Here is a 57,671-nt window from a genome sequence, read left to right as displayed (position 1 = left end):
CCGCGTGCCCCACACGATGACGCTCGGGTGGTTGCGGTCGCGCACGACCATGCCTTCGACGTCCGCCAGGTTCCGCCGCTGCCAGGCGTCGTCCCCGACGTGGCCCCAGCCCGGGATCTCCTCCCAGACCAGCAGGCCGAGCTCGTCGCAGGCGTCGAGGAACGCGCTCGACTGCGGGTAGTGCGAGCAGCGGACCATCGTGCAGTTCAGTTCGCGGCGCAGGATCTCGGCGTCCCGGCGCTGCACGCGGTCCGGCATCGCACCGCCGGCGAAGGGGTACCACTGGTGGCGGTTGAGGCCGAACAGCTTGAGCCGCCGTCCGTTGAGGAAGAAGCCCTCGGTGGTGAACCGCGCGTCGCGGAAGCCGGTGCGCACGACCCGCTGGTCGAGGGCGCGCTTTCCGGACTGGACCGTCACCACGACGTCGCACAGGGCGGGATCCTCGACGTCCCAGAGCCGCACCGCCTCGAGCCCGCCGACGTCGAACTCGACCGTCGTCCCGCGGACCGCCGCGGAAGCGGTGGCGAGTTCGCGGCCCGCTTGCCGCACCGACGCGGTCACCTGCCCCACGACCGGCGCGTCGAGCGTGCACGTCAGGTGCAGCGACCGGCCGGGGGAGAGCACGTCGACGGGCCGGGCGAAGACGTCGGCCAGCCGGATCCGCGGCACCTCGCCGACCGTGGCCGGGCGGTAGATCCCGGCCGGCTGGTAGAAGTCGATCACCGACGGCCCGCCGCGCGGCAGGTTCGGCGGCACGTCCAGCGCCCACCGCCCGTCGACGACCACGGCGAGCACGTTGTCCCCGGTCACGACGTCCGGCAGGGCCACCTCGAAGGGCAGGTAGCCGCCTTCGTGGGTGGCGACGAGCCGGCCGTTGAGGTGCACCTCGGCGTTCGTCATGACGCCGTCGAAGCGGGCGGTGTGGCGGCCGGTCGCGGAGCCGGTGAAGTGCTTGCGGTAGACCCACCGGTCCTGCCAGGACGCCGGATCCCACCCGGTCCACGAAAGCGGCGTCACGCAGTGGGGGAGCTGCACCGGCGAAAGGTCGATCTCGTCGAAGCCGAGCTCGGTGCAGCCGTCGTCGTACCGCCCGAACAGCCAGAAATCCCCCAGCCGCACGCTGTCCGGCCCGGACGCGGCATGCCCGGCCGACCCGGCGACAACGCCGAGCAACGCGGCACCACCGGCGGCGAGGAACCCACGCCGGGACAGCCGTGGCGGCGAGCCGGCCAGCTCGGTATCGGACACAGACGACCTCCGTGCTCGGGCTCCCCTGGGGTATCGCTTGTGGCCGGTAAGACGTCACAAACGATCAGCGGGTTGCTCAGCGCAGGGTCGAGGCGCGGACCACCAGCTCCGGGGTGAACACGACTTTCCGGTGTTCGTGGCCGGTTTCGGACGACTCCGCGAGCAGCAGCTCCACGGCCGTGCGGCCCAGGCGCCGCCTCGGCTGGCGGACCGAGGTCAACGGGACCGCGGCCGCCGCCGCGAACTCGATGTCGTCGTAGCCCACGATCGCCAGGTCGTGCGGGACGCTCATGCGGAGGTTCGCGCACGTCTGGAGCAGGCCGAGGGCGACCAGGTCGTTCGCGCAGAACGCCGCGGTCGGGCGGACCGACGCCGGGAGGCCCGCCAGGCGCTCGCCCGCGCCTCGGCCGTCCGCCACCGTCAGGGCCGTCGTCGTCAGGTCGACCAGGTGGTCCGGGCCGAGGCCGGCCGCCTCCAACGCGCGCAACGCGCCCTTCCGGCGGTCGCGGACCTGGCCGACCGACGTGTGGTTGCCGATGAAGGCGATCCGCTCGTGGCCCTGCTCGAGCAGGTGGCGCACGGCGATCTCGCCGCCGTAGACGTCGTCGACCGCGACCGAGCAGTGCGTCGTGCCTTCCGGCGTGCGGTCGACGACGACCACCGGCGTGCCGCGGCGCGCGATCTCGCCCAGCAGCGGGGCGTCCGGGTCGACCGGCGTGATGAGGACACCCTGGACGCGCTGCTGTTCCAGGCGCCCGAGGTAGGCCGCCTCCCGCGACGGCTGGTGCGCGCTGTTGCACAGGAAGAGGGACAGGTCGCCCTCGCCCGCAGCGTCTGCTGCGTCTTCCATGCCGGCCGCGACGTCGGTGAAGAACGGGTTGCTGCCGTCGAGCATCACGTAGGCCAGCACCCGGCTGCGCCCGGCCCGCAGCTGCCGCGCGGATTCGTTGCGCACGAAGCGGAGCTCGGCCATCGCGGCCTCGACCCGGGCCCGGGTCGCCGGGCTGACCCGGTCGGGCCGGTTGAGCACATTGGACACCGTGCCGAGGGACACGCCGGCGGCTGCCGCGACTTCCTTCATGCCCGCCGCGCGGGGCTCGGCACCGGGCTCCCTGACCACCATCGCAACCCCCTCTTTGAAACGTAACATCACCGCGAAGGGCCTGGTGCAGACACGTTTGGCCACGCCTTCGCCGATGCATTGACTTCTCGTTCCGTCGCATAGTAGCTTCACCGCACCAGATTTGTGAAACCTTTCAATCCGGAGGTCGCGATGACGCGGCAGGACCCGGGCCGGGTGCCTCTGCTGGAGGTGCGCGGCGTGACGAAATCATTCGGCGCGGTCGCGGCCGTCGCCGGCGTGAGCTTCGGGCTGCACGCCGGGGAGGCCCACGCGCTGGTCGGGGAGAACGGCGCCGGCAAATCCACGATCGTCAAGATGCTGGCCGGGGTGCACAAGCCCGACGACGGCACGCTGCTGCTCGACGGCGAGCCGGTCGGGTTCGGCTCGCCCGCCGACGCGAAGGCGGCCGGCATCGCGGTCATCTACCAGGAGCCCACCCTGTTCCCGGACCTGAGCGTCGAGGAGAACATCGTGATGGGCCGCCACCCGCGCAAGAGCCTCGGCCGGATCGACCGGGCGGCGATCCGCGCCGAGGCCGAGCGCCTGTTCGCCCGGCTCGGCGTCCGGATCGACCCCGCCCGGCCCGCCCGGGGGCTGTCGATCGCCGACCAGCAGATCGTCGAGATCGCCAAGGCGCTCGGCGCCGACGCCCGCGTGCTGGTGATGGACGAGCCGACCGCCGCGCTGACCCGGGTCGAGGTCGAGCGGCTCTTCGGCGTCGCCCGGACGCTGCGCCAGGAAGGCGCGGCGATCATGTTCATCTCCCACCGCTTCGAGGAGATCACCGAACTCTGCCAGCGCGTGACGATCATGCGCGACGGCAGGCACGTCTCCACCGACCCCCTGGAGGACGTCACCGTCGAGGAGATGGTGAAACGCATGGTCGGCCGCGACCTCGACGCGCTGTTCCCCAAACAGGACGTCGAACCCGGCGCGGTCGTGCTGGAGGTCGAGGGCCTGGCCCGCGAGGGCGTGTTCCGCGACATCTCCTTCTCGGTGCGCGCCGGGGAAATCGTCGCGTTCGCCGGGCTGGTCGGCTCCGGCCGCTCGGAGGTCGTCCAGGCCGTCTTCGGCGTCGACGAACGGGACGCCGGAGTCGTGACGGTGAGCGGCAAGAAGCTCAAACCGCACTCGTCGCGGGCCGCGATGGCCGCCGGGATGGCCCTCGTCCCCGAGGACCGGCGTCAGCAGGGCCTGATCATGGACCTGTCGATCGAGCGGAACGTGACGCTGCCGCGCTCGCGCGCCCTCTCCAAGCTCGGCTTCCTCACCGGCGCGAGCGAACGCCGGGAAGCCCGGCGCTGGACCGAACGCCTGCGCACCAAGTACCGGAGGCTCGGCGACCCCGTCGGGACGCTCTCGGGCGGCAACCAGCAGAAGGTCGTGCTGGCCAAGTGGCTGGCGATGGCGCCGAAGGTGCTGATCGTGGACGAGCCGACGCGCGGGATCGACGTCGGTACCAAGGCCGAGGTCCACCGGCTGATGTCCGCGCTGGCCGCCGAGGGCGTCGCGGTCGTCATGGTGTCGTCGGAACTGCCGGAGGTGCTGGGCATGGCCGACCGCGTGCTGGTGATGCGGGAAGGCCGGCTCGTGGCCGAGCTCCCGCGCGCCGAGGCGACCGAAGATTCGGTCATGTTCGCCGCGATGGGCCAGGGGGCCGCCGCATGACCGTCACCGAGGAGGCCCGCGTGACGAAGGAACCGGCCGTCCACTCGCGGCGGTCGTGGACCGCGAACGTGCTGAAGGCCCGGGAATCCGGCATCGTCCTCGCCCTGATCGTGCTGGTCGCGTTCACCGCGACGCAGAACTCCCGGTTCCTGTCCGGGCAGAGCATCCGCGACATCCTGCTCGGCACGGCCATCCTGGCGGTGCTCGCCGTCGGGCAGGCGATCGTGATGATCACCCGCAACATCGACCTGTCGGTCGGCTCGGTGCTCGGCCTGGCGGCGTTCGCCGTCGGCACGCTGATGAGGGACAACCCCGGGCTGCCGGTGCTCGTCGCGATCCTCGCCGGGCTCGGCGTCGGCGCGGTGTGCGGGCTGGTCAACGGCGCCCTGGTGCGCTTCGGCCAGGTGCCCGCGCTGGTCGTCACCCTCGGCACGCTCTACGCCTACCGCGGGGTCAGCTACTTCTGGGCCGGCGGCCGGCAGATCAACGCCGACAAGCTGCCCGCGCCTTTCCTGGACTTCGGTACGGCGTCGATCCTCGGCGTGCCGTGGCTGGTCCTGATCGCGGTGCTGGTCCTGGTCGCCGCCGGGATCGTGCTGCGCAGCTACCGCGCCGGGCGCGAACTGTACGCGATGGGGTCGAGCCCGCAGGCCGCGCAGCTGGCCGGCATCCGCGTCGGCCGCAACACCAGCGCCGCGTTCCTGGTCAGCGGCGCCCTCGCGGGCCTGGCCGGGGTGCTGTTCGCCGCCCGGTTCGGCACCGTGGACGCGGCCGCCGGCACCGGCTACGAGCTCAACGTCGTCGCCGCGGCCGTGGTCGGCGGGGTCGCCGTGTTCGGCGGCAGCGGCTCGGTCTGGGGCGCGGGCCTCGGCGCGCTGCTGCTGACCGTGATCGGCAGCGCCCTGGCCGTGCTCGACATCAACCAGTTCTGGCAGCAGGCGATCGTCGGCGCGCTGATCCTGCTGGCCATCGGCGCCGACCGGCTGGTCGCCGTCCGGGTCGCCAAGGCACTGAAGAAGAGGGATTCCCATGTCTGACCCCGGGAACCGGCTCGGCCGGCTGCTCAGCTGGGACGCCGCCGTCGTGCTCGTGACGGTGATCGTGGTGATCGTCGCTTCGGGCGCGGTCGACAACTTCGGCACCAGCCGCAACTTCACCTTCCTGCTGCTCGACCTGCTCCCCATCGCGCTGGTCGCCTTACCGATGACGTTCATCATCGTCACCGGCGAGATCGACCTTTCGGTGGCGAGCACGCTCGGCCTGACGTCGGCGGTGATGGGCTCCCTCTGGGACGCGGGCTTGACGATCGAGACGATCATCCCGCTCTGCATCCTGCTCGGCGCGGTCCTCGGCGCGCTGAACGGCTTCTTCGTCACCGTGCTGAAGCTGCCGTCGCTGGCCGTCACCATCGGCACCCTGGCGCTCTACCGCGGGCTCGCGTTCGTGGTGCTGGGCGACAACGCGGTGGCCGACTTCCCGCGGGCCTACACGAGCTGGGTCACCGGGACGATCGGCGACGGCCCGGTCCCGAACGTGCTGCTCCCGCTGGTCGTCGTCGCGCTCGTCTTCGGCGTCGTGCTGCACGCGACCCCGATCGGCCGGGGCGTGTTCGCCGCCGGCGCGGGGGAGCAGGCGGCCCGGTTCGCCGGCATCCGCACCGGACGGCTCAAGTTCTGGCTCTACGTCGTGAGCGGCGCGGTCGCCGGCCTGGCCGGGGTGCTGTGGACGCTGCGGTACTCCAGCGCCCGCGCCGACAACGGGTTCGGCCTCGAGCTGGCCGTCGTGGCCGCCGTGCTGCTCGGCGGCGTGTCCATCTTCGGCGGCAAGGGCACCCTGCCGGGCGTGCTCGCCGGGGTGGTCCTGCTGGCCTCGCTGCAGAACGCCCTGCGCCTGCAGGACGTGTCGAACGAGGCGCTCAACATCGTGACCGGCGTGCTCCTGATCGTGTCGGTCCTGCTCCCCAACATCGTGACTTCGGCCCGCACGGCAGTGCGTCGCCGTCGGCAAGCGGTAACTCCGGAAAGGTGACGAAGATGTCCCGACGGTTCCTCACCGGCAGGCTCCTCACCGGCGCAGTGTCGGCCGGACTGGTGCTGGTCCTGGCCGCGTGCAGCGGCACGACGAAGAACGACAACGCCGGCTCCGGCGCCCAGCAGTCCACCGCCGCGGCCGACCCGAACGCCGCGGCGAAGGAGGGCGTCAAGATGGCGTTCCTGCCCAAGCAGCTCAACAACCCCTACAGCGACATCGAGGTCAGCGGCGGCAAGGAGGCCCTGGCCGAGCTGAAGGGCGAGTACAAGCTGGTCGGGCCGAACGACGCCAGCGCGTCGTCGCAGGTCAGCTACATCAACACGCTGATCCAGCAGCAGCAGGACGTCATCGGCATCGCCGCGAACGACCCGAACGCGGTGTGCCCGTCGCTCAACCAGGCCCGCGGCGCCGGCATCAAGATCGTCGCCTTCGACTCCGACGCCGCCAAGGACTGCCGCGACGTCTTCATCAACCAGGCCACCACCCAGGGCATCGGCGAGGCACTGGCCAAGCAGGCCAAGGACCTCTCCGGCGGCTCCGGCGAGATCGCGGTCCTGTCCGCGACGCCGAACGCCACCAACCAGAACGCCTGGATCGAGGTCCTCAAGAAGGAACTGGCCAAGCCGGAGTACGCGGGCCTGAAGCTGGACAAGATCGCCTACGGCAACGACGACGACCAGAAGTCGTTCCAGGAGGCCCAGGGCCTGCTGCAGTCGTTCCCGAACCTCAAGGTGATCGTCTCGCCGACCACCGTGGGCATCGCGGCGGCCGCGCGGTACGTCAGCTCGTCGAGCTACAAGGGCAAGGTCGCGGTGACCGGGCTCGGCACGCCGAACCAGATGCGCGCCTTCGTCAAGGACGGCACGGTGAAGCAGTTCGCGCTGTGGAACCCGGCCGACATCGGCTACCTCGCCGCCTACGCCGGCGTCGCGCTCAAGTCCGGCCAGATCACCGGCAAGCAGGGCGAGAAGTTCAAGGCGGGCAAGCTCGGCGACTACACGATCGGCGAGAACGGCGAGATCGTGCTCGGCCCGCCGACGACGTTCGACGCGAACAACATCGACAAGTTCAACTTCTGATGCCCCGGTACTGCTTCTGCCTCCAGGTCAAACCCGACCGCAAAGCCGAGTACGCCGAGCGGCACCGGGCGGTGTGGCCCGAGATGCGGCAGGCCCTGCACGACACCGGCTGGCGCAACTACTCGCTCTTCCTGCGCGAGGACGGCCTGCTGATCGGGTACGTCGAGGCGGACGACCTCGCCGCCGCGCAGGCCGCCATGGCGAAGACCGACGTCAACACCCGCTGGCAGGCGGAAATGGCGGAGTTCTTCACCGGCCTCGACGGTGGTCCGCCGGATGAAGGGTTCCAGCTGCTCGACGAGGTCTTCCACCTCGACGTCCGGGAAGGACAGTGATCGCCATGGGTGAGGTGACAGCCGTCAAAGCGGCCCTGCGGACGCAGCGCATCGAGACGCCGTCGTGGGCGTACGCGAACTCGGGCACCCGGTTCAAGGTGTTCCCGCAACCGGGTGTCCCGCGGACACCGGAGGAGAAGATCGCCGACGCCGCGGTGGTGCACCGGCTCACCGGGGTGGCGCCGAGCGTGGCGCTGCACATCCCGTGGGATCGCGTGGACGACTACGCCGCCCTGACCGCGTACGCGCGGGACCTGGGTGTCGGGATCGGTGCCATCAACACGAACGTCTTCCAGGACGAGGACTACAAGCTCGGTTCGGTGACCAACCCGGACGCGGGCATCCGCCGCAAGGCGACCGACCACCTCCTGGAAGCCGTCGACATCATGGATGCGACGGGTTCGCGAGACCTGAAGCTGTGGTTCTCCGACGGCATCAACTACCCGGGTCAGGACGACCTCCGCGACCGGCAGGACCGGCTGGCGGAGGCGCTGCGCGAGACGTACGACCGGCTCGGCGAGCACCAGCGGATGCTGCTGGAGTACAAGCTGTTCGAGCCGGCCTTCTACGCGACCGACGTCCCGGACTGGGGCACGTCCTACGCCCACTGCATCGAGCTGGGGGAGCGGGCGACGGTGTGCATCGACACCGGCCACCACGCCCCGGGGACGAACATCGAGTTCATCGTGGCGTTCCTGCTGCGGGCCGGGAAACTGGGCGCGTTCGACTTCAACTCCCGCTTCTACGCCGACGACGACCTGATGGTCGGGGCGGCGGACCCGTTCCAGCTGTTCCGGATCATGTACGAGATCGTCCGCGCCGACGCCCTCGACCCGGCGTACGGGATCGCGTTCATGCTCGACCAGTGCCACAACATCGAGGCCAAGATCCCGGCGATCATCCGCTCGGTGATGAACGTCCAGGAAGCCACCGCGAAGGCGCTGCTGGTGGATCGCCCCGCACTGCGCTCGGCCCAGCAGGCGGGCAACGTCCTGGAAGCGAACGCCGTGCTGATGGATGCCTACAACACCGACGTCCGGCCGCTGCTGGCCGAGCTGCGCACCGAAGCCGGGCTCGACCCGGACCCGGTCGCGGCGTACCACCGCAGCGGGTACCAGGAGCAGATCGTGGCCGAGCGCGCCGACGGCACGCAGGCCGGATGGGGAGCATGAGCATGACCGTGCCGGAGCAGCTCATCGCGCGCAGCAACGCGCTCGGGGCCGACCCGCGCAACACGAACTACGCCGGCGGCAACACCTCCGCCAAGGGCGCGGTGACCGACCCGGTCACCGGCTCGCCCACGGACGTGCTGTGGGTCAAGGGCTCCGGCGGCGACCTCGGCACGCTGACCGAGGCCGGGCTCGCGGTGCTGCGGCTGGACCGGCTGCGGTCCCTGGTCGACGTCTACCCGGGCGTCGAGCGCGAGGACGAGATGGTCGCCGCATTCGACTATTGCCTGCACGGCCGCGGCGGGGCGGCGCCGTCGATCGACACCGCCATGCACGGTCTCGTGGAGGCCGCGCACGTCGACCACCTGCACCCGGACTCGGGCATCGCGCTGGCCACGGCGGCCGACGGCCCGGCCCTGACCAAGGAGTGCTTCGGCGACCGGGTCGCCTGGGTCGGCTGGCGGCGGCCCGGATTCCAGCTGGGCCTGGACATCGCCGCGGTCAAGGCGGCCAACCCCCAGGCCATCGGCGTCATCCTCGGCGGCCACGGCATCACCGCCTGGGGCGCCACCTCGGAGGAGTGCGAGCGCAACTCCCTGGAGATCATCCGCACGGCCGAGGAGTTCCTGGCGGCGCGGGGTGCGCCGGAGCCGTTCGGGCCGGTCGTCCCCGGCTTCGAAGCCCTCCCCGCGGCCGAACGCCGAGCGCGCGCCGCGGCCTTGGCGCCGGTGGTCCGCGGGCTGGCCTCGACCGACCAGCGGGTCGTCGGCCACTACACCGACAGCGACGTCGTGCTGGAGTTCCTGGCGCGGGAGAAGCTCCAGCCGCTGGCCGCGCTGGGCACGTCCTGCCCGGACCACTTCCTGCGCACCAAGGTCCGGCCGCTGGTGGTGGACCTGCCCGCGACCGCGCCCGTCGAGGACGTCGTCGCGCGGCTGAAGGAGTTGCACGCGGAGTACCGCGACGCCTACCGCGCCTACTACGAGCGGCACGCCGACGCCGATTCGCCCGCGATGCGCGGCGCCGATCCGGCCATCGTGCTCGTCCCCGGCGTCGGGATGTTCTCGTTCGGCAAGGACAAGCAGACCGCGCGGGTGGCCGGGGAGTTCTACGTCAACGCCATCAACGTCATGCGCGGCGCCGAAGCCGTCTCGACCTACGCGCCGATCGCGGAGAGCGAGAAGTTCCGGATCGAGTACTGGGCGCTGGAAGAGGCGAAGCTGCAGCGGATGCCGAAGCCGAGGCCCCTGGCCGGGCGGATCGCCCTGGTCACCGGGGCCGGCTCGGGCATCGGCAAGGCCATCGCCCGTCGGCTGGCGGCCGAGGGGGCGTGCGTCACGATCGCGGACCTCGACGGCGACGCGGCCGTGGAGGTCGCGGCGGAGATCGGCGGCACCGCCGTCACCGCCGACGTCACCGACGCCGCGGCGGTCCAGACGGCGATCGACGCCACAGTGCTGGCGTACGGCGGCATCGACCTGGTGGTCAACAACGCCGGGCTGTCCATCTCGAAGCCGTTGCTGGAAACCACCGAACGCGACTGGGACCTCCAGCACGACGTCATGGCCAAGGGCTCGTTCCTGGTGTCCCGGGCCGCGGCGAAGGCCATGGTCGCGCAGGGCATCGGCGGCGACATCGTCTACATCTCGTCGAAGAACTCGGTGTTCGCCGGCTCGAACAACGTCGCCTACGGCGCCGCGAAGGCCGACCAGGCCCACCAGGTCCGGCTCCTGGCCGCCGAACTCGGCGGGCACGGCATCCGGGTCAACGGCGTCAACCCCGACGGCGTCGTGCAGGGCTCCGGCATCTTCGCCGGCGGCTGGGGCGCCCAGCGGGCCGCGGTCTACGGCGTCGAGGAAGCGAAGCTCGGCGAGTTCTACGCCCAGCGGACCATCCTCAAGCGCGAGGTGCTGCCCGAGCACGTCGCCGCCGCGGTGTTCGCCCTCACCGGCGGCGAGCTCACCCACACCACCGGCCTGCACGTACCGGTGGACGCCGGGGTGGCCGCCGCGTTCCTGCGCTGACGAAAGGACCGATGACCGTGGATCGCCTCACCCCGCGCCGCACCCGCGTGGGCCTCGTGTCCGGTGGGCTCGGCGCGTACTGGCCGCAGTTCCCGGCGCTCCTGCCGCAACTGGAGGTGTCGGCCCGGCGCGTTTCGGAACGACTGTCCGAACTGGACTGCGAAGTGGTCGACGCCGGGTTCGTCTCCGACGCGGTCGAAGGTGCCGCCGCGGCGGAGAAGCTGCGGGTGGCCGGGTGCGACCTGATCGTCGGCTTCCTGACGACGTACCTGACGTCGAGCATGCTGGCCCCGGTCGCGCAGCGCTCGGGCGCGCCGGTGCTGCTGCTGAACCTGCAGCCCACCGAGGCGATGGACCACGAGTCCTTCGACACCGGCGCGTGGCTGGCCTACTGCGGTGCCTGCCCGCTGCCGGAGATGGCCAACGCCTTCCGGCGGCTCGGCGTCGAGTTCCGCTCGGTGTCCGGGTACTTGGAGGATCCTCGGGCGTGGACGCGGATCGAGCGCTGGATCAAGGCGGCCGGGGTGCGGGCGGCGCTGCGGCACGGCCGCCACGGGCTGCTCGGGCACCTCTACCCGGGAATGATGGACGTCGCCACCGACCCGACGCTCGTGTCGGCCCAGCTAGGCGGGCACGTCGAGATCCTGGAGGTCGACGACCTGCGGGTGCGCGTGGAGCAGGTCACCGAGTCCGAAACGAAGGACCGGGTCGAGCTGGCCCGCGAAGTGTTCACAGTGGACGAGTCCGTTGTGGACGAAGACTTCGCGTGGGGCGCCCGGGTCTCGGTGGCCCTCGACCGGCTCGTCGAGGACTTCTCGCTGGATTCCCTGGCCTACTACCACCGCGGTCTCGACGGCGAGACGCACGAGCGGGTCGGCGCCGGGTTCATCCTCGGCGCGTCCCTGCTCACCGCCCGCGGCATCCCGGCGGTCGGCGAATACGAGCTGCGGACGTCGCTGGCCATGCTGGTCATGGACCGGCTCGGGGCCGGCGGCTCGTTCACCGAGCTGCAGGCGCTGAATTTCCGCGACCAGGTGGTCGAGATGGGCCACGACGGCCCGGCGCACCTCGGGATCAGCGCCCGCAAGCCGCTGCTGCGCGGCCTGGGCGTCTACCACGGCAAGCGCGGCTGGGGCGTCTCGGTCGAGTTCGACGTCAAGCACGGGCCGGTGACGCTGTGCGGGCTCGGCCAGCGCCGCGACGGGACGTTCACGCTCATCGCGGCGGAAGGCACGGTCGTGCCCGGCCCGCTGCTGCGGATCGGCAACACGACCTCCCGCGTCGACTTCGGCTGCGACCCGGGGGAGTGGACCGACGCCTGGGCCGCCAGCGGCATCGCCCACCACTGGGCGCTCGGCACCGGCCACCGCGTCGCCGAGCTGACGGCGGTCGCGGACCTGCTCGGCCTCGAGCTGACGGTGGTCCGCCCGTGAAGCGAGTCGCGGCCGTCGACCTCGGCGCGTCCAGCGGACGGGTGATGGCCGGGACCGCCGGGCCGTCCCGGCTGGCGGTGGCGGAGGTGCGGCGCTTCCCGAACGGCGGTGTCCGCGCGGGGCCGGTGCTGTACTGGGACATCCTGGGCCTGTACCGCGAGACCCTCGCCGGGATCCGCGAGGCCGGGCGCCTGGACGGCGTCGGCATCGACTCCTGGGCCGTGGATTACGGGCTCCTGGACGAGCGCGGCGCGCTCTTGGGCAACCCCGTGCATTACCGCGACTCGCGCACCGACGGCGTGCCGGCCGAGGTCTCGGCGAAGGTGCCCGCCCGCGAGCTCTACGACGTGACCGGGCTGCAGCAGCTGCCGTTCAACACGCTGTACCAACTGGTCTCCGAAGGCGACCGGCTCGACGCGGCGGCGACGATGCTGCTCATCCCGGACCTGCTGAACCACTGGCTCACCGGGGCGATCGGGGCGGAGCGGACGAACGCGTCGACCACTCAGCTGTACGACGTCCGCGCGCGGACCTGGGCCACTTCGCTGGCTACGCGCGTCGGCATCCCGCCGCGGCTGCTGCCCCCGCTGCGCGACCCGGGGACGGTGGTGGGCACGGCGGACGAGCTGTCCGGCCTCCCGGTGGTGGCGGTCGGCTCGCACGACACGGCGTCGGCGGTGGTCGCGGTGCCGGCATCGCCCGGGACGAACTTCGCCTACATCTCGTCGGGCACGTGGTCGCTGGCCGGCCTGGAGTTGCCCGCACCGGAGCTGAGCGACGAGGCCCTGGCGGCGAACTTCACGAACGAGGGCGGTGTCGACGGCACCATCCGCTTCCTGCGCAACGTGATGGGCCTGTGGGTGCTGTCGGAAACGCTGCGCACGTGGTCGTGCCCGGACGAGCTGCCCGCGCTGCTGGCGGCCGCGGCGGCGGCACCCGCGTTGGCGGCGGTGGTGGACATCGACGCCCCGGCGTTCCTGCCCCCGGGCGACATGCCGGCGCGGATCGAGTCGGCCTGCCGGGCCACGGGCCAGCGCCCGCCGGCCGACCGGGCGGCGGTGGTCCGCTGCATCGTGGACAGCCTGGCCCTGGCCCACCGCCGCACGATCCGCACGGCGTCCCGCTTGACGGGCCGTCCCGTCGACGTCATCCACCTGGTCGGCGGCGGCGCCCGCAACGAGCTCCTGTGCCAGTCGACGGCGGACGCGTGCGGGGTCCCGGTCCTGGCCGGCCCGGTCGAGGCGGCGGCGCTGGGGAACGTGCTCGTCCAGGCCCGGGCGTTGGGGGAGGACCTCCCGGACCTGGCGGCGATGCGGGCGTTGGTGCGCGAGACGCAGGAAATCCGCCGCTACGAGCCGTCGGGAACGGACGATTGGGCGGCGGCCGAGGCTCGCTTGGTCGGCTGATGCCCCCAGTCGGCGTGGATTTCGTTGAGGAGATCGCGGGCTTCCTGGCGGCAGAGAGTGCTGAGACGAGCCAGCGTCCGTGCCGCGTCGGCCCGGACGTGGCACGGGATGGTCGTGTCGTGCGCCAGTTCCCGGCAGACCAGCGCGGCAGGCTCACGGCAGTCGCGGTGCAGTCTCGCCAGCCTGACCGCGCAATGCACCCTGACCAGTGGCTGGAGGGCCGGATCTTCGGCCATGGCCCGCAGGGCGCACGTGGCCTCCTGCGGTTCGTGCCTGCCGATGGTTTCGAGAACCTGGAACCGGACCATGGGCCCGGCGGCGGCCTGAAGCCGGCGCAGGAGGGTCAGGACTTCACCGCGCAGGTCGGGCCGGATGTCGCCGAGCACCCGTGCGGAGTTCATCCGCGCCAGGGCCGGCACCGTCTCGTCCGTCATGATCGCCCGCAGCCGTTCCACGGCGAGCGTCCGGCCGCGCGTGCCCAAAACCGCGAGGTCTTCCGCGGCGCGCCAGCGCAAGGCGGCCCGGACCGCCGGATCTCCGGCGATGGCCGCGAGCACATGGGCGCCCCGCTCGCGGTCTTCGCGGGCGTAACCGGGCAGCCAGTCCGCCGCCTTCCAGCGGACCGCCGCGTCCGCTCGATCGTCGTCGCGCAGGGACCGGATGTCGTCCAATCGCCGGAGCGCGGAGGACAGCGCGATCCGGGCGTGGTCGGCGAGGCGGCGATCGCGGATCAGCCGGGTGAGCCGGACGTGATCGGCCTCCGTCAGCGGTTCGGGATCGAGGTCGATGAGGAGTTCCGCGGCTTCCAGCCGGTCCCGCCACGCCCGTCCTTCGTCGTCGAGAGCGGCCCGGGTGTCGGTGAGGAGGCGTCTCCGCCAGGACGGATCCAGCTCCGCGAGAGCGAGCAGGCGTCGCAGCCGGGGGTGGCCGCTCCCGCCGAGTTCCTCGAGGAGGGCGACCGCCTCCGGGACCAACCGAGGGGAGAGCCTGCCCAGCGCGGTCGCGGCGGCGACCCGGTCTGCCAGAGAGGTTTCGGGACCAGCCAGCACGTCTCGGAGGGTGGCTTCGAGTTCGCTCGCCACCGTCCAGTTGTCCCAGTAGCCGGCCGTCGTCTCCGTCCAGCAGGCGACCGTGGTGAACCGGTCGGCGATGGTGGCTCGCGAAACGGCCCGGAATTCGGCCGCCGGCAGGAACCCGGCGATGTCCTGCCGCACCTCGAGGGAGGTCGCCGGGTCGTGGACGATGGCCCGCGCCAGCGGGACGAGCTCGGACGGTGCCGGGCTGCTCCAGGTCAGCCATTTCACCGCGACTGCGCGTTCCGCGCCGTCCAGTTCGGAGTCGGCGGCCAGCCGCCGGAGAACGGCCAGCGCAGCACCGTGCTGCGCGGGATCGAGCTGCACGAGCGTGTTCGCTGCCTGGCAGCGGTCGGAAACGACCTCCGTTTCGTCGTCGAGGATCTCCCGGTGGAAGGTGATGACCTCGTCGACAATGGTGGGGTCGAGCCGGACGAGCTGCAGAGCTGCCCGGGACCGCCAGGGAAACCGGAGGTGACCGTCCGCAACCTGCGCGCGTAACTCGTCCACCGCTTCGTGACGCAGGTCCGGGTGGTATTCGCACAGCAACTCCGCACAGGACTGCCGCATCCACAGGGACGCGTCCGCCGCCGAGACGCCCGTCCGGACTTCCTCGGGCGGATCCGCACCGAGCGCGACAAGAGCCTGGACGTGGCTGATCCACGCGGGGGTGCCGATGTCGTGCTGAAGGCGGCGCACCATGTCAAGCGCGGCCGGCGATTCCGTCGGATCTTGCCCCGCGGCGATGACTGCGGCTTCGGCGCGCTGGCTGCCGGTGGCCGATTCGTCGGACAGCAGGGCGCGCACCGCTGCGTCGATCCGCGGATCGGACAGCTTCAGGCCGACCAAGGCTTCGGCCGTTTGACAGACCAGTTCGGCCGAAGCTCGTCCCGGCACCACGGCGGCGGTGAGTACCTCGGCCAGCTCGGCCCGCCGAACTGCGCTCACATCGGAGAAGACTCCAGCTGCCTGCGAGAGCTCGTCGACGGGGATTTCGTTGCGATCGAGGAGCTCGACGAATCCCGTTGTGGCCTGCACGTGGTAGCGCCGGCCGAGGTTCACCAGGCTGCGGGTGGCGGCCACGCGGTGCCGGACGCCCCGCGCCGGATCACGCACGACCGAAGCAAGTGCGACGGCCGCGGCTTGCGAATCGACGTCGTCGCCGTAGAAGACGCCTTCCGAATCGTGAGCTTCCCAGGCGCTGCCTTCTTGAGGGCCGAGGAGGTCGATGATTGCGTTCGATGCTTGGTGGTGGAAGACCGTCCCGAGAGACTGGAGTGCCTCCCAGGCTGACATGCGCAGCTGGGGACTGGCTCCGCGGCCCGAAGCCACTTCGAGGAGATGCTGAGCTGCCTCGGCATGGAACTCGGGTCCCAGCCTGATCAGCTCGGTGCCTGCCTCGACGCGAAGGTCAGGGGCGGCGCCGCGGTTCGTCAGATCGCGCCGCAGTGCGAGCACGGCCACGGACCGGTGTGGTTCGCCGAGGTCGGCGAGTTTGCTGAAGGCCGAGGTGCGTTCGAAGTGCGCAGCATGGGGGTGTTCGGCCACCCGGATGAGCTCGCGGGCCGCCTCCAGGTGGAACTCTGGACCGAATTTGGCCAAGGCGTCGGCCATCCACAGCAGGGCGTTGGTGTCGGCAGGCCGGTCAGCGGAGACCGTACGGAGCAGGGCGAGGGCCTGGTCGTCGAACGCCGTACCGAAAGTCCTGAGCGCCCCGGCGATGTTCACCCGGGTGGATGCGGTCACACCCGGGCGGGCGGCCGACGCGTACACCGTGTTCCCGGCTTCCAGCCGGTACTGGGGACCAAGCTGGGCGAGCAGGCTGGCCGCGAGGTTGACGCGGTTCCGCCGCCGGCTGACGAGCCTGGCCCGGAGCGCGGTGACCGCGTCCGCAAGGTGTCCCAGTGATGCCAGGCCCAACGTCGCGTTTCGCACGCCAGGGGTGGCATCGTCGGGGCCGGCCAGGATGGCGCGGAAGAGCTCGGCACACCGGTCGTCGTATTCGGCCCCGATCTCTACCAACCCCATGGCCGCCTGGATCACGTCGTCCTCGGGTGCTTCGGGGTCGTCGAGCAGCCCGGCCAGCGCCTCGATGGCCCGCGCTCGGGGGCCCTGACCCAGTCCCGCCAGCACGATCGCCGCGTTCCGGCACTGCAATGCGGTCGCCGACGGATCCGCCAGCACCGACACCAGGCCGGACACGGCCGTCGCTCGCTCGTCCGTGCCACATTCCGCCAGCGCCTTGGCCGCCTCGAACCGGAACTCGACCGAGTTCGCCTCGTCCTCGACCACCGACCGCAGCATCGCCACCGCATCGACTCGGTCGAGACCGTACAACCGTGCCGCCAACGCCCTGCCCGCTTCGATCCGCGACTCCCACGGCGCCACCGGATCGCCCATCAGGTCGCGCAGCCACCCCGCTAGCGCCGGATGATGCGCCGCCCGGCTCACCTGCGTGAGGATCACCTGCGCCGGGTACTGCGTCGTCATCGCCCAGCGCCGGACCGTGGCCAGGAAGGCGTCCGTCACCTCCGCGCTCGCCGGGGCGTGCCAGGCCAACAGCCGCGCCGCGAGCACGTGCATCGCCGGGTTGCCCGCGTGCAGGTGCCCGATCAGCCGGTCGGTCTCGGGCTGTCGCAACCTCGTGTAGTGCAGCAACACGAGCCGAGCGTGCCGGCCGCGTTCGCCCGGGCGTGCCGTGTGCAGGAGCCGGACGAACTCGTCGGCCGCCGAGTCGAACCGGTCCGGGAGCCGCAGAGCATGCGCGGTCGCCGCGAGGTGCTCGGCGAAACTGTGGTGGAGGAACCGCAGCTCGCCCGCCCGCGAGACGAACGGGCCGACCGTGGTTAGGTACGTCGTCAGCTGGTCGCGCCAGTTCGGCGTGGCGCAGGCGTGCGGCGCCTTCGCCGCCGCCCAGTCACCAGCCGCCTCGAGGAGTGATGTGTCCTTCTCCAGGCGGACGCAGCCCAGGTGCCGGAACAGGCGCTCGCGGCACTCGTCCCAGGGAGACGGCGGGATCGAACGCGCGGACTGCAGGTACGCCAGGTAACTCTCGTAGAGCTCGTACCGGTTGTCCGGCAGCCGCCGGTTGGTGTCCTGCTCGAACATGATCGCGGCGATCGTGGCCAGCAGCGGCACCCGGACCAGCTCGTCCAGGTTCGCGTCATGCACCTGCCGGACGAACCGCTCGGCCAGGTCGCCTTCGGCGAACCAGTTGGCCGCGAAGTGGCGCAGCGCCTCCTCGTCGAACGGCAGCAGCTCGTATCGCGCCGCGCCGGCTCCGTGGAACGGGGCCAGCGCGGCCCCGGCGATCGGGCGGGTGGTCAGGACGATCCGGTAGTGCGCCGCCTGGGCCGCCCGCGTCGCCAGGACCTTGATCAGCCGGTCACGCTGGACCAGGTCGGCGACCTCGTCCAGGCCGTCGACCAGGAGCAGCCAGCGGCAGCCGGCCACGCGCCGGGCCAGCGTGGCGGCCTCGATCGAGAAATCCAGCAGCGCGCCGTACTCGGCCTGGATGCTCTCGGCCAGGGCCTGGAAGAACGGCACGGTGAGCCGGGTGGCGAGTTCCCGGGCCGGCAGGCGCAGCGGGATCACCGGTTCGGCGAGCGGTGCTTCGCCGTCGTGGCCCTTCCAGTGGCCGGCGACGTCCGCGGCCAGCCGGAGCGACAGCGTCGACTTGCCCTGGCCGGGCCCGCCGGTGACGAGCAGGTGGTCGTCGTCGTCGAGGGCCGCCCGCACCGTGCGGGACGGCGGCCGGACCACCAGCCGCGGCACCGGCCGGGCGGGCAGGTCGATCCGCTGCCCGCGGCCGTCCAGCACCGGACGCGGGCGCGCCGGCTCGGACGGCCCGCTGTCGGTCTCGCTGCTGATCTCCTGACGCACATAGACGGCCGCGAGGGACGTCTGCCGGGCGCCGGGCAGCTGGTACGGCAGGTCCTTCGCGGTGTCGATCTGGACCTGCAGCAGGTTCCGGACCGCCGGCGGCAGTTCCGGCAGGTCGTCCCACCCCCGGGGCGGCGCGACCTCCGCCTCGGGCACCGCTGCGCTGCCGGGCAGGAACACGTTGCCGTACACCGCGCCGAACTGCGCCACGGTGCCGGCGTCGCCGGTGAACTGGTTGCCCTCCACGGCTCAGAGGTTGATGTTGCCGCGCACGTCCCGCAGCTGCACGACCCTCCCGGTGACGTTCCCGGTCACCGTGTTGTGCACGTCCCCGTGCGACACCCGGCTCGCCGGGAGCTTCGCCCACTCCTCCCGCAAGGCCTCGGCGAACTCGGCGTCCTCCACTTCCGCCTCGGACAACCGCTCGGCCAAAGCCTGGATCGGCTGGTCGTCGTCCGGGGCGGCTGCGGCCGCCTCCAGGGCCGCAATGGCCGGGGGGTGTTTGGCGAACTTGCGTCTGACCAGGTCGTAGAGGCCGGTCGCACCCTTCGCCGCCAGTGCGGCGGCGATGGAGACCAGGATCGGTTCGGGCATGCGTCCAACCTACTGGCGCACCTGCTCCCGAGCTACAGCCAGCCGCGCTCGTCGGCCGTCCGCACGGCTTCGATGCGGTTGCGGGCGCCGGTCTTGGTGATCGCCGCCGAGACGTAGTTGCGGACCGTGCCCTCCGTCAGGTAGAGGCGCGCGGCGATCTCCGTGCTCGTCGCGCCGGTGCGGGCCGTGATGAGGACGTCGCGTTCACGGGCGGTCAGCGGTGATCCGCCCGCCGCCAGGGTCGCGACGGCCAGCGCCGGGTCCACCACCCGCTCGTCGGCCCGGACCCGGCGGATCGCGTCGGCCAGCACGTCGGCGGGTGCGTCCTTCACCACGAACCCCGCGGCGCCCGCCTCCATCGCGCGCCGCAGGTACCCGGCGCGCCCGAACGTCGTGAGCATGACGACGCGGCAGTCCGGCACCTGCGCCGTGAGCACCGCCGCGGCGGCCAGCCCGTTCAGGCCCGGCATCTCGATGTCGAGCAGCGCCACGTCGGGCCGGTGCTCCCGGGCCGCCGCGACGACCTCGTCGCGCGGCCGACCGACGCGACCACCTCGAAGTCGTCCTCGAGCGAGAGCAGCGCGCACAGCGCTTCGCGGACAGCGCCTGGTCGTCGGCGAGCAGCAACCGGATCGTCACAGCGTCACCCGCAGCCGCCAGCCGTTCGGCTCCAGCGGACCGGCGGACAACGACCCGCCGAGCGCGTCGACGCGCTCGCGCAGCCCGTCGAGGCCCGATCCGCGGCTCGCCGGCCCGCCGACGCCGTCGTCGGCCACCTCCACCGACGCGGCCGAAAGGGTGACCGTGCACCGCGTCGCGCGGGCGTGGCGGGCGACGTTCGTCAGGCCCTCCCGCACCACCCAGCCGAACAGCTCCTGGCGGTCGGGGGCCACGACGTCGGTGGCCTTCGGCAGGTCCGCGGCCACCCCGCACGCGCGCAGCAGCTCGCGGCCGCGGGCGAGTTCGCCGGCCAGCGTCACTTCGCGGTAGCCCGACACGGCCGCGCGCACGTCGGTCAACGCCTGCCGCGCCAGCGTCTCGACGGCGACATCTCTTCACCCGCCCGCGCGGGTGAGGCGGGGACGAGCCGCCGGGCGAGGGTGCTCTTGACCGTGATCGCGGTGAGCGAGTAGCCGAGCAGGTCGTGCAGGTCGCGGGCAATCCGGGCGCGTTCGGCCTCGGGACGCCAGCCGCGCAACCTTGGCGCGGGCCTCGACGAGTGCGGTGTTGGCGCGGATCGCCTCGGCGAACGCGGAAACCATGAGGACGGTGAAGACGAGCGCGACCGCCTGCGTCCAGCCGGGCCCGGTCTGCCACGGCCGCACCGCCCACGGCACGGCGACGGCGGCGAGGGCGGACACCGCCACCAGCGCGGCGGCGGCCCGCCGGGGGAGCCGCGGGGCGGCCAGGGACAGGACGACGGCGGCGAGGAAGAACGCGTCGGCGTGGGCGAAGGGGAGGGCGATGGCGAACAGCGCCGCGCAGCCGCCCACCAGCAGCCAGAACGGCCGCCTGCCCGGCGGGCCGCGGTGGCCGCGGCGAGCAGGTAGCCGGCGGCGAACGCGGCGACGACCACGCAACCCAGCACCGCGGCGGCGCCCGAGAAGTGCTGGAGCACGGCCGCCACCGTCACGGCCGGGTAGACGAGCATGCCCGCGTCGAGCAGCCGCAGCCGCCAGCCGTGCACCCAGCGCTGTACGTCGCTCGTCCCGTCCACCGAGCGCACGCTACCGCGTCCGCCGCCGACGGCCGTTGACCAGTAGGGTGACGCCGAGCAACAGCAACCCGCAGGCGGCCTGCTCGATCCGCAGCCACAGCGGGAACAACCCGGGCAGCACGACGATGACGACGATGGCCACGAGCATCACCGCCGAAAAGATCCGCAGCCGCAGCAGGCCCTTGCGCGGGCCACGGGCGGCGCAGCGGGCGAAGGCGAACGTCAGCAGCGAACTGGCGACGACGATGGTGGCGCGCACCCAGACCGCGTCGGTCACCACCGCGGGACGATCCCGGAAGACGACGATGACGGCGAAGGTGAGCAGGGACAGCCCAGCGTAGGCGCCGGTGAGCAGCAGCACCGGCCGGAAGCCGGCGGTTTCGGTTCTGGTCATGCCGGAAATGCTCGCCGCGCAGGCGGTTCGGGGGGCAGTGCCGTCCCGCACCGGCCCACCATGACATTTGTCAGCGGCCCGACGATGGGAGAGCGCTCTCACAGCGTGCTACAAAAGAGGTGTGACGACGCAGCCGCCCACTCTGGAGGACGTCGCGCGGGTTGCCGGCGTCTCACGCGCCACGGTGTCCCGCGTGGTGAACAGCGTGCGCAACGTCGACCCGAAGTTGCGCGAGACGGTCGAACGCGCGATCGCGGACACCGGGTACGTCCCGAACCGGGCGGCGCGCTCGCTGGTCACCCGGCGCACCGGCGGGATCGCGCTGGTCGTGTCCGAGCCCGAGCGGCACGTCGAGGCGTTCACCGGCGGCGTGTTCGGCGACCCCTTCTTCGGCCGGGTCGTCGAAGGGGTGGTCGCGCACCTGCGCCCGCACGGCCTGCATCCGCTGCTGATGCTCGTCGACAGCGACGAGGAGCGCGCGAAACTGGTGCCGAAGCTGCGTCAGGAGCAGGTCAACGGGGTGCTGCTCATTTCCCTGCACCCGACGCAGGACACGCTGCCGCACGCGCTGACCGAAGCGGGTGTCCCGACGGCGCTGTTCGCACGGCCGGCGCGCCCGGCGCCGGTCTGTTACGTCGACGTCGCCCACCAGGACGGCGCCCGGCTCGCGGCGGACCGGCTCGTCGTGCGCGGCTGCCACCGCGTCGCCACGATCGCCGGCCCGGCGGGCACGCCGGCGGGGCAGGACCGGCTGGCCGGGTTCCGCGACGCGATGGCCCGCCACGGCCACGCGTACATCGCGGTCGCCGAGGGCGACTTCACCGAGCGAGGCGGCGAACGGGCGATGGAGAGCCTGCTCGCGGCTGAGCCGGGCCTGGACGGGCTCTTCGTGGCGAACGACCTGATGGCGTACGGCGCGCTGACGGTGCTGCGCGAAGTGGGCAGGCGGGTGCCGGACGACGTGGCCGTGATCGGCTTCGACGACAGCCCGGTCGCGCTGAGCTGCCGCCCGCGGCTCACGACGGTCCGCCAGCCGGTCGAGGCGATGGGCGCGGCGATGGCCCGGATGGTGCTGGAGCGCATGGCCGACCCGGACCTGCACGCGGAGTCGGTGATCTTCGAGCCCCAGCTGGTGGTCCGCGACTCGGCCTGAGCGCTAGGTTCCCCGGTATGGTCGAAACCCAGCGGAAACCCGTTCCGGGCAACGACGTCGGCGAGCTCGACACCGCGACGGCGTTCCTGTCGTTCGCCCGCGAGTGCGTGCTCAAGAAGACCGACGGCCTGACCGAGGAGCAGCTGCGCCGGGTCCCCGTCGGCTCGGGCACCACGCTGCTCGGCCTCGTCCACCACCTGACCCTGGCCGAGCGCGTCTGGTTCGGCCACCACGTGGCCGGCGGCCCGGATCCCGGCGACGTCGGCATGACCGTCCCGGACGGGTGCACCGCCGCCGAGGTCCTGGCCGGCTACCGCGCGGCGATCGAGGCGAGCGACGCGGCGATCTCGGCCGCCGGGCACCCGGACACGCCTTCGGCGGTACCGATCGACGGCCGGTTCCACACCCTGCGGTGGGTGCTGGCGCACATGACGAGCGAAACCGCCCGGCACGCGGGCCACGGCGACATCCTGCAGGGACAGATCGACGGTGTCACCGGCCGCTGATCTGTCCGGGACAAGTTCCGTGCACTGGTCTGGACATCGGCCGATTTCCTGTGCTCAGCTTTCCAACGTTGTAACGCCGCCGAGTCCCCTTCACCGGAACGGAGTTCCGCCGTGCGGACCAGAACAGCGAGAACCATCCGGCGGGCTTGCGCGCTCGCCATCACCGGGGCCGCCGTCGCCGCGGTGACCGTCGCGACGCCCGCCGTGGCCGGGCCCGCGCGGCAGACCGTCACCGCCGGCAACGCCCGCTTCCAGGTGCTGTCGCCGACCCTGATCCGCACCGAGTACGCGGGCGACGGCCGGTTCACCGACGCCGCCACCTTCAACGCCGTCGGCCGCGGTGCCTTCACGCCGACGTCGTACACCAGCGCGGTGTCCGGCGGCGTCCTCACCATCCGGACGAGCGCGGCGACGCTGACCTACCGGCTCAACTCCGGCCCGTTCGACGGCGGCAACCTGGAGATCCGCACGAACACGGCGCTCGCGGCCCCTTGGCACCACCTGACCTGCGCGGTCGGCGCCCGCTGCGAGGCCGAGGACCTCACGGCCGACGGCCTCGGCGTCGCCACCGACCACACCGGCTACACCGGCGAAGGCTTCCTCGCCGGCTTCGAGAGCACCGGCAACTCGGTGACGGCGGACGTCCTCGCGCCCACCGCCGGGACGTACACGCTCACCGCGCGCTACGCCAACGGCCAGGGCGGCGACGGCCAGCACGTCACCCGCACGCTCAGCGTGAGCGTCGACGGCGGCGCGGCGCAGAAGCTCACCCTGCCCGTGACGGCCGACTGGAACGCCTGGGGCCTGGCCTCGGTCCCAGTCACCCTCGGCGCCGGCCACCACAGCGTCCGGATCGAGCGGGCCGCCGCCGATTCCGGCAACGTCAACCTCGACGGCCTGGCCGTCCTGACCTCCGGAGCAGCCTTCCCGCCGGCGTCGGCGCGCGCGTTCTCCGGCTGCCCCACCGGGGTGAGCTGCGAGGCCGAAGCCGGGCTTCGCGCGGGTTCCGCCGTCGTCGCTACCGACCACACCGGGTACGCCGGGCGCGGGTTCGTCGCCGAGCTCAACCGCGGCTCGACGCTGACCCACCGCGTCGCCGACGTGGCCGCCGACGGCACGTACCTACTGCACGTCCGCTACGCCAACGGCACCGGCGGCGACGGCCGGCACGAAACGCGGACCGCGGCCGTCACCGCGAACGGCGTCACGCGCACCCTGAGCCTGCCGATCACCGACAGCTGGGACGCGTGGAAGAGCGCGTCCGTGCCGGTGGACCTGAAGGCGGGCACGAACGACGTCGTCCTCGGCTGCCCCGAGGACACCAGCTGCCACGTCAACGTCGACACCGTCGCGGTGACGCCGTCCGGGGGCACGGCGCCGGCGCCGCACCTCGCGCTCGGCGGCTACCGGCGTGGCCTCGACGGCGTCAACGGCGACAACGGCGCGCCGTCGACCACCGAAGGGCTGCTGCACCAGGACGGCTGGTACCTGCTCGACGACACCCCCTCCGCGCTGTACGACACGCGCACGCGCGCGGTGACGCAGCGGCCGTCCCACGGCGGAAGCCCCTACCAGGACGGCTACCTCTTCGCCTTCGGCCACGACTACAAGGCCGGGCTGCGCGACCTCGCGACCCTGACCGGGCCGCCGCAGCTGCTGCCGCGCTGGGCCTACGGCGTCTGGTACTCCGAGTACATCGACCGCACCGCGGCCGACTACCGCGACAAGATCCTGCCGCGGTTCCGCAGCGAAGGCGTCCCGCTGGACGTGCTGGTCACCGACACCGACTTCAAGGCGCCGGACACCTGGAACGGCTGGCAGTTCGACACCACGAAGTTCCCCGACCCGGCCGGCTTCTTCGCCTGGTCGAAGGCCCAGGGTCTGCACAACAACCTCAACATCCACCCCAGCATCATGGGTTCGGACCCGCAGTTCGCCCGCGCCCAGGCCACGGCGAAGGGCAAGCTGGCGAAGTCGAACTGCGGCACCGACTGCTACGTCTTCGACTGGGGCGACCCGGACCAGCTCAAGGCCTACCTCGACCTGCACGCCGGGATGATGCAGCAGGGCAACGACTTCTGGTGGCTCGACTGGTGCTGCGACGCCTCGCGCTCCAGCCTGCCCGGCGTCACCCCGGACGCCTGGATCAACCAGCAGTACGCCGACCTCGCGGCCCCCGCGACCGGCCGCGGGTTCGTCATCTCCCGGGCGTACGGGTCGCTGCAGGCGGGCGGCTACGGCGGCCCGACCGGGCTGGCGACCGGGCCGTGGGCCGACAAGCGCAGCACGCTGCACTTCACCGGCGACACGTCCTCGACCTGGGGCACGCTGCGCCTGGAGGTCGGCATCACGCCGGCGGAGTCGGCCGCGACCGGCATGTCGGCGATCAGCCACGACATCGGCGGCCACAACGACACGACGGGCCTGCGCGGCAGCGAGACCTACACCTCCGGCGGCCAGCAGCGCCAGACCGTCAAGCTGCCGGACGACCTGTACGCGCGCTGGGTGCAGCTCGGCACGTTCCAGCCGATCGACCGCCTGCACAGCAACCACAGCGACCGCCTGCCCTGGCAGTACGGCGACGCGGCGAAGGCGTCGGCGACGAAGTTCCTGAACCTGCGGGAGAACCTGGTTCCCTACACGTACACGCTGGCCCAGGAAGCCGCGACGACCGGCGTGCCGGTGGTCCGGCCGACGTACCTGGAGTACCCGGAAGAGCCCGGCGCGTACGCGGCGGCCCAGAGCGAGTACTTCTACGGGCCGGACATGCTGGTCGCGCCGGTGACGTCCCCGGGCACGTCGGCGACGACGTCGGTCTGGTTCCCGCCTGGGCAGTGGACGGACTACTTCACCGGCAAGACCTACGCGGGCGGGACCACCCAGCAGGTCACGTCCGATCTGGGCACGATGCCGGTGTTCCTGCGCGCGGGCGGCATCACGGTGACCCGGACGGCCGACGTCGCCAACGACGTCCAGAACCCGCTGAACCGGGCGACGGTGACGGTGGCGCCCGGCGGCTCGGGGTCGTTCTCGCTGTACGAGGACAACGGCGTGTCGTCGGCGCGCTCGGTGTCGACGAAGATCACCTACAGCGAGCGCGGCGGGGCGCACACGGTGACGGTGGCTCCCGCGCAGGGCTCGTTCCGGGTGGCACCCCGCGAGTGGACGGTCAAGTTCGTCGGCGTCGCGGCGGCTCCCAACCGGGTGAAAGTGGGCAGCGGCTGGGCGCCTTCGTCGGCGTGGAAGTGGGACGCGGCGACGAAGACGCTGACGGTGACCGCGCCGGCCCGGCCGGGGCACGGCCCGGTGACTGTCACGTACTGAGCCTCCGGCGGGCGGAGCCGGATATGCCGTCGAGGCCACGGATCACCGTGGTCTCGACGGCCTCAGGCCAGCAGCTGGGCTTCCTTCGCGGCCTCGGCCCCGACGTCCCGCGCCAGCTCGCGCGTCCGCGCGTCCGCGCCGTTGGCCTGTTCGCCGCCGGCCAGCACGACGAGCTGAGCGGCGTGCGCCCGCAACAGCGCGATCAGCCGCCGGTCGAATGCGGCATCCCGTTCGCTGCGCAACGCGACCAGGTCGGCCGCCGTGACCATGCCCGGCATCCGATGTCCACTGTGGACATCGGATGCCGGTAGCCCGGCCCCGTCGCGGACGGCCCGGAGGCGGGCCAGCAACCGTTCCTGCGGGCCGGTGATCCGGTCGGCCGCCGACCGGACCCGCGTGCTCGCGGTGTGGTCCGGGGCCAGCCGGGCCGCCGCCAGTGCGTTCTCCGTCATCGGCACCACCAGCTGCAGCCAAGCCACGTCGGTCGGGTTGACGGCCGCCGCGGGAGCGGGGCCGGTGGTGGTGGCGCAACCGCCCATGATCAGCGCCACCACCACCGCCCCCAGGACCTTCACGGACGGCCGGGCAGCCGGTAGTTCGGCCCGAGCACGCTGCCGCGATCGGGCTTGTACAGGTCGAACCCGCGCGGGTCGCACTGCAGGCCGCCGTTGATGCAGTGCTTCACCAGCGCCGCGAGCGTCTCGGGATCCCACGCGTTGAAGAAGTCGTAGTGCCACGAGTACCCTCGTCCGCTGGCCAGGTGCACGCCGGACATGTCGCCGCTCACCGGGAACGCCATCTTGAACTCGAGCATCGGCACGGCCACCGGGTGATCGGCCGGGCACGTCAGCGTCGCCCGGTCCGGGTAGGCCAGGTGGCTCTTGTGGTCGGCCGAATCCAGGTGGACGCCGTCCCAGCAGCTCGGCGCCTGGTAGCGGATGTTGAGCTGGCTGCCGGCCACGCACCGGACGGGGACGTCCCAGTTGTGGAAGCTGTCGCCGCATTCCCAGCCTTCGACCGCGCCGGGCGCGTGCTGGAACTCGTCCTGCGTCGCCGTGACGCTCCCGGCGACGTACCGCAGGCCGGGCGGGAACGGCACCACCTTCGTGTAGTCGAGGATGCCGGACTTGTAGTAGACGACCTGCGCGAAGTTCGGCAGCACCACCTGGTTGCCGTTGTAGACGGTCGGGAACCAGTACGCGGACAGGTCGTCCGGGGTCACGCAGGTCGTGTTGCCGACCCCCGCGGCCTGCAGGGATTGCAGGGTGGTGGCCGCGTTCGTGGTCTTGTTGCCGAGGAACGTGTGGTCGTGCGAGGCGCCGGGCAGCCCGGGGAAGACGATCGGGTCGTCCGGCTGGTGGTGGCTCGGGGAGCAGTTGACCTGGAACTCGTGGTGGGTCACCAGGTCGTCGGCCCCGGCGGGCGACCAGGTGGCCGCGGTCAGGAAGGCGCCTGCCAGCACGGTGGCGGCGGTGCAGGCGAGGAGCGCGGCTTTCGTTGCCAAGGGTCCTCCACGGTGAGGGTGCCAAGGATGGGAGAGCGCTCTCCCGCAGCATGCGCGCCCGGCCGCCGACCTGTCAAGAAGCACCCGGCTCCCCGACCGGACAGCCATTGTCGGGTTTAGGGGCGATCCTTGACAACGCCGGGTCGGCGGGCGAACCATCGGTCCCACCGGAGAGCGCTCTCCAAGCGCCGTCTGCCTGTCGTACGGGAGTCATCGTGGACCGACCGTCGCTCCGCCGCGCCGTCCTGCCGCTGGTGGTCCTGCTGGTGCTGGGCCTGCTCGCCGGCCCGTCGCCGGCGCACGCCGCCACCCTGCTTTCGCAAGGCAGGCCCGCGACCGCGTCGAGCACCGAAGGGGCGGGCACTCCGGCGTCGGCGGCCGTCGACGGCGATCCCGGCACCCGCTGGGCGAGCGCCTGGAGCGATCCGCAGTGGCTGCAGGTCGACCTCGGTGTTCCGGCCGACCTCAGCGAGGTCACCCTGAACTGGGAGGCCGCCTACGCGACCGGCTACGAAATCCAGGTCTCCGACGACGCCGGTACCTGGCGGACGGCCTACCGCACGACGACGGCGACCGGCGGGGTCCACACTCTCGCCGTCAGCGGTCACGGCCGTTACGTCCGCCTCTACGGCACCCACCGCGTCGGCGGCTACGGCTACTCGCTGTGGGAGTTCCAGGTCAGCGGCACCCCGGCGGCGGGCTCCGGGGGCACGCGGGTGACCGGCACCCAAGGCAACTGGCAGCTGACGGTCGACGGAACACCGTGGATCGTGCGCGGCCTGACCTGGGGCCCGCCGGCCGGCGAAGCGGCGGCGCGGATGCCCGAGCTGCACGCGATCGGCGTCAACACGGTCCGCACCTGGGGCACCGACGCCACCTCCCGGCCGCTGTTCGATGCCGCGGCGGCCAACGGCATCAAGGTCGTGGCCGGGTTCTGGTTGCAACCCGGCGGCGGCCCGGGCAGCGGCGGCTGTGTCGACTACACGACGGACACCGCGTACCAGAACACGATGCTCGCCGAGATCCGGAACTGGGTGACCACCTACCGGACGCACCCCGGCGTGCTGCTGTGGAACGTCGGGAACGAGTCGATCCTCGGGATGCAGAACTGCTACTCCGGCACCCGGCTGGAGCAGAACCGGATCGCCTACACGCGCTTCGTCGACCAGGCCGCGCAGGCGATCCACGCGATCGACGCGAACCACCCGGTCACCTCGACCGACGCCTGGACCGGCGCGTGGCCGTACTACAAGGCGTACGCGTCGAACCTCGACCTGTACGCGGTGAACTCCTACGCCCACGTCTGCCAGGTGAAGCAGGACTGGCTCGCCGGTGGCTACACGAAGCCTTACCTCATCACCGAAACCGGTCCGCCCGGCGAGTGGGAGGTGCCGAACGACGGCAACGGCGTGCCGGCCGAGCCGTCCGACCAGCAGAAGCGCGACGGGTACGGCACCGCGTGGAACTGCGTGCTGGCCCACCCCGGCGTGGCGCTCGGAGCCACGCTCTTCCACTACGGTACCGAGGGCGACTTCGGCGGCGTCTGGTTCAACATCACCACGGGCGGCGAAAAGCGGCTGTCGTGGTACGCCGTCCGCAGGCTCTACAGTGGACAGACCGGCGGCAACACGCCGCCGGTGATCGCGTCGATGAACCTCAGCCGCAGCACCGGCGTCCCGGCGGGCGGCACCTTCACGGTGACGGCCGCGGTGTCCGATCCGGACGGTGACCCGATCGCCTACACCATGGGGTACAACAGCAAGTACCTGAACAACGCGTCGGGCCTGATCCCGGCGCCGTTCACCGGGAGCGGGACGTTCACCGTCACGGCGCCGCAGCAGCCGGGCGTGTGGAAGCTGTACCTCTACGCCCGGGACGGCCACGGCAACGTCGGCATCGAGACGCGCTCACTGCGGGTCGGCTGAGGCGAACACCGCCGTGGTCACGGCCCGAGCCGCGGTGCGGTCGCCGAGCAGATCGGTGTTGTCGGCGAACTGGTCGACGGCGCCGACGAGCGGACGGCCGCGCAGTTCGGCGTCGCCGATGCCGTCGGCGAGCGCTCGGCTGAAGCGGTCGGCGTGCAGGACCTGGAACGGCCGGTCGTGGTACGGGCGGGCGCGGGGGTCGACCGGCTCGGTGAGCCCGAGCCGGTTGTGGAGCCCGGCGACGGCGGTGTAGGCCGTGGCGAGGTGGGTTTCCCGGTCTCGCCAGGTTGTGGCGGCCAGGGCTCCGGCCAGCGCCGGAGTGATCGCGGCGGCGAACGGGAGCCGGGCGAACGCGCTGCCGAGCCACTTGCTGTACGGCGGGTAGCGGCGGTGCATCACCAGGCTCAGCCGCATGAGGTCGCGCACGAGGCGTGCGGCGACGACGGCCGAGCCGAGTTCGTCGCCGACTTCTCCGCACCGCCCGACGAAGGCCTCTTCCTGGGAGATCCGCTGCCACTGGGCAGCCAGGACGTAGCGCCAGACCTGGTCCGGGTACCAGGTGAGCCGCGAACGGACGGAGGCGAGGTCCCCGGCCGGGTCGTGGAAGACCGCGCCGGCGGTGAGCTCGGCCAGGGTCTGCGTCGGGGTGGCGAGCCAGTCCCGGGTGGTGACCCTTTCGCGCGGATCGAAGCCGAGGTGACCGGTGAGCCACTCGCCGAGGGTGGTCACCTCGACGCGGTGGAAGACCGGCCCGTCGGTCAGGGCCATGTGCCGGACGTGGGGGTGGTCGGTGGGGGCGAAGTTCGTGGGGTAGCCGTGGAACGCCTTGGGCAGCTTCCGGCTCAGCGCTTCGGCGACGTCCCGGCACGCATCCCGGTGGGTCAGGAACACCTGCAGGCGCGGCCCCCATTCGTGATCGGCGGACCGGGCGGTGTCGAAGCCGAGGACTTCCGAGCCGGTGCCGATCCGCGCGGCCGTGTGGGGCAGGTCGCCGAGCAGCGGCCGCACCGCCTCCTCGTAGAAGCGGCGCGACAGGTCGAGTCCGGGGAGGAAGGAGGGGGCCATGACGGGCATGGTGCCGCGCTCGGGCGAGGCCGGCGACCGGATTTCGCGGTGGTCCCCCGGGTGCCGGGGGACCACCACGGCGTCACCCTTCGGAGAGGCAGAAGAGGTGCCCCTCGGGGTCCTGCAGGACGACCCAGTCGCCGCCGCCGGGCTGGAAGTCCGGCTTGGTGGCACCGAGCGCCAGGAACTCCTCGGTGGCGCCGGCGAGGTCGCCGACCCGGAGGTCGAGGTGGGCGTGCTTGGCGTCGTCCGGCCACGCGGGGCCGCGGTAGCCCGCGACGCGCTGGAAGCCGAGGCCGACCGGGCCGCCGCCGAGCTGGACGGTGTCGTCGTCTTGGTAAGTGACCTCCCAGCCGAGTGCCTTGCCGTAGAAGGCGGCGAGCGCGGCCGGATCGGCGCAGTCGAGGACGACGGTGGTGAGTTCTGCGGGCACGGATGGCTCCTTTCGTCGTGCGGCAGCCTGCCCGCCGTCCCGGGGTGCGGTCTTGAAGATCCTTGCGGGCCGGAAAGTGTCGTACCCCCGGCGTACGGTCCGGGGCGTGCGGGAAGCAGTCGAAGTCGTGGCCGGCGCCGGGTACTCGGTGAGCGTGGTCCGGTGCGCCGACGACCACACCGGCTGGTCGCCGGCGGAGGTGTCGTCCGGCCACCGGATGGTGCTCGTGCGCCGGGGCCGGTTCCGCCGCCGGGTCCGCGGACGGACGGCGGACGCCGACCCGACGGCGGCGTACCTGGCGGCCCCGGGCGACGAGGAGCGTTTCGCCCACCCGGCGGGCGGAGACGTCTGCACGTCGGTGGAGTTCGGGTCGCCGTTGTGGCACCGCCTGGCGGGAGAGAGGGAGGTGCCGCCGACGGTGTATGTGGACGGCGCGCTCGAGCTGGCCCACCGGCGCGTGGTGGCGTCGGCGGCCGACCCGGACTACGCGCTGGCGGAACAACTGCTGGTGTTGGTGGGAGCGGCGATCGGGCAATCGTCGCGGCGGTCATCGCCGGACGACGGCGCGTGGGTGGCCCGAGCCCGCGAGGCGATCGTGGCGGACGACCCCTCGGCGGCAGGGTTGTTTTCGCTGGCGGAGTCGCTGGGGGTGTCGCCGTACCGGTTGAGCCGGGCGTTCCCGAGGGAGGTAGGGGTTTCGCTGACGCGGTACCGGAATCGGGTCCGGGTCGGTCGCGCGCTGGAGCGGTTGGAGGCGGGGGAGCAGGAGCTGGCGAGGCTGGCGGCCGAGCTGGGGTTCGCGGACCAGGCGCACTTGACCCGGACGGTTCGCGAGCACGCGGGAGCGCCACCGGGCGCGGTGCGCCGGCTGTTGGCGGGGTGAGGCCCGGGTTCGAGGACCGTGAGGTGAGGTGGTCGGGCGGGGTGAGGCCGGAGCGGGGAGATGCGCTCGGCGCGCTGGCGCGCGGCCGCCGGGCTCCCCGCAGCGGGCGGTCGCCGGGCTCACCACAGCGCGTGGCCGCCGGGCTCACCACAGCGGGCGGTCGCCGGGCTCACCACAGCGGGCGGTCGCCGGGCCGCCACAGCGCGCATCCGCGAGGCCCCCAAGGCGCGAAGATGGGCGATTCCTCCGGCCGCACGCCCGTGGTCCGCACACTGCGCCACACCCGCGAACCCTCGTCGCCCGGCCACATCCCGCGAGCGGCCCGGGTCCGGACGCGAAAAGGGGCGGCGCGGCGGGTGGGTTAGGCGCGTGGCCACCCCCAGCGGCCACGTGAGTCACCCGTGGGCCGCTGCGCCACCCCGGGCCGGTGTCACGTTTCCGAAACACCGGACAGGCGTATCGTAGTCTTTCCGGCACAGGATGTGTCAAGTTTTCGGAACAGCTACGCTGTCCGGTGTCACGTTTCATGTCTGCAGGTGGTGTGTGGTGAGCGAAGAGCGCAGTTTCGCCGAACGGCTGGCGCACCTGATCGCGACCGTGCACCCGCCGGACCGCAAGCCGTACTCCTACCGGGAGATCGCGCACGGCGTCGCCGAGCAGACCGGCGTCACGATGTCGGCCACCCACGTCCAGCAGCTCGCCGTCGGCGCGCGCAAGGATCCCAAGCGCTCGCACATCCAGGCGCTCGCCCAGTTCTTCGGCGTGCCCGTCACGTACTTCTTCGACGACGGCGTCGCCGGCCAGGTCGACCAGCAGGTCGAGGACGTCGTCGCGTGGCGTGACGACGAGGCGCGGAACCTGGCGCAACGAGCCATGCGGCTGTCCCCACGCGACCGGGAGACCGTCACGGCCCTGCTGGACCAGCTCAGCAGCTACGACGACACCCGCAGGCGCACCGGCCGGCGACGGAAGCCGGAGTGACCGCGGGCGGCTCGGCTACGATGACCCGGTCCGTGTTCGCGCCCCGGTGCACCCGGCTGGCGCCCGGTGACCAGGGAGGACCCATCGACGAGCCCGGCCTGCCGGCCCTCCGCGACCGGGCACGCGAGCGCGTGCGGACGGTGCTCGCCGCCGTCCCGCTGCCGCGGCCGTGGTCGATGAACGCCTGGGTCGACGGCCTCGAGCGGTGGCGGGGCCGCGAGATCGACCTCGTCCCGATCGCCTACCGGCCCGGCCAGCCGTCCGGGGCGTGGCAGGCCCGTCCGGACTACGACCTGATCGCCTACGCCGAGCACACGTCGGCGCTGCACCAGGACCACATCATCGCCCACGAGCTCGCCCACATGCTGTGCGCGCACACCGGGACCTGCCTGATGTCGGAGGCCGAAGCCGCCGAGCTCGCCCCGGACCTCGCGCCGCGGGCGTTGTCGCACCTGCTCACGCGCGTCACGACCGGGACCGACGAGTACGAAGCCGAGCTGATCGCCGTCCTGCTGATGAGCGCGGCGACGAGCGAGCCACCCGCCGTTCAGCCGGGCGCGTCCGGCCGAGCGGCGGACCAGGCTAGGCGGCTGGCGGCACTCCTGGGATAGTCGCGTTTCGTGATCGACATACTTTTCGTCGGGGTCGGGCTCTTCGCGCTGTTCGCCGGAATCTGGCGCGCGGCCCGCGCCCGGCGTACCGGCGCGGGTGCGGGCCTGGCCGTCTCGCTCATCGCGCTGGGCGCGGCGTTCTGCTTCCTGTCGAACCGGGCCCAGCAGTTCGAGAGCGAGATCTACCCGAGCCTGGGCCGGCTGCTGTCGAACCTGGCGACGATGGTCGCGGCGTACGGCATCGGCCTGACGGTCGCGGAGATCAGCGGCACCCGCGACCGTGGCCGCCGCACCCGGCTGGTCGCGCTCGGCGTCGCGCTGACGGTGCTCGTGGTGACGTTCTTCAGCACCCCGGACCTGCCGCGCGGCGTCGGCGTGTTCGACGACCTGTACCGCACCCACCCGACGCTGGTGGTCTACGTCTTCACCTACACGGTCTACCTGGGCTTCGCGGTCCTCGACATCGGCTTCATGGCGGCGGTGACGATCCGGGCGAGCGGGGGCGCGCTGCGTGCCGGGCTGGCGCTGTTGCTGCTGGCGTCGGGGTTCGCGGTCGCCTACCTGGCCGGAAAGGTGGTCGGGACCCTGCGCGCGCTGCAGGCCGAGCACCCGGTCAAGGCGTTGTGCCGCGGGCCGTTCTCGACGCTGCCGTGCGCTCTGGACGTCGGGTTCCCGGCGGTGTCGGTGCTGCTGATCGTGGTGGGCCTGACGATCCCGGCCGTCCCCGGCCTGGTGGCCGCGCGCCGCGACGCCCGGACGCTCCGCCTGCTCCGGCCGTTGCGCGCCCACCTGACGCGGCGGTTCCCGGAGATCACACGCATCGACCCGTCGGGGGAGTCCCGCCGGGAGCGCCTGCTGACGGCGATGAGCGAGACCAACGACGGCTTGATCCTCGCGGGCGTGACGCCGGACGTCCCACCCGCGACGGCGGCCAGGCTGGTGCGCGACCTCCCGGACGAGCCGTCCGAGACCGAGCCGCCCACCGCGGCGGCGGAACCGTTCGCCGCGGACGTCGCCCGCCTGCGCGCCATCGCCCGCGCCTACCAGAGCCTGGAGGGGACACCGGCGCCCGAAGCCACCGGCCCGTGACCCGGCCTCACCCGCCGAACGGTGCCTCCAGCCGGAGCTCCCAGCCACGCTCGGTCAGCGCCACCAGCTGCAGCCCGTCGGCGCGATCGGTCAGCGGCAGCAGCGGCCGCACTCCCTCGGCGACCTGCGCGAGCGCCTCGTCCGAGCCGCCCATCGCGACGGTCAAGTGCGCGGCGGGGCGCGGACCGAACCGGCCCCCGTAAGGCAGCACGGACGGCCATCGAGCACAGACCGCATCGGCCACGGCCTGCAAGTCGGGAGCGGCAAGGGCCACGAAACCCGGCGCCACGACCAGCTCCGCCAGCTTCACGTCCGGGGGAGAGACGGCGGCCGCCAGCGAGCGGACCTCCGCCAGGACCGCGTCGGTCAGCGACGCGTCCGGCAAGAAGGGGTACAGCGCCGTCACGTGGGCGTGCAGGACAGGACGGACCAAACCAGGGTCGACCCGCCGGGCCACGGCCAGCGCCGGCTCGGCAGCGGGCAACACCATCACGAGCGCGGTGGTTCCGACGGAAGGCACCCACGCATCATGGCACTCAGGCGACGGCCGCCGCCGGGAAGCGGCCCGAGCGGGCCAGTGCCAGGCTTCGCCGGCACAACGCCATCAGCTCCTGGTTGGCCCGGCTGTGCGGAACCTCGCCGCACAGCCCGCAGCGGATCGTCACCTCGCCCGCGAGCTCGTCGACGGCCACCAGGGCCTGGTGATCACAGCGACGGCACCAGCGGTACCCGATCGCCGGGTTCGTGTGCACCGGTGAGGCCACGCAGTCGTGGAGCCAGCGGCGGTGGGTCCGGCACGTCACGCGGTCCGTCGGATCCAGGCCGCCGGCGTCCTCCACCCCGTCCTCCTGCGCCAGCGTGGCCGCCAGCAGCGGATGGCGCGGTGCCGCCGGCCGGTCTTCCAGGCTCGGTGTGGCCCACGCGTGGTGGTCGCCGCATCGGCACTTGTCGGTCATTTCGCCCCCAGTCTCCGGGTCGTTCGCTGCGTCGAGTGTGAGCGGGGCAACAGGAGCCGACAACCGGAAAAACGCGGACTTTCGACCGGCGGCACGTCACCCGCGGCAGGCGGACGAGCGGACTTCGGCGCGCGGATATGCGAACATATGTTCTATGACCGACGAGGGGCCCATCCTGCACGCCGACCTCGACTCGTTCTACGCCTCCGTCGAACAGCGCGACGATCCGGCGCTCAAGGGACGGCCCGTGATCGTCGGCGGCGGGGTCGTGCTCGCCGCGAGTTACGAGGCCAAGGCCTACGGCGTGCGCACCGCGATGGGCGGCGCGCAGGCCCGCCGGCTGTGCCCGCACGCCGTCGTCGTGCGCCCGCGCATGTCCGCGTACGCGGCCGCCAGCCGGGCGGTCTTCGACGTCTTCCACGACACCACCCCGTGGGTCGAAGGGATCTCGATCGACGAGGCGTCCCTCGACGTCGGGGGGTTGAGCAGGATCGGCGGGCGGCCGAGCCACGTCGCCGAACGGCTGCGCGCGGCCGTCGCCGAGCGGGCCGGCCTGCCGATCACCGTCGGGGTGGCGCGGACGAAGTTCCTCGCCAAGGTCGCCAGCCGGGTCGCCAAGCCCGACGGCCTGCTCGTCGTCCCGCACGACGGCGAGCTCGAGTTCCTGCACCCGCTGCCGGTTTCGGCGCTCTGGGGCGTCGGCAAGGTCACCGCCGAGAAGCTGCGGGCGCGCGGGATCACCACCGTCGGCCAGCTGGCCGCGTCCGAGCACGTCGACCTCGTCGGGCTGCTCGGCCGGGGCGCCGGGGCACACTTGCACGACCTGGCGCACAACGAAGACCCGCGCCGGGTCGAGATCGGGGTGCGGCGGCGCTCGATCGGCGCCCAGCGGGCCCTCGGGCGCGGCCGGCGGACCCCGGCCGAGCTCGACGTCGTGCTCGTGGCGCTCGTCGATCGGATCGCCCGCCGGTTGCGCGCCGCCCGCCGCGTCTGCCGCACCGTGACGATCCGGCTGCGCTTCGCCGACTTCTCGCGCGCCACCCGGTCGCACACGCTCACCGACCCGACCGCCGGCACCGGCGTGCTGCTCGACGCCGCGCGCGAACTGCTCGTCGCCGCGCTGCCGTTGATCGCCGACCGCGGGATCACGCTGCTGGGCGCGGCGCTGTCCAACCTGGCCGACGACAACCCGTTCCAGCCGGCGCTGCCGTTCGAACGACAGCGGGCGACCGAGCTCGACACCGCGCTGGACGCGGTGCGCGACCGCTTCGGCAAGGCCGCCGTCACCCGCGCGGTGCTGCTCGGCCGTCCGGACGACCTCGAAATGCCGATGCTGCCGGACTGAGGTGTCGGCCGGGCCGGCCCGGAATGCGCGCGTGCGTCAGCGCGGAAAGCGCGGCGGGCCGCAGCGCGTCGGTGCGCCGCCACAGCCGCGCGTCGACGCTCTCCCGCTGTCCCGCCTGCTCGACGACGTCGAAACCGGCGTCGCGCAAGAGCCCGGACAAGGCCGCGGGGGAGAGGAACGTGTGCCACGGCTCACCCTGCCCGGCGACCACCGGCCCGACGGCTTCGGCGTAGCCGTTCCCGGCCGCGTCGCGCAGTTCCGCGGGTAGCAGGTGATCGGCCACGATTTCCGATCCCGGCGCGAATCCGCCGAGCTCCCGCAATGCCGCGGCAATCGCCGTTCGGGTCAGGTACATGGTGACACCGAGCCAGCTGACGAACACGGGGCGAACCGGGTCGAGTCCACTCTGGACGAGCCGTTCCCGCAGCGGTTCGGCTTCGAAGTCGACCGGGACGAAGGTGACCGAAGCCGGTTCGGCGACGCCGGCGGCGGCCAGCAGTTCCCGTTTGGCCGACTGGGTCGCCGGATGGTCGACCTCGAACACCCGGAATCGTCGCGGCGCGGTCCGATACGCGAACGAATCGAGCCCGGCGCCGAGAATCACATACTGGTCTATACCGGAATTGCCACGCATCAGGCGCGCTTCGGCGAACCGGCTCCGGCAGACCGCTTCGGCGCGGGCACCGGCCAGGATCGGGTGGGTACCGTGGAGCCGGTGGTAGGCCAGGAGTTCCTCGGCGCGGGCCCCGAGCAGGCGCGCCGCGAAGGTGTCGGAGAAGATGAACGGTTCGGTGTCGACGAGCAAATGAGCCGCACGCGCGGCGGCGGCCGTGAAGGCGGTCCGGCTGACCCGGGGAGCATTAGCGGAAAGCTCGGCAAGGTTCATGCCACCACGGTACCGATTCGATTTCGAGCATATCACAAAATTGAATCCCGGACAAGACGACGAGCATTTCGGCTCGGTTGCGGTCACTCTGGACGCGGACGACCCGTTCGCCGCAGCGGCCATTGTGGACGCTTCCGGGTGTCGCGCGTGCCGGGCCTGATTCGACACGTTAGGGTCAGTCCGACCGTGTTCTGGAGAAGATGAGGAACGACGAATCATGGCGCAACGGGTACAGGTCCAGATGGTGGACGACCTCGACGGCAGCGAGGCTTCGCAGACCGTCCCCTTCAGCCTCGACGGCGTGACGTACGAGATCGACCTGTCCGAGGAGAACGCCTCCGCGCTCCGGGACGAACTGGCTCGCTACGTCGCCGCCGCGCGGCGCATCGGCGGCCGCAAGGTCCGCCTCGCGACCGGCCAGTCGCTGGGTGGTGCGTCCGGCTCGGGCACCGACCGCGAGCGCAATCGGCAGATCCGCGAATGGGCCCAGGCGAACGGCTACGAGGTCGCCGAGCGCGGCCGTCTGTCCAGCGAGATCATCGCCGGCTTCGAGGCCGACCAGGCCGCGGCGGCCGAGCCGGCCGACGCCAAGCCGGCGCGCAAGCGAGCGACGCGCAAGAAGTCTTGAAGGCCGGGTCCGCTCCGGCTGGGCGGCGCCGTCGGGTGCCGCCCAGCCGGTAGGCCGCCCTTCATCGAGGTGGCGGTCGGTATTCCTTTGGTGTCACACGGTCACGCGTTCGGTTCGAAGTGGACGTTGTGCCCGCCCCGACGCCGCCGAACGGGCATCGCCCGGTCCGGCGCGCCGCGAAAAGCTTGTCGGAGAGCGGCTCCGATGGCCAGACTGTCAGTGCTCCGCGCGGCCGGTACCGCGGTGGAGCACCGGCCCGGTGGCCGCCTCCTCCCTCGATGGCCACCGGGCCGCCTCCTTTTCGCGGGTGTGACAGCCCCATTCGGCCATCCGGGCGCCGCCCACCTCCTCCGGTAGACATCCGCGCCGAACAAGCGCACACTCGGGCTACTCCATACTGCATACAATCTTCAGTTTGCGGGAGGCGGTCGCCATGGGCGAGGTGCGCGAACTCCGGGACGTCTACGGACGGCGGTACCGCGTCGGCGAGTCCGACCGGGAACTGCTCGGCCGGCCACGGTCGTGGATCACCTGGCTCGCCGCGGCGGCCATGCTCGCCGCCGGGGTGCAGCAGTACGGCTTCGGCGCGATCGCGCCGTCGCTGAGCCGGACGCCCGGCTGGTCGTTCGGCGGCGTCGTCCTCGCCCTCGCGGTGTGGGCCATCTGCCAAGCCGGCGCCGCGTTCCCGGTGGCGTGGCTCCGGGAACGCGGCCGGCTCCCCGCGCCCGCGGCGATGGCCGCCGGCGCGGTCCTGTGCGCCGCCGGGCTCGTGACGCTCGGCCACGCCACCAGCCTGACCACCGTCTTCCTCGGCTACTCCGTGCTCGGCGGGTTCGGCACCGGCATGGTGTACGCCACGTGCGTCGGCGCGGTGCTCGCCTGGTTCCCGGACGGCACCGGGCCCCGCGCCGGCATCGTGAGCGGCGCCTTCGCCTACGGCAGCGTCCCCTTCGTCGTGCTCGCCGCCGGGCTGCCGGCCGCGCGCCCGGTCCTCCTGGACGCCACCGCCGCGATCGTGCTCGTCGTCATCGCCGGGTGCGCGGCGCTGCTGCGGTACCCGCCGCGGAACTGGTGGCCCACCACACCCGAACCGCGGGCCTGGGCCCTCGACCGGGCGCACAACCGGCGCCCGGCCGTCCGGCACTACCGGCCGGCGGAGCTGTTCCGGTGCGGGACGACGCTTTCGCTGTACCTCGTGGTCGTCCTCGCCGCCGCCGTGCTGCTGTTCGACCTGGCCTACCTGGCGACGTACACCGCCACGCGCAGCGGACCCGGGCTCGCCGCGGCCGCCCTGGCGCTGCTCGCCGCGGCCACCGGCAGCGGTCGGGTCCTCATCGGACGGCTCGCCGACCGGCTCGGCCGGCACCGGATCCTGCGCTTCGCCCTGCTCGCCGGCGGCGTCGCCCAATTCGTGCTGCTGTATTCCGGTGGCCACCGGCACGCCGTCGGCCTGCTGCTGGGCGTCGTGCTGGCCGGCCTCGGCAACGGCTGCTGCTACACGCTGCTCGTCGGCCTGGTGCGCGAGTACTTCGGCGAGGAATCGGCGGCGCAGAACTTCGGGATCCTCTACAGCGCCAAGGCCGTCGGCGCGGCGGTCGGGATCGGCCTGGCCACGCTCGTCGCGACGGAGCAGGGGTTCGTCGCGGCCGGCGTGCTGAGCCTGGCCGGCGCGGTGCTGTCCGGGCGGCTGACCCAGCCGGGCCGGCCCCGGTCCCTGCTGCCGGTGGCCTGACGTGGGGCGCATGACGAGCAGGCGGCGGGTGCTGCGCGTCCACGACGGACGGCACACCGCGCGGCCGGACACGCTGACCGTCGAGGAACCCCTCGAGATCCGGGTCGCCGGCCGGCCGCTGACGATCACCATGCGCACCCCGGGCGACGACTTCGACCTCGCCGCCGGCTTCCTGGTCGGTGAGGGCGTGGTCCGCGCGGCGGCGGACATCCGGTCGATCCGCTACTGCGCCGGCGCCACGGCAGACGGCGGCAACACGTACAACGTCCTCGACGTCGTGCTCGCCGACGGGGTCGCCCCGCCGGACGCCTCGGTGGAACGCAACTTCTACACGACGTCCTCGTGCGGCCTGTGCGGCAAGGCGAGCCTGGACGCCGTGCGCACGACGGTCACCTGGCCGGTCGCCGACGACCCCCTGGTCACCGACCCGGCGACACTGACCGCGCTGCCGGACGAACTCCGCGCCGCCCAGCGGGTGTTCGACCGGACCGGCGGCCTCCACGCGGCGGGGCTGTTCGACGCCGACGGAAAGCTGCTGTGCCTGCGCGAGGACGTCGGACGGCACAACGCGGTGGACAAGGTCGTGGGCTGGGCGACCCGGGACGGCGTGCTGCCGCTGTCCGGGACGGCGCTGATGGTGAGCGGGCGGGCGTCGTTCGAACTGGTGCAGAAGGCCGTGATGGCCGGGATCCCGTTGCTGGCCGCGGTGTCGGCGCCGTCTTCGCTCGCGGTGGACCTGGCCGCCGAGCTCGGCCTGACGCTCGTGGGGTTCCTGCGCGGGACGTCGATGAACGTCTACACGCGACCGGACCGCCTGGGCCTTCAGCCGAGCTGAGCGAGGACGGCGGCCACGGCGGGGCCGGCCTCGGCCCGGTGCCCGGCGGCGAGCTGCCACGGCACGGGCCGTGCGAACCGCCGCACGGTGAGCTCCGGAAACCGCGCGGCGGCGGAAGCGGGCAGGACGCAGGCGGCGAACCCGGCCCGCACCAGCCCGGCGGCGACGGCGAGCTCGTCGACTTCGAGCGAGATCCGGCGGTGGGGGAACGCGTGGTCGACGGCTTCGCGGATCGCCCAGCCGGGCGGGAAGTCGACGAGGGAGAGCGCGGAGAGGTCGGCCGGGGCCGAGCGCGCGCCGCCGGGTGCGGTGGCCAGGACCAGCTCTTCGGCGGGGAGCAGGGTGGTGACTTCGGCCGCTTCGGCGAGTTCGTCGCCGGCGCGGGTCACCACCACGTCCACAGTGGACTCCGGTGGCCCGCACCGCACCTGGCTCACCTCCACCCCGAGGCCCGGGTGCGCCTGCCGCAGCCGCGTCAGCACCCGGTGCAGGTCGGCCAGCAAGCCCGGGCGGACCCCCAGCCGCACCCGGCCGTCCACCGGGGACACTGCCGCCCGGGCCCGCTCCGCCGCCTCCAACGCCGCCCGCGCGGCGGGGACGAAGGCCTCGCCCGCGGGCGTCAGGACCACCCGGTGCGTCGTGCGGTGGAACAGCGGCGTGCCCAGGTCCCGCTCCAGCGCCCGGACCACTGTGGACACCGTCGACTGGACCGTTCGCAGGCGCTGGGCGGCCGCCGTGAAGCCGCCTTCCTCGGCGACCGCCACCACCACCGCCAGCTGGCGGAGCTCCATCAGCCCAGCAGCTCGCGGACCAGCGCCGCCGTCTCGCTCGGCGTGCGCCCGACCCGGATGCCCGCGGCTTCCAGGGCTTTCTTCTTCGCCGCGGCCGTGCCCGCCGAGCCCGAGACGATCGCGCCCGCGTGGCCCATCGTCTTGCCTTCCGGGGCGGTGAAGCCCGCCACGTACCCGACGACCGGCTTCGACACGTGGGCGCGCACGAACTCCGCCGCCCGCTCCTCCGCGTCGCCGCCGATCTCGCCGATCAGCACGATCAGGTCGGTCTCCGGGTCCTTCTCGAACGCCTCGACCGCGTCGATGTGCGTCGTCCCGATGATCGGGTCGCCGCCGATGCCCACGCAGGTCGAGAAGCCGATGTCCCGCAGCTCGTGCATGAGCTGGTAGGTCAGCGTGCCGGACTTCGACACCAGGCCGATCCGGCCCGGGCCGGTGATGTCGGCCGGGATGATCCCGGCGTTCGACCGGCCGGGGGAGATGATGCCCGGGCAGTTCGGGCCGATGATCCGCGTCCGCCCGCCGGCCGCGACGGCGTGCGCCCACAGCCGCGCGCTGTCGTGCACGGGGACGCCTTCGGTGATCACCACCGCCAGCCCGATGCCCGCGTCCACCGCTTCGACCACGGCGTCGGCCACGAACGGCGGCGGCACGAACAGCACGCAGACGTCGGCGCCGGCCGAGGCCATCGACTCCGCGACGCTGCCGAACACGGGCAGCGAACGGCCGGGGAATTCCACCCGCTGCCCGGCTTTGCGCGGATTCACCCCGCCGACGACGTTCGTCCCGGCGGCCAGCATCCGCCGCGTGTGCTTCGCGCCCTCGGAACCGGTGATGCCGGAGACGACGATCCGGCTGTTCTCGTCCAGGAAGACGGCCACGACTCAGACCTCCGCGATCGCGAGCTTCGCCGCCTCGCGGGCGGCGTCGTCCATGGTGGCCACCACGGTGACCAGGGGGTGGGCGGCTTCGGCGAGGATCCGCCTGCCTTCGGCGACGTTGTTCCCGTCGAGCCGGACGACCAGGGGCTTGGTGGCGCGCGCACCGAGGATTTCCAGTGACCGCACGATCCCGGTCGCCACCGCGTCGCACGCGGTGATGCCGCCGAAGACGTTGACGAACACGCTGCGCACCTGCGGGTCGCCGAGGATGACGGTCAGCCCGTCGACCATCACCTGCGCCGACGCCCCGCCGCCGATGTCGAGGAAGTTCGCCGGTCCGCGGGCGCCCGCCTCGGCCGCGGCCGCCGCCACGACGTCCAAAGTGGACATGACGAGCCCGGCGCCGTTGCCGATGACGCCGATGTCGCCGTCGAGCTTGACGTAATTGAGGCCCTTCGCGCGGGCGGAGCGCTCCAGCGGATCACCGTCCGAAGTGTCGTCGAACGACGAGGAACGGCGGAAGGAGGCGTTGTCGTCCAGGGTGATCTTGCCGTCCAGCGCGACGATCCCGGTCGCCGTCAGCGCCAGGGGGTTGACCTCGACGAGCGTGCAGTCCTCGGCGACGAACACGTCCCACAGCTTCTCGACGACGCCGGCGACTTCGCCGCGGACAGCGGCGGGGAACGCCGCCGCGACGGCAGCTGCGTCGACGCCGGCCAGGGGATTCACCGGCACGCGGACCAGCGCGTCCGGCCGGGTGGCCGCGACCTCCTCGATCTCCATCCCGCCTTCGGCCGACGCCATCGCGAGGAACGTCCGCCCGGCGCGGTCGAGCAGGAAGGACAGGTAGTACTCGTCGGCGATCTCGCTCGCTTCGGTGACCAGGACGCGGTGCACGGGGTGGCCCTTGATGTCCATCCCGAGGATGTCGTCGGCGGCCTGCTCGGCGTCGTCGGCCGTGCGCACCACGCGGACGCCGCCCGCCTTGCCTCGCCCGCCGGTCTTCACCTGGGCCTTGACCACCACCGGGCCGCCGAGGGCGACCGCGGCGGCCCGGGCCTCGGCCGGATCGGCGGCGACCCGGCCGCGGGGGACCGGGACGCCGTGCTTGTCGAAGAGGTCGCGGGCTTCGTGTTCGAAGAGGTCCATGCGGGAGCGTCCTTTCCGCGGCGGGGCAGGGCGAAGGGCGTGGAGTGGTGGTCCGCGGGGGCCGGTTCGGAGTCCGGAAAAACCCTGCGGATGGCCCTGGACACGGGCTGCTTGAAGAGTGACTATATGCCTACCCCATACGGTATGCAATCTACAGTCTGCCGCGAAGGGGCCGCTGACCTCGGACATCAGGCGACACACACCGCCGGACAAGAGAGCTCCGGTGGCGGACCAGAGGAGTTGAGCCATGGCGCTGACCACGACCGGCACCACCGCGGGGGAGAGTGCCGCCGCGACGAACGGCGCCGCGCCGGCCGGGATATCCGGCGGCCACCTGGTGGCCAAGGCGCTGAAGGCCGAAGGGGTCGACACGATCTTCACGCTGTGCGGCGGGCACATCATCGACATCTACGACGGCTGCGTCGACGAAGGCATCGAGGTCATCGACGTCCGCCACGAACAGGTTGCGGCGCACGCGGCCGACGGGTACGCGCGGGTCACCGGCAAGCCCGGCTGCGCGGTGGTCACCGCCGGGCCGGGCACCACCGACGCCGTCACCGGGGTCGCGAACGCGCTGCGCGCCGAGAGCCCGATGCTGCTGATTGGCGGCCAGGGTGCGCTGACCCAGCACAAGATGGGGTCCCTGCAGGACCTCCCGCACGTGGACATGATGACGCCGATCACCAAGTTCGCTGCCACCGTGCCGCACACCGCGCGCGTCGCCGACCTGGTGAGCATGGCCTTCCGCGAGGCCTACGCCGGCGCGCCCGGGCCGTCCTTCCTGGAGATCCCGCGGGACGTCCTGGACGCCCGCGTGCCGCTGGAAACCGCGCGCATCCCCGAAGCGGGCCGCTACCGGGCGTCGACGAAGAACGCCGGCGACCCCGCGGACGTCGAGAAGCTCGCCGACCTGCTGGTGCACGCCAGGAAGCCGGCCATCCTGCTCGGCAGCCAGGTCTGGACCACCCGCGCGACCGGGCCGGCCACCGAGCTCGTCCGGACCCTGAACATCCCGGCGTACATGAACGGCGCCGGCCGCGGCACGCTCCCGCCCGGCGACCCGCACCACTTCCAGCTCTCGCGCCGGTACGCCTTCGACAACGCCGATGTCATCGTCATCGTCGGCACCCCCTTCGACTTCCGGATGGGCTACGGCAAGCGGCTGTCGAAGGACGCCACCGTCGTCCAGATCGACCTCGACTACCGCACGGTCGGCAAGAACCGCGACGTCGACCTCGGCATCGTCGGCGACGCCGGCCAGGTCCTCGCCGCCGTCGCCGAGGCCGCGTCCGGTCGCACCGACAACGGCGCCGTCGGCCGCAAGACCTGGCTCGAGGAACTCCAGGCCGTGGAGGAGAAAGCGAAGCAGAAGCGGCTGCCACTGCAGCACTCCGACGCGAGCCCGATCCACCCGTACCGGCTGGTCCACGAGATCAACGAGTTCCTCACCGAGGACTCGATCTACATCGGCGACGGCGGCGACATCGTCACCTTCTCCGGTCAGGTCGTCCAGCCCAAGTCGCCGGGCCACTGGATGGACCCGGGTCCACTCGGGACGCTCGGCGTCGGCATCCCGTTCGTCCTCGCCGCCAAGCACGCGCGTCCGGACAAGGAGGTCGTCGCCCTCTTCGGGGACGGCGCCTTCAGCCTCACCGGCTGGGACTTCGAGACGCTCGTGCGGTTCGACCTGCCGTTCGTCGGCATCGTCGGCAACAACTCCTCGATGAACCAGATCCGCTACGGCCAGGCCGCGAAGTACGGCCTGCCGCGCGAACGCGTCGGCAACACCCTCGGCGACGTCCGCTACGACGAGTTCGCGCGGATGCTCGGCGGATACGGCGAAGAGGTGCGGGACCCGGCCGACATCGGGCCGGCGTTGCTGCGGGCGCGGGAGTCCGGCCTGCCGTCGCTGATCAACGTCTGGGTCGATCCCGACGTGTACGCCCCCGGAACCATGAACCAGACCATGTACAAGTGAGCGGAGGCCAGAGCATGGGCAAGGCACTGGAGGGCGTCCGCGTCCTCGACATGACCCACGTGCAGTCCGGACCGTCGTCGACGCAGCTGCTCGCCTGGCTCGGCGCGGACGTGATCAAACTCGAAACCCCCGGCCGCGGCGACATCACCCGCGGGCAGCTGCGCGACCTGCCCGGGGTGGACAGCCTCTACTTCACGATGCTCAACGCCAACAAGCGCAGCATCACGCTCAACATGAAGAGCGCCGAAGGCAAGGAAGTCTTCGAGAAGCTCGTGTCCGGAGTGGACGTCCTGGTCGAGAACTTCGGACCCGGGGTGGTCGACCGGTTCGGCTACCCGTGGGAGAAGCTGGCCGCGCTCAACCCGCGGCTGGTCTACGCCTCCATCAAGGGGTTCGGGCCCGGCCGCTACGCCGACTTCAAGGCCTACGAAGTGGTCGCGCAGGCCATGGGCGGCGCGATGAGCACCACCGGCTTCGAGGACGGGCCGCCGACCGCGACCGGCGCGCAGATCGGCGACTCCGGCACCGGCATCCACCTGGTGGCCGCCATCCTCGCCGCGCTGTACCAGCGGACCTCCACCGGCCGCGGCCAGCGCGTCCAGGTCGCCATGCAGGACGCCGTGCTCAACCTGTGCCGCGTCAAGCTGCGCGACCAGCAGCGGCTGGCCCACGGCCCGCTCGGGGAGTACCCGAACGAGAACTTCGGCGACGAGGTCCCGCGGTCGGGCAACGCGTCCGGCGGCGGGCAGCCGGGCTGGGCGGTGAAGTGCGCGCCCGGCGGGCCGAACGACTACATCTACGTGATCGTCCAGCCGCCCGGCTGGGCGCCGCTCGCGCGGTTGATCGGCAAGGAGGAGCTGGCCGAGGACCCGGCGTGGGCCACTCCCGAGGTGCGGCTGTCCAAACTGGACAAGATGTTCGCCCTCGTGGAGGAGTGGACCGAGAAGCACACCAAGTGGGAAGTGATGGAGAAGCTCAACGCGCACAACATCCCGTGCGGGCCGATCCTGTCCACGAAGGAGCTCATCGAGGACGAGACCCTGGCCGAACTCGGCTCGGTCGTCGAGGTCCCGCACCCCGAGCGCGGCAGCTTCAAGACCGTCGGCTGCCCGCTCAAGCTGTCCGACTCGCCGGTGGAGATCGAACGCTCGCCGCTGCTCGGCGAGCACAACGACGAGGTGCTGACCGAACTCGGCTACAGCGAGGCGGAACTCGAGAAGTTCCGCGCGGCGGGGGTGATCTGACGTGGCGGATCGCGCGGCGGTCGAGAAGATCCTGGAGCGGGCGGCGGCCGAGGGCCGGTCGTCGCTGACCGCGCCCGAGGGGCGTGCGGTCTGCGAGGCCTACGGTATCCCGACCCCGGCCGAACGGCTGGCGGCCACGGCCGAGGAAGCCGTGGCCCACGCCGAAGCCATCGGGCTGCCGGTGGTGCTCAAGATCGTCTCGCCGGACATCCTGCACAAGACCGAGGCCGGCGGCGTGCTCGTCGGCCTGGACGACGCCGAAGCGGTGAGGGCGGGCTTCGCGCGGATCCTCGACAGCGCGAAGGCCTACGACGCCGAAGCGCGGATCCTCGGCGTCCAGGTGCAGCGGATGCTCACCGAGGGCCAGGAGGTGATCATCGGCTCGGTCACCGACCCGACCTTCGGCAAGATCGTCGCGTTCGGCCTCGGCGGCGTGCTGGTGGAGGTGCTCAAGGACGTCACCTTCCGGCTCGCGCCGACGTCCGCCGGGGAAGCCCTCTCCATGATCGACGGCATCCAGGCGGCGGAAATCCTCAAGGGGGTCCGCGGAGCGCAGCCGGTCGACCGCGACGCCCTCGCCGCGGTGATCACCGGCCTCGGCGAGCTGGTCACCGACTTCCCGCAGCTGTCGGAAGTGGACCTGAACCCGGTGCTCGCGACACCACGGGGCGCCACCGCGGTCGACGTCCGGATCCTGATCGACCCGGACGCGGCGAAGGAGCCGCACCGGTTCACCCAGGAGGAGATCCTCGCGTCGATGAACCGGATCATGAAACCGGCGTCGGTCGCGGTGATCGGTGCGTCGGCCGAAGCCGGGAAGATCGGCAACTCGGTGATGAAGAACCTGGTCGACGGCGGGTACGCGGGGGAGATCCACCCGATCAACCCGAAGGCCGCCGAGATCCTCGACCGCAAGGCCTACCCGAGTATCACCGACGTGCCCGGTGACGTCGACGTCGCGGTGTTCGCCATCCCGGCGAAGTTCGTCCCCGCGGCGCTCGAGGAAGCCGGCCGGAAGGGTGTGGCCGGCGCGATCCTCATCCCGTCCGGCTTCGGCGAGACCGGCAACGTCGAGTTGCAGGACCAGGTCGTCGCGATCGCCCGCGAGCACGGCGTGCGCATCCTCGGCCCCAACATCTACGGCTACTACTACACGCCGGAAAACCTGTCGGCGACCTTTTGCACGCCGTACGACGTCAAGGGCGGCGTGGCCCTGTCGTCCCAAAGCGGCGGCATCGGGATGGCGATCCTCGGCTTCAGCCGCTCGGCGAAGATGGGCGTCTCCTCGATCGTCGGCGTCGGCAACAAGGCCGACATCGACGAAGACGACCTGCTCACCTTCTTCGAGCACGACGAGAACACCGAGCTCATCGCCATGCACCTCGAGGACCTCAAGGACGGGCGCGCGTTCGCGGAGACGGCCAAGCGGGTCTCGCGGCGCAAGCCGGTCGTGGTGCTCAAGGCCGGCCGGACGTCCCAGGGTGCCAAGGCGGCGAGCTCGCACACCGGCGCGCTGGCCGGCAACGACAAGGTCTACGACGACATCCTCCGCCAGAGCGGCGTGATCCGGGCGCCCGGGCTGAACGACCTGCTCGAGTACGCCCGCGGCATCCCGCTGCTGCCCACGCCGCAGGGCGAGAACGTCGTCATCATCACCGGTGCCGGCGGCTCGGGCGTGCTGCTCTCGGACGCCTGCGTCGACCACGGCCTCGGCCTGATGGCGATCCCGCCGGACCTCGACACGGCGTTCCGGGAGTTCATCCCGCCGTTCGGCGCGGCCGGCAACCCGGTGGACATCACCGGCGGCGAACCGCCCTCGACCTACCGCAACACGATCGCGCTGGGCCTGGAGGACGACCGCATCCACGCCCTGATCCTCGGCTACTGGCACACCATCGTCACCCCGCCGATGGTGTTCGCGGAACTGGTGTCCGAAGTCGTCGGGGAATATCGCGCGAAGGGCATTCACAAGCCCGTTGTCGCGTCGCTGTCCGGGGACGTCGAAGTCGAGGAGGCCGGCGACTACCTCTACGACCACGGAGTCGTCGCCTACCCGTACACGACCGAAAAGCCCGTGGCCGTGCTCGGCGCGAAGTACCGCTGGGCGCGGGCCGCGGGCCTGCTCTGAGCGTTTCCACAGGGGCTGGCCCGACCTCACGGAAAGGACGAAGATCCCACCGCACGACGGCAACAGAGGGACATGAGTCAACGGTGACGAAAGAGAACTCTTATGACCGCAGCCACGTACCAGGAGATCACCGACAAGAACGGAAGAGTCTACCGGGTCGGTGAGACCGACCGGGACATCATGGGCCGGCCACGGTGGACGATGGTCGTCCTGCCGTGGGTGGCCATGATGGCCATCAGTTCTTCGGAATACGCGTTCACTTCGGCCGAGGACACGCTGTCCTCGGCGCACGGCTGGCACGGCGCGCACATCTTCTGGCTGCTGGCCGTCTGGGTGTTCTTCCAGGCCGCGGTCGCCTTCCCCGCGGGCAAGATGCGGGAAAGCGGCCGGCTGTCGGCCCGGTCGGCGATGCTGCTGGGCGCGGCGGGCACCGTGCTCGGGTACCTGGCGCTGGCCTACGCACCGAGTGTCTTCTGGGCCTACCTCGGCTTCGGCCTGTTCGGTGGCGGCGGTGCCGGGTTCGTCTACGCGACCTGCATCAACATGGTCGGCAAGTGGTACCCGGAGCGCAAAGGCGGCAAGACCGGCTTCGTCAACGGCGGGTTCGCCTACGGCTCGGTCCCGTTCATCTTCATCTTCACGAACTACCTCGACCTGGGCAACTACGGCACCATCCTGCCCGCGGTCGGGCTCTTCCTGGCCGCGGCCGTCGCGGTCAGCGGGTTCTTCTTCCGGGACCCGCCGAAGAACTGGTGGCCGGCGCACGTCGACCCGCTGAAGGTGCCGGACGACCCGCGCGTGCGCCGGTCGCTGGCGAAGAACCCGCCCGCGGTCAAACAGTTCACGCCGCGGGAGGCGCTCCGGACCGGCATGCTGCCGCTGATGTGGATCTGCCTGCTGTGCACGGCGGGGGTCAACATCTTCGGCATCTCCGCGCAGGTGCCGTTCGGCAAGGAGATGGGCTTCGCGGGCGGCATCGTCGCGCTGGCGATGAGCCTCAAGGCGGTCATCAACGGCGCCGGCCGGGGCGTGATCGGCTGGATCTCCGACCGCTACGGGCGGCGGCAGACGCTGCTGCTGGTCTGCGTGGTGCTGGGGCTGGCCCAGGTGGCGGTGTACCTGTCCGGCTCGATCGGCAGCATGCCGCTGTTCCTGCTGGCGTCGATGGTGTCCGGGTTCGGCGGCGGGGCGATCTTCCCGCTGTTCGCCGCGCTGACCGCCGACTACTTCGGCGAGAACAACAACGCCAGCAACTACGGCCTCGTCTACAGCTCGAAGCTCGTCTCCGGGATCGTGGGCGCGGGCCTCGGGAAGCTGGTCATCGACGGGTGGGGCTACGGCGCGGCCTTCTACCTGGCCGCCGGGACGAGCCTGCTCGCCGCCGGTCTCGCCCTGTTCCTGCGCCAGCCGGGCCGCAAGCCGGGCGGGATGCGCTCCGGGCTCGCCGAAACCGAGCTCGTCGCGCGGCCCGCCACCGGCTGACGTCCGGCAGAACGGGACGGACCGAAATCGGCGCGGACGAAAGAGATTCCTCATGACCACAGCGCAATACCAGGAGATCGTCGACGAGAACGGCCGGGTGTACCGGGTCGGCGAGACCCCGCACGACATCATGGGACGCTCACGCAGCTGGATGGTGTGGCTGCCCTGGATCGCCATGATGGCGGTCAGCGTCTTCGAGTACGGCTGGGGTGCGGTCGAAGGCACCCTGGAGGAGAAGTACGGCTGGACGCTGTCGGACGCGTTCTGGCTGGCCAGCATCTGGGCGGTGTTCCAGGCCGGCGTCGCGTTCCCGGCCGGGCGCCTGCGGGAGAAGAACATCGTGTCGGCGAGGACGGCGATGCTCGCCGGGGCCGCGTGCAGCGCGATCGGCTACTTCACCATTTCCCACAGCGGCAACCTGGTGCTGGCGTTCGCCGGCTACTCGGTGCTGGGCGGGATCGGCGCCGGGCTGGTGTACGCGACCTGCGTCAACATGGTCGGCAAGTGGTACCCCGAGAAGCGCGGGGCACGGACCGGGTTCGTCAACGGCGGCTTCGCCTACGGTGCCGTCCCGTTCATCTACGTGTTCGCCGCGTTCCTCACCCCGGCCAACTATTCGACGATCCTCGACGTCATGGGCGTGTACATGCTCATCGCCGTCGGGGTCTGCGGGTTCCTGTTCAAGGACCCGCCGAAGAGCTGGTGGCCCAAGGACGTGGACCCGCTCACCTGGGTCCGCGACCGGAAGTCCGCGACCGGGGGACTGGCCAAGAACCCGCCCGCGGTGAAGCAGTTTTCGCCGATGGAAGCCGTCCGGACCGGGATGCTGCCGCTGATGTGGGTGTGCCTGGTGATCATCGGCGGGGTGTCGCTGTTCGGCATCAACTTCCAGGTGCCGTTCGCGAAGGTGAGCCACTTCGGCGCGTTCGTCGCCGCTTCGTCGGCCGGGGTCCTGGCGGTCGTGAACGGCACCGGCCGCGCGGTCGTCGGCTGGGCGTCGGACAAGCTCGGGCGGCGGCAGACGCTGACGCTGGTGCTGGTGATCGCGGCCGTCGCGCAGTTCGGCGTGCTGTACGCCGGGAACACGCACAACCTGGTGCTGTTCATGGTGTTCGCGTTCCTGACCGGGTTCGGCGGCGGCGCGTTCTACCCGCTGTTCGCGGCGCTGGTGCCGGATTACTTCGGCGAGAACAACAACGCGTCGAACTACGGGCTGGTCTACAGCGCGAAACTGATCGGCGGTGTCGGCGGCGGTGGGCTCGCCGCCGGGGTCATCAGCGTGTGGGGCTACACGGGCGCGTACCTCCTCGCCGGAGGTATCGCGCTCCTTTCGGCGGTGCTGACGCTGTTCCTGCGCCAGCCCGGCCGGAAGCGCCACCAGCTCGCCGAAACCGAGCTGGTGGCGCGCCGGCCGTCGGCGTCGGCCGGCGGCTGATCCGGTGTTCGCTCCCCGGTCCTGCCGGACTCAGGATCGGGGAGCTTCCGGACGTTCGTGGTAGGCCTGGCGGGTGCGTTCGGTGTGCTTGGCCATGATCTGCTCGGCCTGGCCGGCGTCCTGGGCGGCGATGGCGTCGATCAGCTCTTCGTGCTCGTGCCAGGCGTCCTGGCCGCGGGGCCGGGCGATGGGCGTGTAGTACCAGCGGACCCGGCGGTCGACCAGGCCGATCAGCTCCGCCAGCACCTTGTTCCCGGACAGTTCGGTGATGCACGCGTGGAGGGCGGCGTTGGCCGCGACCAGGCCTTCGGTGTCGTCCTCGGCGAGCGCGCTGACGCCGGCCTGCTGCAGTTCCTGCAGGCGGGCGACGTCGGCGGGGGTGGCCCGGCCGGCGGCGAGCTTCGCGGAGTGCGTCTCCAGCACGCTGCGGACGCTGAGCAGCTGGTCGGCCTCCTCGTCGGTGGGCAGGTGCACGAAGGCGCCCTGGGCGGGGCGGAGGTCGACCCAGCCTTCGCTCTGCAGCCGCTGCAGGGCCTCCCGGACCGGCTGCCGGCTCACGCCGAGGTACTCGGCGAGGTCGGCCTCGACCAGGTGCTGCCCGGGTTCGAGGGTGCGGTTGATGATCAGTTCGGCGAGTGCTTCGTAGACGACCTGGCGCAGCGGCGCGGGCCGCTCGACGCGCTTGGCGGCCGTCGAGCTGAGCGAGCCCTTGGCCGTGCGGCGGCCGGTCGGGCCGCGGTCGGGCAACGGGGAAGCGGGCTGGCTCACGGGACACCTCGAGTCGGCAGGGAAGGACTGATCCACGCTCAGAATACAGGTTTTGGTATGCAAAATCCCAGATCTCACCCGTAGTGGGCGGGTTCGGGTCGATGTGGATCAACGACGCCGGGGCGTTGTGACCCACGGTGTCTTATTTGTCGCTCTTCGCTGCGCCGCCCGAGTGGCCGCATCGCGAAGGCTGGTTTCGATCATGGATCCAGGATACTGTATGCAATACCGCTGGACCTTGGAGGCGCGTCATGAAGGTGGCTGTTCTCGGGGCCGGGGCGATCGGCGCCTACGTCGGGGCCGCGCTGCACCGCGGCGGGACGGAGGTGCACCTGATCGCCCGCCGGGCCCACCTCGCGGCGATGCGCGAGCACGGCGTCCGCGTGCTCAGCCCGCGCGGCGACTTCACCGCCCATCCCCACGTCACGGACGACCCCGCCGAAGTGGGCGAGGCCGACTTCGTGTTCCTCGGCCTCAAGGCCAACTCCTACGCCTCGTGCGGCGAGCTGCTCGCCCCGTTGCTCGGACCCGAAACGGCGATCGTGGCCGCGCAGAACGGCATCCCGTGGTGGTATTTCCACGGCCTGCGGGGTCACCCGCTGGAAGGGCAGCGGGTCGAGACGGTCGACCCCCGCGGTTCGGTCACCGTGGCGCTCGGGCTGCGGCGGGCGATCGGCTGCGTCGTCTACTGCTCGACGGTCATCGAGGAGCCCGGGGTCATCCGGCACCTGGAAGGCACCCGGTTCTCCCTCGGCGAGCCCGGCGGCGAGATCTCCGCGCGCTGCAAGGTGCTCAGCGCGTCGATGATCGCCGGCGGCCTCAAGGCGCCGGTCGAAACCGACCTGCGCAACGACATCTGGATCAAGCTGATGGGCAACGTCGCGTTCAACCCGCTGTCGGCGCTGACCCGGGCGACCATGGCCCAGATGTGCGAGCACGAGGACACCCGCGAGCTCGTCGCCACGATGATGACCGAGACCCTGGCCATTGCCCGCGCGGCCGGGGCCGACCCGCGGATCTCCGTCGAGAAACGCATCGACGGCGCTTGGCGCGTCGGCCACCACAAGACGTCGATGCTCCAGGACCTGGAAGCCGGCAAGCCCCTCGAGATCGACGCGATCATCGGCGCGGTCGTCGAGCTGGCCGGCCTCACCGGCGTGCCCGCGCCCGCGCTGCGGTACGTCCACGCCGCGATTTCCCTGCTCGACCACACCAGCAAAGTCCCCGTCGGGTCGCACTGACCGGAGGTCCCCGTGAAGCGCAGGAACACCGAGCCGTACGTCCGGCTCACCCGGCCCCTCGTGCGCGATTCCGGCGTGCTGCGGCCCGCGACCTGGGAGGAAGCCCTCGACCGGGCGGCCGCCGGGATCCGCCGCACCCTGGACGGCAAGGGGCCCGAGGCGTTCGGGATGTTCTCGTGCGCCCGCGCCACCAACGAGATGAACTTCGTCGCCCAGAAGTTCACCCGCGCGGTGATCGGCACGAACAACGTCGACTCGTGCAACCGCACCTGCCACGCGCCCAGTGTCGCGGGGCTGGCGCGGGTGTTCGGCAGCGGTGGCGGCACCTCCTCCTACCAGGAGATCGAGGACGCCGACGTCATCGTGATCTGGGGCGGCAATCCCCGCGAGGCGCACCCGATCTTCTTCCACCACGTGCTCAAGGCCGTCCACAAGGGAGCGAAGCTCTTCGTCGTCGACCCGCGCCGGACCAGCACGGCGAGCTGGGCGCACCGGCAGCTGCAGCTCGAGGTCGGCACCGACATCCCGCTGGCGCACGCGATCGCCCGGGAGATCATCCACTCCGGACTCGCGAACACGACGTTCATCGAACGGGCCACCGAGGGGTTCGCCGAGTTCGCCGCGTCGGTCGAGCCGTGGACGCTGGAAGTGGCGGAGAAGACCACCGGTGTGCCGGCCGAGCTGATCCGCGAACTGGCGCATACCTACGCCCGGGCCGATCGCGCCCAGCTGTCCTGGACCCTCGGCATCACCGAACACCACAACGGCACCGACAACGTCCTGTCGCTGATCAACCTGGCGCTGCTGGCCGGGCAGGTCGGCCGCTACGGCGCCGGGCTGAACCCCCTGCGCGGGCAGAACAACGTCCAGGGCGGTGGCGACATGGGCGCCATCCCGGACCGGCTGCCCGGCTTCCAGGACGTCCTCGACGCCGACGTCCGGGCCAAGTTCGACACCGCGTGGGGCTCGGCGATCCCGCCGCGCAAGGGTCTCAACCTCACCCAGATGCTCGACGCGATGGAACGCGGCGACCTTACCTGCGTGTACATCATCGGCGAGAACCCGGTGCAGTCCGAAGCGGACTGCGAGCACACGATCAAGCGGCTGGCCAACGTCGACCACCTGGTCGTGCAGGACATCTTCCTGACCAAGACCGCGCAGCTGGCCGACGTGGTGCTCCCGGCGTCGGCGGCCTGGTGCGAGAGCGACGGCACCTTCACCAACTCCGAACGGCGGGTCCAGCGCGTCCGCAAGGCCCTCGAACCGCCGGACGGCGCGCGCGACGACATCGAACTGCTGTCGGAGCTCGCCCGCCGGCTCGGCCACGACTGGCACTACACCGGCGGTGAAGAGGTCTGGGACGAGCTGCGGTCGCTGTCGCCGATGCACGCCGGGATGTCGTACGCCCGGCTCGAAGAGCTCGGCGGGATCCAGTGGCCGTGCTTCTCCGAGGACACCCTCGAACCGACGTTCCTGCACGGCCGGCTCTGGGCCGGGGACCCGGCCGAACGCGGCCGCCCGGCACCGTTCACGGTGCTCGAGCACAGCCCGCCGGTCGACCTGCTCACCGAGGAGTTCCCGATCCGGCTCACCACCGGCCGGCGGCTGGATTCCTACAACACCGGCGTCCAGTCCGGCGGGTTCCCGTCCCCGCTGCGGCAGGGGGAGACCCTGGACCTGTGCCCGGAGGACGCACGGGCGCTGGGCGTCCAGCCCGACGAACTGGTCCGGATCTCGTCGCGACGCGGGGAGATCGTCGCCCCGGTCCGGCTGGACACGGGGCTGAAACCCGGGCTGGCGTTCATGACCTTCCACTTCCCGGACGAGGTCGACGTCAACGTCATCACCATCGAAGCCACCTGCCCGATCGCCGGGACCGCCGAGTACAAGGCGGCGGCCATCCGCGTCGACAAGCTCCCGGCCGAGGTCTGACATGGACCTCAAACTGCTGGACGCCGTCGCGTCGCGCGAAGAACGGGAGGCGGTCGCCGGGTTCGCCGGCGGTGGCCGGGACCAGCTGCTGCCCGCCCTGCACGCGGTCAACGACCGGGTCGGCTGGATCAGCCAGGGCGCGCTGAACCTGATCTGCGAGACGCTGCACGTGCCGCCCGCCGACGCGTACGGCGTGGCCAGTTTCTACTCGCTGTTCGCGCTGGAGGAGCGCCCGGAGCGGGTGGTGCACGTGTGCACCGACCTGGCCTGCCGGATCCGGGGCGCGGACACGGTCTGCGACGTCCTCACCGAGCACGTCGGCGCCGCGGGGAAGGCGCGCGGCGGGGTCACGTGGCTGCGCAGCCCGTGCCTCGGCGTCTGCGAACGGGCCCCCGCGGCGCTGACGTTCCAGGCCGGCGACCCGGCGACCACCGAGCTGCTCGCCCCGGCAACCGGCGCGTCGGCCGTGCTCGCCGCCGGGCGGCCACCGTCCCGTTCGGAGGGTGCGCCGCCGGTGATCCACCAGGAGGACGGGCTCCGGCTGCTCCGCCGGGTGGGCGTGGTCGACCCGGCCAGCCTGGACGGCTACCGCGCGTCCGGCGGCTACGCGGCCCTGCGCAACGCCCTGCGCATGGGCCAGGCCGCCGTGCTCCGCGAGGTCACGGACTCCGGCCTGCTCGGCCGCGGCGGGGCCGCGTTCCCGACCGGGCGCAAGTGGGCCGCCACCGCCGCCCAGCCCGCCGGGCCGCACTACCTGGTGTGCAACGCCGACGAGAGCGAGCCCGGCACGTTCAAGGACCGGGTGCTCCTGGAGGGCGACCCGTTCGCGCTGGTGGAGGCCATGACGATCGCGGCGTACGCGATCGGCGCCACCCGGGGGTTCGTCTACCTGCGCGGCGAGTACCCGCGTGCGTTGCGGCTGCTGCGCAACGCACTGGCGGTGTGCCGCGAACGCGGGTTCCTCGGCACGGACATCATGGGCCACCAGGGGTTCTCGTTCGACATCGAGATCCGGCGGGGCGCGGGTGCCTACATCTGCGGCGAGGAGACCGCGATCTTCAACTCGATCGAGGGCTTCCGCGGCGAACCCCGCACGAAGCCGCCGTTCCCGGTCGAGCGGGGGCTGTTCGGCAAGCCGACCGTGGTGAACAACGTCGAGACCCTCGTCAACGTCCCGCTGATCCTCACCGAAGGCGCGGCGGCCTACCGGTCGCTCGGCACCGACGCGTCGGCCGGGCCGAAGCTGTTCTGCCTCTCCGGGAACGTCGAACGTCCCGGTGTCTACGAAGTGCCGTTCGGGACGACCCTGCGGGAACTGCTCGCGCTGGCCGGGGGAGTGGCTTCGGGCCGGTCGTTGCGCGCGATCCTGCTGGGCGGCGCGGCCGGCGGGTTCGTCCGGCCGGACGAGCTGGACCTGCCGCTGACGTTCGAGGACGCGCGGGCGGCGAAGACGACGCTCGGCTCGGGTGTCGTCCTGGTCCTCGACGACCTCGCCGATCTCGGCGGGTTCCTGCTGCGGATCGCCGAGTTCTTCCGCGACGAGTCGTGCGGCCAGTGCGTCCCGTGCCGGATCGGGACGGTGCGGCAGGAGGAGGCGATCCGGCGTGTCC

At 72.0% G+C, this 57,671-nt stretch carries 47 protein-coding genes and 1 pseudogene (2 of these 48 cut by a window edge); 29 read left to right on the top strand and 19 right to left on the bottom strand.

What is annotated here, in order from left to right; all coding sequences use genetic code 11:
* Positions 1-1,248, bottom strand: partial view of a glycoside hydrolase family 2 protein gene (locus tag ACWEF6_RS09915; RefSeq protein ID WP_449682554.1) — the 5' portion only. Its footprint begins 1,092 nt before the window's first position; 1,248 of the gene's 2,340 nt are visible here — the first part of the coding sequence; it begins with the start codon at positions 1,246-1,248; its stop codon lies beyond the left edge, outside the window.
* A gap of 76 nt (positions 1,249-1,324) precedes the next feature.
* Positions 1,325-2,371, bottom strand: a complete 1,047-nt coding sequence (locus tag ACWEF6_RS09910) for a LacI family DNA-binding transcriptional regulator (RefSeq protein WP_449682553.1) — start codon at positions 2,369-2,371, stop codon at positions 1,325-1,327.
* A gap of 150 nt (positions 2,372-2,521) precedes the next feature.
* On the opposite strand from ACWEF6_RS09910, the gene ACWEF6_RS09905 reads away from it, so the two are divergent.
* The 9 genes from ACWEF6_RS09905 to ACWEF6_RS09865 are packed head-to-tail and all read left to right on the top strand — an operon-like array spanning position 2,522 to position 13,516.
* Positions 2,522-4,039: a sugar ABC transporter ATP-binding protein gene (locus ACWEF6_RS09905; RefSeq protein WP_449682552.1), complete on the top strand. Its 1,518-nt coding sequence runs from the start codon at positions 2,522-2,524 to the stop codon at positions 4,037-4,039.
* Positions 4,036-5,076: an ABC transporter permease gene (locus ACWEF6_RS09900; protein ID WP_449682551.1), complete on the top strand. Its 1,041-nt coding sequence runs from the start codon at positions 4,036-4,038 to the stop codon at positions 5,074-5,076. Before ACWEF6_RS09905 ends, ACWEF6_RS09900 begins: the two co-directional genes overlap by 4 nt.
* Positions 5,069-6,067 carry an ABC transporter permease gene (locus ACWEF6_RS09895; RefSeq protein WP_449682550.1) on the top strand — a complete coding sequence of 333 codons (999 nt, stop codon included), beginning with the start codon at positions 5,069-5,071 and terminating at the stop codon, positions 6,065-6,067. The genes ACWEF6_RS09900 and ACWEF6_RS09895 overlap by 8 nt, the downstream gene beginning before the upstream one ends.
* 5 nt (positions 6,068-6,072) lie before the next feature.
* Positions 6,073-7,149 (top strand): rhamnose ABC transporter substrate-binding protein, encoded by a 1,077-nt coding sequence (gene rhaS / locus ACWEF6_RS09890; RefSeq protein WP_449682549.1) that lies wholly within the window; start codon positions 6,073-6,075, stop codon positions 7,147-7,149.
* Entirely contained in the window at positions 7,149-7,484 is a 336-nt protein-coding gene (locus ACWEF6_RS09885) for an L-rhamnose mutarotase (RefSeq protein WP_449682548.1), read from the top strand. The genes rhaS and ACWEF6_RS09885 overlap by 1 nt, the downstream gene beginning before the upstream one ends.
* 5 nt (positions 7,485-7,489) lie before the next feature.
* Positions 7,490-8,656: an L-rhamnose isomerase gene (gene rhaI / locus ACWEF6_RS09880; protein WP_449682547.1), complete on the top strand. Its 1,167-nt coding sequence runs from the start codon at positions 7,490-7,492 to the stop codon at positions 8,654-8,656.
* A 2-nt stretch (positions 8,657-8,658) separates the two neighbouring features.
* Positions 8,659-10,677, top strand: coding sequence for a bifunctional aldolase/short-chain dehydrogenase (locus ACWEF6_RS09875; RefSeq protein ID WP_449682546.1), 2,019 nt, complete (start codon positions 8,659-8,661; stop codon positions 10,675-10,677).
* 11 nt (positions 10,678-10,688) lie between these two features.
* Positions 10,689-12,110, top strand: a complete 1,422-nt coding sequence (locus ACWEF6_RS09870) for an arabinose isomerase (protein ID WP_449682545.1) — start codon at positions 10,689-10,691, stop codon at positions 12,108-12,110.
* Between the two features lie 44 nt (positions 12,111-12,154).
* The gene (locus ACWEF6_RS09865) at positions 12,155-13,516 is read left to right on the top strand and encodes a rhamnulokinase (protein ID WP_449682581.1); all 1,362 of its coding nucleotides are present in this window, start codon (positions 12,155-12,157) and stop codon (positions 13,514-13,516) included.
* Here the strand turns inward: ACWEF6_RS09865 and ACWEF6_RS09860 are convergent.
* From ACWEF6_RS09860 to ACWEF6_RS09835, 6 genes and pseudogenes are all read right to left on the bottom strand, one after another.
* A complete protein-coding gene (locus ACWEF6_RS09860; RefSeq protein WP_449682544.1) occupies positions 13,459-18,717 on the bottom strand; it encodes an NACHT domain-containing protein in 5,259 nt (1,752 codons plus the stop codon). The genes ACWEF6_RS09865 and ACWEF6_RS09860 overlap by 58 nt on opposite strands.
* 3 nt (positions 18,718-18,720) lie before the next feature.
* Complete coding sequence (locus tag ACWEF6_RS09855; RefSeq protein WP_449682543.1) at positions 18,721-19,065, bottom strand: hypothetical protein; 345 nt, start codon at positions 19,063-19,065, stop codon at positions 18,721-18,723.
* A 32-nt stretch (positions 19,066-19,097) separates the two neighbouring features.
* Positions 19,098-19,704, bottom strand: a pseudogene (locus ACWEF6_RS09850) (response regulator).
* Entirely contained in the window at positions 19,701-20,084 is a 384-nt protein-coding gene (locus ACWEF6_RS09845; RefSeq protein ID WP_449682542.1) for a sensor histidine kinase, read from the bottom strand. Before ACWEF6_RS09845 ends, ACWEF6_RS09850 begins: the two are co-directional and overlap by 4 nt.
* Entirely contained in the window at positions 20,081-20,716 is a 636-nt protein-coding gene (locus tag ACWEF6_RS09840; RefSeq protein WP_449682580.1) for a histidine kinase dimerization/phosphoacceptor domain-containing protein, read from the bottom strand. Before ACWEF6_RS09840 ends, ACWEF6_RS09845 begins: the two co-directional genes overlap by 4 nt.
* A gap of 76 nt (positions 20,717-20,792) precedes the next feature.
* Entirely contained in the window at positions 20,793-21,176 is a 384-nt protein-coding gene (locus ACWEF6_RS09835) for a hypothetical protein (RefSeq protein ID WP_449682541.1), read from the bottom strand.
* Between the two features lie 121 nt (positions 21,177-21,297).
* On the opposite strand from ACWEF6_RS09835, the gene ACWEF6_RS09830 reads away from it, so the two are divergent.
* From ACWEF6_RS09830 to ACWEF6_RS09820, 3 genes are all read left to right on the top strand, one after another.
* Positions 21,298-22,329 (top strand): LacI family DNA-binding transcriptional regulator, encoded by a 1,032-nt coding sequence (locus ACWEF6_RS09830; protein ID WP_449682540.1) that lies wholly within the window; start codon positions 21,298-21,300, stop codon positions 22,327-22,329.
* Positions 22,330-22,346: 17 nt separating this feature from the next.
* Positions 22,347-22,835 (top strand): DinB family protein, encoded by a 489-nt coding sequence (locus ACWEF6_RS09825; protein ID WP_449682539.1) that lies wholly within the window; start codon positions 22,347-22,349, stop codon positions 22,833-22,835.
* Positions 22,836-22,946: 111 nt separating this feature from the next.
* The gene (locus ACWEF6_RS09820; RefSeq protein WP_449682538.1) at positions 22,947-26,159 is read left to right on the top strand and encodes a TIM-barrel domain-containing protein; all 3,213 of its coding nucleotides are present in this window, start codon (positions 22,947-22,949) and stop codon (positions 26,157-26,159) included.
* A gap of 62 nt (positions 26,160-26,221) precedes the next feature.
* On the opposite strand, the gene ACWEF6_RS09815 is transcribed toward ACWEF6_RS09820, so the two are convergent.
* Together ACWEF6_RS09815 and ACWEF6_RS09810 are read right to left on the bottom strand one after the other, a co-directional pair.
* Positions 26,222-26,734 (bottom strand): DUF305 domain-containing protein, encoded by a 513-nt coding sequence (locus tag ACWEF6_RS09815; protein ID WP_449682537.1) that lies wholly within the window; start codon positions 26,732-26,734, stop codon positions 26,222-26,224.
* The gene (locus ACWEF6_RS09810; protein WP_449682536.1) at positions 26,731-27,663 is read right to left on the bottom strand and encodes a DUF1996 domain-containing protein; all 933 of its coding nucleotides are present in this window, start codon (positions 27,661-27,663) and stop codon (positions 26,731-26,733) included. The genes ACWEF6_RS09815 and ACWEF6_RS09810 overlap by 4 nt, the downstream gene beginning before the upstream one ends.
* 215 nt (positions 27,664-27,878) lie before the next feature.
* Here ACWEF6_RS09810 and ACWEF6_RS09805 point away from each other — a divergent pair, with 215 nt between their 5' ends.
* Positions 27,879-29,588, top strand: a complete 1,710-nt coding sequence (locus ACWEF6_RS09805; RefSeq protein WP_449682535.1) for a discoidin domain-containing protein — start codon at positions 27,879-27,881, stop codon at positions 29,586-29,588.
* On the opposite strand, the gene ACWEF6_RS09800 is transcribed toward ACWEF6_RS09805, so the two are convergent.
* Both ACWEF6_RS09800 and ACWEF6_RS09795 read right to left on the bottom strand, forming a co-directional pair.
* Positions 29,571-30,653, bottom strand: a complete 1,083-nt coding sequence (locus ACWEF6_RS09800; RefSeq protein ID WP_449682534.1) for a DUF4037 domain-containing protein — start codon at positions 30,651-30,653, stop codon at positions 29,571-29,573. The two genes, ACWEF6_RS09805 and ACWEF6_RS09800, sit on opposite strands and share 18 nt — an antisense overlap.
* A gap of 82 nt (positions 30,654-30,735) precedes the next feature.
* Positions 30,736-31,086, bottom strand: a complete 351-nt coding sequence (locus ACWEF6_RS09795) for a VOC family protein (protein WP_449682533.1) — start codon at positions 31,084-31,086, stop codon at positions 30,736-30,738.
* Positions 31,087-31,162: 76 nt separating this feature from the next.
* Here ACWEF6_RS09795 and ACWEF6_RS09790 point away from each other — a divergent pair, with 76 nt between their 5' ends.
* The 4 genes from ACWEF6_RS09790 (at position 31,163) to ACWEF6_RS09775 (ending at position 34,650) form a co-directional block, all read left to right on the top strand.
* Positions 31,163-31,969 carry a helix-turn-helix domain-containing protein gene (locus tag ACWEF6_RS09790; protein WP_449682579.1) on the top strand — a complete coding sequence of 269 codons (807 nt, stop codon included), beginning with the start codon at positions 31,163-31,165 and terminating at the stop codon, positions 31,967-31,969.
* A gap of 546 nt (positions 31,970-32,515) precedes the next feature.
* A complete protein-coding gene (locus ACWEF6_RS09785; protein WP_310972807.1) occupies positions 32,516-32,950 on the top strand; it encodes an XRE family transcriptional regulator in 435 nt (144 codons plus the stop codon).
* A gap of 32 nt (positions 32,951-32,982) precedes the next feature.
* Positions 32,983-33,561 carry a hypothetical protein gene (locus ACWEF6_RS09780; protein ID WP_449682532.1) on the top strand — a complete coding sequence of 193 codons (579 nt, stop codon included), beginning with the start codon at positions 32,983-32,985 and terminating at the stop codon, positions 33,559-33,561.
* Positions 33,562-33,570: 9 nt separating this feature from the next.
* Positions 33,571-34,650 carry a hypothetical protein gene (locus ACWEF6_RS09775; RefSeq protein ID WP_449682531.1) on the top strand — a complete coding sequence of 360 codons (1,080 nt, stop codon included), beginning with the start codon at positions 33,571-33,573 and terminating at the stop codon, positions 34,648-34,650.
* 7 nt (positions 34,651-34,657) lie between these two features.
* On the opposite strand, the gene ACWEF6_RS09770 is transcribed toward ACWEF6_RS09775, so the two are convergent.
* Together ACWEF6_RS09770 and ACWEF6_RS09765 are read right to left on the bottom strand one after the other, a co-directional pair.
* Positions 34,658-35,170, bottom strand: a complete 513-nt coding sequence (locus tag ACWEF6_RS09770) for a 2'-5' RNA ligase family protein (RefSeq protein ID WP_449682530.1) — start codon at positions 35,168-35,170, stop codon at positions 34,658-34,660.
* A 16-nt stretch (positions 35,171-35,186) separates the two neighbouring features.
* Entirely contained in the window at positions 35,187-35,606 is a 420-nt protein-coding gene (locus ACWEF6_RS09765; RefSeq protein ID WP_449682529.1) for a hypothetical protein, read from the bottom strand.
* 154 nt (positions 35,607-35,760) lie between these two features.
* Here ACWEF6_RS09765 and dinB point away from each other — a divergent pair, with 154 nt between their 5' ends.
* Positions 35,761-36,951, top strand: a complete 1,191-nt coding sequence (gene dinB, locus ACWEF6_RS09760; RefSeq protein ID WP_449682528.1) for a DNA polymerase IV — start codon at positions 35,761-35,763, stop codon at positions 36,949-36,951.
* Here the strand turns inward: dinB and ACWEF6_RS09755 are convergent.
* Complete coding sequence (locus ACWEF6_RS09755; RefSeq protein ID WP_449682527.1) at positions 36,890-37,837, bottom strand: class I SAM-dependent methyltransferase; 948 nt, start codon at positions 37,835-37,837, stop codon at positions 36,890-36,892. The two genes, dinB and ACWEF6_RS09755, sit on opposite strands and share 62 nt — an antisense overlap.
* 217 nt (positions 37,838-38,054) lie before the next feature.
* Here ACWEF6_RS09755 and ACWEF6_RS09750 point away from each other — a divergent pair, with 217 nt between their 5' ends.
* The 3 genes from ACWEF6_RS09750 (at position 38,055) to fdhD (ending at position 41,032) form a co-directional block, all read left to right on the top strand.
* Positions 38,055-38,465, top strand: coding sequence for a histone-like nucleoid-structuring protein Lsr2 (locus tag ACWEF6_RS09750; protein ID WP_310972800.1), 411 nt, complete (start codon positions 38,055-38,057; stop codon positions 38,463-38,465).
* Between the two features lie 415 nt (positions 38,466-38,880).
* Positions 38,881-40,197: an OFA family MFS transporter gene (locus ACWEF6_RS09745; protein WP_449682526.1), complete on the top strand. Its 1,317-nt coding sequence runs from the start codon at positions 38,881-38,883 to the stop codon at positions 40,195-40,197.
* A gap of 1 nt (position 40,198) precedes the next feature.
* A complete protein-coding gene (gene fdhD / locus ACWEF6_RS09740) occupies positions 40,199-41,032 on the top strand; it encodes a formate dehydrogenase accessory sulfurtransferase FdhD (RefSeq protein WP_449682525.1) in 834 nt (277 codons plus the stop codon).
* On the opposite strand, the gene ACWEF6_RS09735 is transcribed toward fdhD, so the two are convergent.
* Genes ACWEF6_RS09735 through sucC form a run of 3 tightly spaced genes read right to left on the bottom strand, consistent with a single transcriptional unit; the run spans position 41,020 to position 43,853 of the window.
* Positions 41,020-41,823: a LysR family transcriptional regulator gene (locus ACWEF6_RS09735; RefSeq protein ID WP_449682524.1), complete on the bottom strand. Its 804-nt coding sequence runs from the start codon at positions 41,821-41,823 to the stop codon at positions 41,020-41,022. The two genes, fdhD and ACWEF6_RS09735, sit on opposite strands and share 13 nt — an antisense overlap.
* Positions 41,823-42,704: a succinate--CoA ligase subunit alpha gene (gene sucD, locus ACWEF6_RS09730; protein ID WP_449682523.1), complete on the bottom strand. Its 882-nt coding sequence runs from the start codon at positions 42,702-42,704 to the stop codon at positions 41,823-41,825. The genes ACWEF6_RS09735 and sucD overlap by 1 nt, the downstream gene beginning before the upstream one ends.
* 3 nt (positions 42,705-42,707) lie before the next feature.
* The gene (gene sucC, locus ACWEF6_RS09725) at positions 42,708-43,853 is read right to left on the bottom strand and encodes an ADP-forming succinate--CoA ligase subunit beta (protein ID WP_449682522.1); all 1,146 of its coding nucleotides are present in this window, start codon (positions 43,851-43,853) and stop codon (positions 42,708-42,710) included.
* Positions 43,854-44,100: 247 nt separating this feature from the next.
* Here sucC and ACWEF6_RS09720 point away from each other — a divergent pair, with 247 nt between their 5' ends.
* From ACWEF6_RS09720 to ACWEF6_RS09700, 5 genes are all read left to right on the top strand, one after another.
* Entirely contained in the window at positions 44,101-45,831 is a 1,731-nt protein-coding gene (locus tag ACWEF6_RS09720; RefSeq protein WP_449682521.1) for a thiamine pyrophosphate-binding protein, read from the top strand.
* Positions 45,832-45,845: 14 nt separating this feature from the next.
* Complete coding sequence (gene frc, locus ACWEF6_RS09715) at positions 45,846-47,075, top strand: formyl-CoA transferase (protein ID WP_449682578.1); 1,230 nt, start codon at positions 45,846-45,848, stop codon at positions 47,073-47,075.
* A gap of 1 nt (position 47,076) precedes the next feature.
* Entirely contained in the window at positions 47,077-49,203 is a 2,127-nt protein-coding gene (locus tag ACWEF6_RS09710; RefSeq protein ID WP_449682520.1) for an acetate--CoA ligase family protein, read from the top strand.
* A 102-nt stretch (positions 49,204-49,305) separates the two neighbouring features.
* Entirely contained in the window at positions 49,306-50,685 is a 1,380-nt protein-coding gene (locus ACWEF6_RS09705; RefSeq protein ID WP_449682519.1) for an OFA family MFS transporter, read from the top strand.
* A 52-nt stretch (positions 50,686-50,737) separates the two neighbouring features.
* Positions 50,738-52,120 (top strand): OFA family MFS transporter, encoded by a 1,383-nt coding sequence (locus tag ACWEF6_RS09700; protein ID WP_449682518.1) that lies wholly within the window; start codon positions 50,738-50,740, stop codon positions 52,118-52,120.
* A gap of 30 nt (positions 52,121-52,150) precedes the next feature.
* Here the strand turns inward: ACWEF6_RS09700 and ACWEF6_RS09695 are convergent, their stop codons facing one another.
* Entirely contained in the window at positions 52,151-52,888 is a 738-nt protein-coding gene (locus tag ACWEF6_RS09695; RefSeq protein WP_449682517.1) for a GntR family transcriptional regulator, read from the bottom strand.
* 251 nt (positions 52,889-53,139) lie between these two features.
* On the opposite strand from ACWEF6_RS09695, the gene ACWEF6_RS09690 reads away from it, so the two are divergent.
* The 3 genes in view from ACWEF6_RS09690 to ACWEF6_RS09680 are tightly spaced (at most 12 nt apart) and all read left to right on the top strand, a layout consistent with a single transcriptional unit that may run on beyond the window.
* Positions 53,140-54,129 carry a 2-dehydropantoate 2-reductase gene (locus ACWEF6_RS09690; protein WP_449682516.1) on the top strand — a complete coding sequence of 330 codons (990 nt, stop codon included), beginning with the start codon at positions 53,140-53,142 and terminating at the stop codon, positions 54,127-54,129.
* Positions 54,130-54,141: 12 nt separating this feature from the next.
* The gene (locus ACWEF6_RS09685; protein ID WP_449682515.1) at positions 54,142-56,061 is read left to right on the top strand and encodes a molybdopterin oxidoreductase family protein; all 1,920 of its coding nucleotides are present in this window, start codon (positions 54,142-54,144) and stop codon (positions 56,059-56,061) included.
* Between the two features lies 1 nt (position 56,062).
* On the top strand, positions 56,063-57,671 hold the 5' portion of the coding sequence (locus ACWEF6_RS09680; protein WP_449682514.1) for an NAD(P)H-dependent oxidoreductase subunit E. It continues 137 nt past the right edge of the window; 1,609 of the gene's 1,746 nt are visible here — the first part of the coding sequence; the start codon lies at positions 56,063-56,065; its stop codon lies beyond the right edge, outside the window.

The organism is Amycolatopsis sp. NPDC004772 (assembly GCF_053601215.1).
This window is presented reverse-complemented; position numbering and strand designations above follow the sequence as displayed.

Excerpts from the sequence above, each read along its gene's own strand:
- ACWEF6_RS09910 (WP_449682553.1), bottom strand. The coding sequence starts at position 2,371 with ATGGTGGTCAGGGAGCCCGGTGCCGAGCCCCGCGCGGCGGGCATGAAG.
- ACWEF6_RS09905 (WP_449682552.1), top strand. The coding sequence starts at position 2,522 with ATGACGCGGCAGGACCCGGGCCGGGTGCCTCTGCTGGAGGTGCGCGGC.
- ACWEF6_RS09900 (WP_449682551.1), top strand. The coding sequence starts at position 4,036 with ATGACCGTCACCGAGGAGGCCCGCGTGACGAAGGAACCGGCCGTCCAC.
- ACWEF6_RS09895 (WP_449682550.1), top strand. The coding sequence starts at position 5,069 with ATGTCTGACCCCGGGAACCGGCTCGGCCGGCTGCTCAGCTGGGACGCC.
- rhaS (WP_449682549.1), top strand. The coding sequence starts at position 6,073 with ATGTCCCGACGGTTCCTCACCGGCAGGCTCCTCACCGGCGCAGTGTCG.
- ACWEF6_RS09885 (WP_449682548.1), top strand. The coding sequence starts at position 7,149 with ATGCCCCGGTACTGCTTCTGCCTCCAGGTCAAACCCGACCGCAAAGCC.
- rhaI (WP_449682547.1), top strand. The coding sequence starts at position 7,490 with ATGGGTGAGGTGACAGCCGTCAAAGCGGCCCTGCGGACGCAGCGCATC.
- ACWEF6_RS09875 (WP_449682546.1), top strand. The coding sequence starts at position 8,659 with ATGACCGTGCCGGAGCAGCTCATCGCGCGCAGCAACGCGCTCGGGGCC.
- ACWEF6_RS09870 (WP_449682545.1), top strand. The coding sequence starts at position 10,689 with ATGACCGTGGATCGCCTCACCCCGCGCCGCACCCGCGTGGGCCTCGTG.
- ACWEF6_RS09865 (WP_449682581.1), top strand. The coding sequence starts at position 12,155 with ATGGCCGGGACCGCCGGGCCGTCCCGGCTGGCGGTGGCGGAGGTGCGG.
- ACWEF6_RS09855 (WP_449682543.1), bottom strand. The coding sequence starts at position 19,065 with ATGCCCGAACCGATCCTGGTCTCCATCGCCGCCGCACTGGCGGCGAAG.
- ACWEF6_RS09840 (WP_449682580.1), bottom strand. The coding sequence starts at position 20,716 with ATGCTCGTCTACCCGGCCGTGACGGTGGCGGCCGTGCTCCAGCACTTC.
- ACWEF6_RS09835 (WP_449682541.1), bottom strand. The coding sequence starts at position 21,176 with ATGACCAGAACCGAAACCGCCGGCTTCCGGCCGGTGCTGCTGCTCACC.
- ACWEF6_RS09825 (WP_449682539.1), top strand. The coding sequence starts at position 22,347 with ATGGTCGAAACCCAGCGGAAACCCGTTCCGGGCAACGACGTCGGCGAG.
- ACWEF6_RS09800 (WP_449682534.1), bottom strand. The coding sequence starts at position 30,653 with ATGGCCCCCTCCTTCCTCCCCGGACTCGACCTGTCGCGCCGCTTCTAC.
- ACWEF6_RS09765 (WP_449682529.1), bottom strand. The coding sequence starts at position 35,606 with ATGACCGACAAGTGCCGATGCGGCGACCACCACGCGTGGGCCACACCG.
- dinB (WP_449682528.1), top strand. The coding sequence starts at position 35,761 with ATGACCGACGAGGGGCCCATCCTGCACGCCGACCTCGACTCGTTCTAC.
- ACWEF6_RS09755 (WP_449682527.1), bottom strand. The coding sequence starts at position 37,837 with ATGAACCTTGCCGAGCTTTCCGCTAATGCTCCCCGGGTCAGCCGGACC.
- ACWEF6_RS09750 (WP_310972800.1), top strand. The coding sequence starts at position 38,055 with ATGGCGCAACGGGTACAGGTCCAGATGGTGGACGACCTCGACGGCAGC.
- ACWEF6_RS09735 (WP_449682524.1), bottom strand. The coding sequence starts at position 41,823 with ATGGAGCTCCGCCAGCTGGCGGTGGTGGTGGCGGTCGCCGAGGAAGGC.
- sucC (WP_449682522.1), bottom strand. The coding sequence starts at position 43,853 with ATGGACCTCTTCGAACACGAAGCCCGCGACCTCTTCGACAAGCACGGC.
- ACWEF6_RS09720 (WP_449682521.1), top strand. The coding sequence starts at position 44,101 with ATGGCGCTGACCACGACCGGCACCACCGCGGGGGAGAGTGCCGCCGCG.
- frc (WP_449682578.1), top strand. The coding sequence starts at position 45,846 with ATGGGCAAGGCACTGGAGGGCGTCCGCGTCCTCGACATGACCCACGTG.
- ACWEF6_RS09705 (WP_449682519.1), top strand. The coding sequence starts at position 49,306 with ATGACCGCAGCCACGTACCAGGAGATCACCGACAAGAACGGAAGAGTC.
- ACWEF6_RS09700 (WP_449682518.1), top strand. The coding sequence starts at position 50,738 with ATGACCACAGCGCAATACCAGGAGATCGTCGACGAGAACGGCCGGGTG.
- ACWEF6_RS09690 (WP_449682516.1), top strand. The coding sequence starts at position 53,140 with ATGAAGGTGGCTGTTCTCGGGGCCGGGGCGATCGGCGCCTACGTCGGG.